Here is a 56,795-nt window from a genome sequence, read left to right on the forward strand (position 1 = left end):
CCACGAGCGCCTCAGCCCCTACTCCGGACAGCTCGGCGACGAACTGGCCGGGATGGTGCGGGACTACGCGAAACAGCAGCGCTACACCTTCATGGGGCCGATCAAGGTCAACCTGGAGAAGGCGGACGACCTGGACACCGGCCTGTACCGGGTCCGCAGCCGCACCCTCTCGGGCTCGACGGACCAGCAGGGCCCCGGCGCCCCGCAGGCCCCCGGCGGCCGTCCCGGCGCCCCGAGCCCGTACGGCGCCCCCCCGATGCCCGCGTCCCCTCCTCCCGGCCCGTCCGGCGCCCCCGGCGCCCGCCCCGGCTACGGCTACCCGCCGGCCGCGGGGCAGGCCGGCCAGGGCGGCGGCCTCGCCGGCGCCCCCGCGCCCGGCTCCCGCACCCGGCACTGGATCGAGATCAACGGCGCCCGCCACCAGATCTCCGGCGCGACCCTGGTCCTCGGCCGCTCCACCGACGCCGACGTGCGCATCGACGACCCCGGCGTCTCCCGCCGGCACTGCGAGATCCGTACCGGTTCGCCCTCGACCGTCCAGGACCTCGGGTCCACGAACGGCATCGTGGTGGACGGACAGCACACCACCCGCGCTACGCTCCGCGACGGCTCGCGGATCGTCGTGGGCAGCACCACCGTTATCTATAGGCAAGCCGAAGGGTGAAGCGGGGGCAATGTCAGAGCTGACCCTGACGGTCATGCGGCTGGGTTTCCTGGCCGTACTGTGGCTGTTCGTGATCGTGGCCGTGCAGGTCATCCGCAGCGACCTGTTCGGTACGCGCGTCACCCAGCGCGGCTCGCAGCGCTCCCGGCGCGGCGGTGACCAGAACGCGCAGCAGGGCCGGCGGCAGCAGCAGGCCGCCGCCGCGCCCCCGCAGCAGCGCCAGCAGCCCTCCTCCGGGGGCCGCCGGGGCCGTAACGCGCCCACCAAGCTCGTCGTCTCCGAGGGCACCCTCACCGGGACGACCGTCGCCCTCCAGGGCCAGACCATCACGCTCGGCCGGGCCCACGACTCGACGATCGTGCTGGACGACGACTACGCCTCCAGCCGCCATGCCAGGATCTACCCGGACCGCGACGGCAACTGGATCGTGGAAGACCTGAACTCCACCAACGGCACGTATCTCGACCGAACGCGGCTGACGACCCCCACACCGATCCCGCTGGGCGCCCCGATCCGCATCGGCAAGACCGTCATCGAGCTGCGGAAGTAGTGCTGCATCATGAATGAGCGCGAGCGGAGCGAGCACGCGGCGCAGGCCGGCCCCCCGGCCTCCGGCGCGCTCCCGACCGGAGGGTGGGCAGTGTGGCTCGACACGACCGGCTGCATGCGGAGCCGGGGGGTGAGGTGGGCATGAGTCTGTCCCTGCGCTTCGCCGCCGGTTCGCACAAGGGCATGATCCGCGAGGGCAACGAGGACTCCGGATACGCCGGCCCCCGGCTGCTCGCCATCGCGGACGGCATGGGCGGCGCCGCCGCCGGCGAGGTCGCCTCCTCCGAGGCGATCTCCACCATCGTCGCGCTCGACGAGGACATCCCCGGCTCCGACGTCCTCACCTCCCTCGCCACCGCCGTCCAGCGCGCCAACGACCAGCTGCGCTCGCTGGTCGACGAGGACCCTCAGCTCGAAGGCATGGGGACGACGCTGACGGCCCTGCTCTGGACCGGCCAGCGGCTCGGCCTCGTCCACGTCGGCGACTCCCGCGCCTACCTGCTGCGCGACGGCGTCCTCACGCAGATCACCCAGGACCACACCTGGGTGCAGCGCCTCGTCGACGAGGGCCGGATCACCGAGGAGGAGGCGACGACGCACCCTCAGCGGTCCCTCCTGATGCGCGCCCTCGGCAGCGCCGAACACGTCGAACCCGACCTCTCGATCCGTGAAGTCAGGGCGGGCGACCGGTATCTGATCTGCTCCGACGGCCTCTCCGGCGTCGTCTCGCACCAGACCCTCGAAGAGACCCTGGCCAGCTACCAGGGCCCCCACGAGACCATCCAGGAGCTGATCCAGCTCGCCCTGCGCGGCGGCGGCCCCGACAACATCACCGTGATCGTCGCGGACGTCCTCGACCTCGACACCGGGGACACCCTCGCCGGCCAGCTGTACGACACCCCCGTGGTGGTCGGCGCGGTCGCCGAGAACCAGACCCACCTGCACGACAACGGCATCATGCAGACCCCGGCGGGCCGCGCCGCGAGCCTCGGCAGACACCGCGCGAACCCCGGCGGCGGCGAGTTCGGCCCCCCCGGCTCCGGGGACGTCACGGGATACATCCAGACCGACGGCTTCGGGGACTACTCCGGGGACGACTTCGTCAAGCCCCGCAAGGGCCGTAAGTGGCTCAAGGTCACCCTCTACAGCGCGCTCGCCCTGGCCGTCGTAGGAGGCGGTCTGTACGGCGGGTGGCGGTGGACGCAGACGCAGTACTACGTCGGCGCGCAGGGCCAGCACCTCGCGCTGTACCGGGGAATCAGCCAGGACCTGGCCTGGGTGTCGCTCTCGAAGGTCGAGAAGGACCACCCCGAGATCGAACTCAAGTACCTCCCGCAGTACCAGCAGAAGCAGGTCGAGGAGACCATCCCCGCGTCCAGCCTGAAGAGCGCGCAGAAGAAACTCGACGAGCTGTCCGTCCAGGCGTCCGCGTGCAAGAAGCAGGCGCAGGACGGGAGTTCGGGAACCGGATCGTCCTCGTCCGCGTCCAAGCCGTCGCCGAGCCCCTCGGCCACGACGGGTACGGCGAGCCCGAGCCCGAACCCGAGCGTGTCCCCGTCCCCGACAGCCACGCAGGCGGCCAGTCCGAGCCCCGGGCCGACTCTCTCTCAGGAGGAGGAGCAGGTCGTCTCGCTGTGCGGCAAGCAGTAGCGAGCCGTGAGGCAAGCAAGAGGCAAGCCGTGAGAGGCCCCGTCACACGATGAGCAGTACTACCAACACACCGACGCACCACACGTCCACGATCGGTGCCATCGGAGCGCCGAGCAGACGCAACACCGAGCTGGGACTGCTGGTGTTCGCCGTCCTGATCCCGGTGTTCGCCTACGCCAACGTGGGCCTCGCCATCAACGAGCAGGTCCCCGCGGGGCTGCTCAGCTATGGCCTGGGGCTCGGTCTGCTGGCCGGCGTCGCCCATCTCGTCGTCCGGAAGTTCGCGCCGTACGCCGACCCGCTGCTGCTGCCGCTGGCGACCCTGCTCAACGGGCTCGGGCTGGTCGCGATCTGGCGGCTCGACCAGTCGAAGCTGCTGCGCCGGATCGGCCAGGCGGGGACGGCCGCGCCGCGCCAGCTGCTGTACACGGCGCTGGGCATCGCGCTCTTCGTCGCCGTCCTGATCTTCCTGAAGGACCACCGGGTCCTCCAGCGGTACACCTACATCTCGATGGCCGGCGCGATCTTCCTGCTGCTGCTGCCGCTGGTGCCGGGGCTCGGGCAGAACATCTACGGCGCGAAGATCTGGATCTCGGTCGCCGGGTTCTCCATCCAGCCCGGTGAGTTCGCGAAGATCGTGCTGGCGATCTTCTTCGCCGGGTATCTGATGGTGAAACGGGACGCGCTGGCGCTCGCCAGCCGCCGGTTCCTCGGGCTCTACCTGCCGCGTGGGCGCGACCTCGGGCCGATCCTCGTCGTCTGGTTCCTGTCGATCATCATCCTGGTCTTCGAGACGGACCTCGGTACGTCCCTGCTGTTCTTCGGCATGTTCGTGATCATGCTGTACGTCGCCACCGAGCGGACCAGCTGGATCGTCTTCGGTCTGCTGATGTCGGCGGTCGGCGCGGTCGGCGTCGCGAGCTTCGAGTCGCACGTCCAGCAGCGCGTCCAGGCGTGGCTGGACCCGATGAAGGAGTACAAGCTCTCCCAGGACCAGGTCCTCGGCCACTCCGAGCAGGCCATGGAGGCCCTCTGGGCGTTCGGCTCCGGCGGCACCCTCGGCACCGGCTGGGGGCAGGGCCACTCCGAGCTGATCAAGTTCGCGGCCAACTCCGACTTCATCCTCGCCACCTTCGGCGAGGAGCTGGGCCTGGCCGGCCTGATGGCGCTGCTGCTGCTCTACGGCCTGATCGCCGAACGCGGCATCCGTACCGCCCTCGCCGCCCGCGACCCGTTCGGCAAGCTCCTCGCCATCGGCCTGTCCGGCGCGTTCGCCCTCCAGGTGTTCGTCGTCGCCGGCGGTGTCATGGGCCTGATCCCGCTGACCGGTATGACCATGCCGTTCCTGGCGTACGGCGGTTCCTCCGTCATCGCGAACTGGGCGCTCATCGGCATCCTCATCCGGATCAGTGACACGGCCCGCCGCCCGGCCCCGGCCCCCGCCTCGAACCCCGACGCCGAGATGACCCAGGTGGTCCGCCCCTCATGAACAAGCCCCTGCGCCGCGTCGCGATCTTCTGCGGTCTGCTGATCCTCGCCCTGCTGGTGCGGGGCAACTGGCTCCAGTACGTCAAGGCCAACGAGCTGGCCACCGACGACAAGAACCGCCGTGTCCCGATCACCCGGTACTCCATCCCGCGCGGCGACATCATCGTCGGCGGCAAGGCGATCACCGGGTCGGTGGAGACCACCGGCGACTACAAGTACAAGCGGACCTGGAAGGACGGCGCGATGTGGGCGCCGGTCACCGGGTTCTCGTCGCAGGCGTTCGGCTCCACGCAGCTGGAGAACCTGGAGGACGGCATCCTCTCCGGGACCGACGACCGGCTCTTCTTCCGCAACACCCTCGACATGCTCACCGGCAAGCAGCGCGCCGGCGGCAGCGTCGTCACCACCCTGAACGCCGCCGCGCAGAAGGCCGCGTACGACGGGCTCGGGAACAAGAAGGGCGCGGTCGCCGCGATCGACCCGACCACCGGCAAGATCCTCGCGCTGGTCTCGACACCGTCGTACGACCCCTCGAAGTTCGCCGGGAACACCGACGCGGACACCGCCGCCTGGGTCGCCGCGCAGAAGAAGAACGACCCCGACGACCCGATGCTGAACCGGGCGCTGCGCGAGACGTACCCGCCCGGGTCGACGTTCAAGGTGCTCACCGCCGCCGCCGCGCTGGAGAACGGCGTGGTCTCCGGGATCACCGACAAGACCGACACCCCGGACCCGTACCAGCTGCCGCAGACCAAGACCGACCTCACCAACGAGCACGGCGCCTGCGAGAACGCGACCCTGGAGTACGCCCTCGAAGTCTCCTGCAACACCGTCTTCGCGAAGATGTCCGACAACGTCGGCAACAAGAAGATGATCGAGCAGGCGACGAAGTTCGGCTTCAACCAGAGCAAGCTGGACGTCCCGGTCCGCGCCGCCGAGTCCGTCTACCCCGAGGACAACCGGCCGCAGAACGCGCTCGACGGCATCGGCCAGGGCTCCACCCGGGCCACCCCCCTCCAGATGGCCATGGTCGCCGCGGCCATCGCCAACGACGGCAAGCTGATGCAGCCGTACATGGTGGACTCCCTCAAGTCCCCCAACCTCGACACGCTGGAGACCACCGAACCCAAGGAGTTCTCCCAGGCCGTCTCCTCCGCCACCGCGCAGAAGGTGCAGCAGATGATGGAGACGGTCGTCAAGGACGGTACCGGCAAGAACGCGCAGATCTCCGGCGTCACCGTCGGCGGCAAGACCGGTACCGCGCAGCACGGTCTGAACAACAGCGAGAAGCCGTACGCCTGGTTCATCTCCTACGCCAAGCTGTCCGACGGCTCCTCCCCCGTGGCCGTGGCCGTCGTCGTCGAGGACGGTTCCGCCGTCCGCGAGGACATCTCCGGTGGCGGCCTCGCCGCACCGGTGGCCAAGGCCGTGATGCAGGCAGTCATCGGCAACAAGAAGTGACCCCGCTCACGTAATCCGCGCATCGGTGCACGTTGCGATACCGGTCCTGTATCGAGTAACAGGCTTGGCCAGGTGAGACAGAGCGAGCCGGGTAGCGTATCCCCGGACGGCAGCCGCCGACCGGGCGTGATGCCGGTCGGGACCGACGGAGAGGGCTGGTAAAGAGCTATGGAAGAGCCGCGTCGCCTAGGCGGCCGGTACGAGCTGGGCCAGGTGCTCGGACGTGGTGGCATGGCGGAGGTCTACCTCGCCCATGACACCCGCCTTGGCCGCACCGTGGCGGTGAAGACGCTGCGCGTGGACCTCGCGCGCGACCCTTCCTTCCAGGCCAGGTTCCGCCGGGAGGCCCAGTCGGCCGCCTCGCTCAACCATCCCGCGATCGTGGCGGTCTACGACACGGGTGAGGACTACCTCGACGGGGTCTCGATCCCGTACATCGTCATGGAGTACGTCGACGGCTCCACCCTCCGCGAACTCCTGCACTCCGGGCGCAAGCTGCTGCCCGAGCGCTCGATGGAGATGACCGTCGGCATCCTCCAGGGCCTGGAGTACGCGCACCGCAGCGGCATCGTCCACCGCGACATCAAGCCGGCGAACGTCATGCTGACGCGCACCGGCCAGGTCAAGGTCATGGACTTCGGCATCGCCCGCGCGATGGGCGACTCCGGGATGACGATGACGCAGACCTCCGCGGTCATCGGCACGGCCCAGTACCTCTCGCCGGAGCAGGCGAAGGGCGAGCAGGTCGACGCGCGCTCGGACCTCTACTCGACCGGCTGCCTGCTCTACGAGCTGCTGACCGTACGGCCGCCGTTCGTCGGCGACTCCCCCGTGGCCGTCGCCTACCAGCACGTCCGCGAGGAGCCGCAGCCGCCGTCCGTCTTCGATCCGGAGATCACTCCGGAGATGGACGCGATCGTCCTCAAGGCGCTCGTCAAGGACCCCAACTACCGCTACCAGTCGGCGGACCAGATGCGCGCCGACATCGAGGCGTGCCTCGACGGCCAGCCGGTCCAGGCGACCGCCGCGTTCGGGGCGGTCGGGTACGGCGGCTACGGCGACGACCAGGCGACGACCGCGCTGCGCTCCGACGCGGGCGCCACCACCATGCTGCCGCCGATGTCCCCCGACGACGGCGGCTTCGGCTACGACGACCGGCCCGCGCGGCGGCGTCAGCAGAAGAAGTCGAACACCTCGACGATCGTGCTGGCGCTGGCCGCCGTGCTCGTCCTGGTGGGGGCCGTGCTCATCGGCTGGTACGTCACCAGCGGGGGCGGGGGCGTCGGCAACACCAAGACGACCGTGCCGTCGTTCGTGGACCAGACCGAGGCGCAGGCGCGGCAGCAGGCGACCAACGGCGATCTTCAGGTGTCCATCGAGAAGAAGACCTGCGAGAACACCGAGACGGGGAAGGTGTGTTCGCAGGACCCGGCAGCGGGCGCGAGCGTCGACAAGCAGACGACGATCAAGCTGGTCGTCTCCACCGGGGCGCCGAAGGTGGCCGTGCCGAGTGTCCTGGGCAAGGACGTGGACGACGCCACGCAGATCCTTGAGGACGACCAGTACGGGTTCACCGTCAAGACCAAGACGCAGATCTCCACGGAGGCGGAGGGCAAGGTCCTGGAGCAGGACCCGCAGCTCGGGGCCGAGGTAGAGAAGGGGTCGACCATCACCCTCACCGTCGCCAAGGCGGCGGAGAAGGAGACGGTTCCCGATGTGTCCGGGCTGAGCTGTGACGACGCGAAGTCGCGGATCGAGCAGAACAACCTGAAGGCCGGGAGCTGCTCCGACGTCGACACGCAGGACCAGAACCAGGTCGGCAAGGTCGTCTCGACCGATCCCAGCATCGGTCAGCAGGTCGACAAGGGCACGACGATCAACATCAAGGTCGGGCGCAGTACCCAGACCCAGGTGCCGTCGAACCTCGTCGGGCTGACGCTGAAGGAGGCCAAGCAGGCGCTCCAGAACGTGGGGCTCCAGGTCGGCAACATCCAGGGGTCCCAGGACGACAACGCCCGGGTGTTCGGGTCCAACCCGAGCCCTGGGGAGACCGTGCAGGCCGGTTCGACCGTGAACCTCGGGGCCGCCGACACCGGGAACAACAACGGTGGCAACAACAACGGCGGGAGCGGGTTCTTCAGCGGGGGGCTCACCGGGACGTCGTTCCGCGAGGACGACTGAGGTTCGTCACTGCCTGAAGCCCCGGCCCTCTCCTTTCCGGAGAGGGCCGGGGCTTTTTTGTGGGTGGGTGGGTGCGTGTGCGTTCGTATGTCGATCGTGTCTTCGTACTCGTTCACTCGTTTGCAGGACATGATCAACGAAACCGTGCTGCTGGAGTCCAAGTCGCTGCGTGAGAGCGTGGTGGAGCGGACGGAGGTGCTGGAGCGGGTGAAGGTGCTGTCGTTGCTGCCGGATGGGGTGCATGTGACGACGGCGATGGTGGCGGAGTACTTCGGGGTTCGTGTCAAGGCCATCCGCTCCCTGGTGATCGACCACAGGGCAGAGCTGGAGGCCAGCGGCTATCGAGTCCTGGCAGGTACAGAACTGAGCGCCTTCAAGGCGCTCAGTGGGATCGAGTCACGCACAGCCTCCCTCGCTCTCTACTCCCGCCGAGCCGTCCTCAACGTCGCCATGCTCCTCCGCGACAGCGAAACCGCACGTCAGGTGCGTATGTATCTCCTGGACATGGAGTACATGGTCCGCTCCCAGCCTGTGGATAACTCTGTCCACAGGCTCTCCCAGTCCATCGACGAGCTTGTGGACAACCGCATCGACGAGCGCATCGTCCACATCCTCGGCAAGACCGTCGTCCCCATGTTCAACGCCCTCATCGAGACGTCGGGAGAGCACCGCAAGGAGTTGGTGGCGCTGCGGGCGGACGTCCAGGGTGTCGAGAGGCGGCTCCGGCAGCACAAGGCGAGGCTGCGGCGGATGATGAGCGCGGTGTGAACGACTGAGTGACTTGAAGCAACTCAGTCAGCCGAGTTATCCACAGGGCACAGTGACTGACCTCCTTAAAGGAGGTCAGTCAGCTCAGTTCCTTCGGCGGCGTCCTCTTCGCGTCCACCTTCTCCGTCCGCACCAGCTCCCCCCAGACGACGTACCGGTACCGGCTCGTGTACACCGGCGTGCAGGTCGTCAGGGTGATGTAGTGGCCCGCCTTCTCCGTGCCCGATTCCTTGGGGATCTGGGAGAGGACCTTGACGTTGTACTTCGAGGTCTCGGGGAGGGTGGAGTAGACCTTGTAGATGAACCAGGTGTCGCGGGTCTCGAAGACGATCGGGTCGCCGTCCTTGAGCTTGTCGATGTTGTGGAACTTGGCGCCGTGGCCGTCGCGGTGGGCGGCGAGGGTGAAGTTGCCCTGTTTGCCGGAGGTCGGGAGGGTCGCCTGGACGGGGTCGGTGTAGTAACCGGCGACGCCTTCGTTCAACACGTCCGACGACGTCCCTTTCTCCACCAGGACCTCGCCGTTCTTCATGGCGGGGACGTGGAGGAAGCCGATGCCGTCCTTGGTGTCGAGGGCTCCGGGACCGACCGGCTTGGACCAGGTGTCGCGGACCTTGTCCCCCTGCTTCGCGGCCTCCCGGTCGGCGATGACGTTGGTCCACCACAGGGAGTACGCGACGAACAGCCCGAGGACGAGACCGGCGGTGATGAGGAGTTCCCCGAGGACGCTCACGGCGCTCGCGAGGCGTCCGCCCTTACGGCGGGGCGCGGGCGAACCGGCGTGCTGGGTGGTCGTCCCGTCGGTCGTCGCTGTCACGTCTCTCTGCCCCTACTCGACGAGCGCATCCGGCTTCCCCTTGCTGCGCGGCCGTTCCTCGACCATCTTGCCCCAGACGATCAACCTGTACTTACTGGTGAACTCCGGGGTACAGGTCGTCAGGGTGATGTAGCGACCGGGCTGGGTGAAGCCGGAACCGGGCGGAACGGCGTTGAGAACGCTGGTATTGCTGGGCGAGGTGACCGGCAGCATGGAGGCCATCTTGTAGACGAAGTACTCGTCCTGGGTCTCTACGACGATCGCGTCACCCGGCTGCAAACGGTTGATGTAGCGGAACGGTTCGCCATGGGTGTTGCGGTGCCCGGCGAGCCCGAAGTTCCCCGTCTTGGCGTCCGGCATCGGGGTGGCGAGGGCGCCCTCGCCGTAGTGCCCGACCATCCCCTTGTCGAGGACCTTCTTGTTGCTGACGCCCTCGGCGATGGGGACGACGACGTCGAGCTTGGGGATGTGGAGGAGGGCGAACCCCTGCCCCGCGGAGAACGTGCCGGGCGCCCCCTTCCCGCTGGCCCAGTCCTTCTGGAGCTGGTTGGCCTCGCTGCCGGCCTGCGCGTGGGCGCGGACGTTGGTCCACCAGAGCTGGTAGCCGACGAACAGGAGCATGAGGACGCCGGTGGTGATGAACACCTCGCCGAGCGCCCGGCTGGCGACGACGGCGGGGCCGGGCTTGCGCGCCTTGGCCTGGCGGCGGGCCTCGACACGGGACAGCGGGCGGGAACCGCCGCTCAGGGGACGTGACTCCTCCGCCGGTGCGGCGACGACACGCCCACGACGGCCCTTGGCTGCCTTTCTGCGGGCCGCGCGTCCGCCTGGCGGCACACCGAGGCCCGGGAGGACCGCCGTGCCCGCAGAAGCGGATATGGGCTCACCGCCGTAGGGCGGCTCGGGTATCCGCAGGGCGACGGTCTCCTCGTCGAGGGGAACGGCCGGGCCGGCGGCGTCGGGGAAACCCCCGGTTCCGGCGGGAGCGCCGTACCGCTCACCCCCGTACGGGCCCCCGGTGTCGTACGGAGCGGCTCCGTACGACTCCTCGCGCTCGGGGCGCAGGGCGGTCACGCGGTGGCCCTGCCCACGACCGGCGCGAGCCCGGTCGATCTCGCGACCGCGTCCCGGTCGCCGCATTCGACGAGCCAGTTGGCGAGCATCCGGTGGCCGTGCTCGGTGAGGACGGACTCGGGGTGGAACTGGACGCCCTCGACGGGGAGTTCCCGGTGGCGCAGGCCCATGATGATGCCGTCCTCGGTGCGCGCGGTGACCTCCAGCTCGGCCGGGACGGTCGTCGGCATCGCGGCGAGGGAGTGGTAGCGGGTCGCGGTGAACGGCGAGGGGAGGCCGGCGAAGACGCCCTTGCCCCCGTGCTCGACCAGCGACGTCTTGCCGTGCAGCAGCTCGGGCGCGCGGTCCACGACGCCGCCGTACGCGACCTGCATGGACTGCATGCCGAGGCACACGCCGAAGACGGGGACGCCGGTCGCGGCGCAGTGCCGGACCATCTCGATGCAGACGCCGGCCTCCTCGGGCGTACCCGGGCCGGGCGACAGGAGGACGCCGTCGAAGCCGTCCTGCGCGTGGGCCGTGGAGACCTCGTCGTTGCGCAGGACCTCGCACTCGGCGCCCAGCTGGTACAGGTACTGGACCAGGTTGAAGACGAAGCTGTCGTAGTTGTCGACGACGAGAATGCGCACGCTCACTGGTTGTCCACCGTCACATCGTTGAAGGGAAGCAGCGGTTCGGCCCACGGGAAGACGTACTGGAAGAGGACGTAGACGACAGCGAGGACCAGCACGATCGACACCAGTGCCTTGATCCACGCATTGCCTGGCAGATGCCGCCAGATCCAGCCGTACATGCCGTCCCTTCCGTCGTACCACGGCACCAGACTCACGCCGTACCGCACCAGACTAACGGCGCAGCGCCGGGGGCTTGCCTTCGTCCACAGGCGTCGTGGAGTCCAGGTGAGCCCAGACGACGAGCCGGTGGCTGTGGCCCCACTCCGGATCGCACGTGGTCAGCGTGAGATACCGGCCCGGTGCCGTGTACCCCGACTTACGTGGCACAGGGTCGATCACCTCAACGTCGGTGGGTACGGTTTTGTAGGGCCCTTTGTCGATCCGATACGTGAACCAGGTCGTCCCGTCGCTGAGCACGACGGCGTCGCCGCGCCGCAGCTCGGGGAAGTCCTTGAAGGGGTCGCCGTAGGTGCGGCGGTGCCCGGCGACGGCGAAGTTGCCGACGCCCCCGAGGACGGCCGTCCCGGCGTAGTGCCCGAGGCCCTTCTTGAGCGTCCCGACGGCGGTGCCCTCCAGGACCGGCTTGTTCCACGTGAAACCAAGGCGCGGGATGTACATGACGGCGAAGGACCGGCCGTTCTTGTACGAGGGTGGCGAGGCGACCGGCGCCGGGCTCTCCCATCTGTGCTCCAGCTGGGAGATCTGCGCGGCCATGTCGTGGTCGGCGCGGACGCCGGTCCAGTACAGGACGTAGACGACGAAGAGGACGATCACCGCGCCCGCGGTGATGCACAGCTCGCTGACCGTCCTGACGATCCCCCGTAACGCCACGGGACCCCCTGCGCGTGAGCTACTCCACGGGTTGTGCGTAGTGCAGATCCACTGTGCCCGAGTAGCCGGGCAGCGTCACCGTGCCGTCGTCGGTGACTTTCCAGCCGAGGCCGTAGACGTCGACGTACACCATGTAGTTCTGGATGGCCTTGGACGCGGCGAGGGCGTTCCTGAGCTTCTGGGGGTCGCCGACCGCCTGGATCTTGTAGGGGGGCGAGTAGACGCGGCCCTGGAGGATCAGGGTGTTGCCGACGCAGCGGACGGCGCTGGTGGAGATGAGGCGCTGGTCCATGACCTTGATGCCCTCGGCGCCGCCCTGCCAGAGCGCGTTGACGACGGCCTGGAGGTCCTGCTGGTGGATGACCAGGTAGTCGGGCTGGGGCTCGGGGTAGCCGGGGAGTTTGGCGGTGGCGTTCGGCGGGGCGTCGTTCAGGGTGACGGTGAGGGCCTTGCCCTTGATCTCCTCGGTGCCGGCGCTGTGCTCCAGGGCGGCGAGCCTGCGGTCCTCGGTGGTGGAGCGGCCGGAGTCGGCGCCGGCGAGTTCCTCGACCTCGCGGCGCAGGGCGGCGTTGGACTCGTCGAGCTGGCCGTTCTTGTGGCTGCGCTGCTGGATCAGGTCGGAGAGCCGCAGCAGGGAGGCGTCCGTACGGATGTCGGTGCCCTTGGCCGTGTCGAAGCTCGTGAAGAAGATCAGACCGGCGAGAGCGAAGACTCCGACCGTGAGAATCCTCATGGGACGGACACGAGTGGGACGACCGGGGGCGGAACCCGTTGAACCGTTACCGGGGGAGTCGGCAGAATTGCGCAACGTACCGTTATCTCCTTCGGCGCCGTGGAAGCACTACGCTAACCGACGCCCGGGGGAGCGCTCCGTGTCCCCTTGCCAGCAGGAGAGACCCTCGTGCCGAAGTCACGCATCCGTAAGAAGGCCGACTACACGCCGCCGTCGGCGAAGCAGGCGACCGCGATCAAGCTGAACAGCAGGGGCTGGGTGGCACCGGTCATGCTTGCGCTGTTCCTGATCGGGCTGGCCTGGATCGTCCTCTTCTACGTGACCGACGGGGACCTCCCCCTCGACGCGTTGGGCAACTGGAACATCGTCGTCGGCTTCGGGTTCATCGCGGCCGGGTTCGGCGTCTCCACCCAGTGGAAGTGACGGACCGCGGGTAGTTTTCCCCAGGGCTGTTCACGGAGTTATCCACAGGCCAGGGCTCGTTGTCCACACGGTGGGGAAAAAGAACGACGATCTGTGGATAACTCCCAGGACGTTGACGCCGGTACGACGAACCCACAACCCTTCGAAAACGCCTTCGCCCCCTGCCTGACCTGCGTAAACGCCGGTCGGTCACAGGGGGCGAACCCGTTCGTCCACAGGGTGCGCAGGACAGGCTACGGACTGTGGACAACTCTGTGCTCAAGTGAGCTGAGAGGTCCTCAAGAGGGTCACGATGACGACTGCCGCGAGCACCAGTGCACAGGTGCCGTACTGGACGAGGGTCCGCTTGTCGCGGGGCGCGTAGACCATCCCCGCGCCGATGACGACCCCGGCGACGAGACCGCCGACGTGGGCCTGCCAGGCGATGCCGCTCCAGCCGAACGTGATGACGAGGTTGATCACCAGGATCGCGATCATGGGCCGCATGTCGTAGCGCTGGCGGCGCATGAGGACGGCCATCGCGCCGAAGACGCCGAAGATCGCGCCGGAGGCGCCGAGGGACGCCTGGTTGGGCTCGGCGATGAGGTACGTGAGCGCGGAGCCGGCCAGCCCCGAGACGAAGTACAGCGCGAGGTAGCGGGCGCGGCCGAGGGCCGCCTCCAGGGGGCCGCCGATCCACCACAGGCTCAGCGCGTTGGAGAGGATGTGGATGACGCTGCCGTGCAGGAACATCGAGGTCAGCAGGCGGTACCACTGGCCCTCGGCGACGCCCTGCACCTCGTTCCAGCTGATCGCCGGGTTGATCGCGCGGCCGATCAGGTCGAACCGGTCGGTGAAGTCGTCCCCGAGCGTCTGCTGGGCGAGGAAGACGGCCGCGATGATCCCGAGGAGGATCTTCGTGACCAGCCGGGGGTCGTCGGTGATGGTGCCGCCCGCGATCGTGCGGGGCCGGTTCGCGTCGGGCGCGTGTCCCGTGCCCGAGCCGTTGCTCACGCACTCCGGGCACTGGAAGCCCACCGACGCGCTGACCATGCACTCCGGGCAGATCGGGCGCTCGCAGCGGGTGCAGCGCACGCCGGTCTCGCGGTCGGGGTGGCGGTAACACCCCGGCAGGCCGGGCGCCTCCTGGCGTCCGTCGCCTTGCGCCTGGTCCACTGGGCCCCCTAGCTCGTCGTACCTGGTAGCGGGTGGGTCGTACACAATGCTTTGCCCCGCTCCTCCTGTTTCACGGACGAGCGGGGCGAAAGGTTCCCCGGAAGGGTTCCGGGGCGGGGTTCAGCGCTTCTCGACGACGACGCTGTTGATGACGACGTCGGTGGCCGGGCGGTCGTTGCGGCCGGTCTGGACCTTGGCGATCGCGTCGACGACCTCGGCACCCTTGGTGACCTCACCGAAGATGGTGTGGCGGTTGTTCAGGTGCGGGGTGGGGCCGACGGTGATGAAGAACTGGGAGCCGTTGGTGCCCGGACCGGCGTTGGCCATCGCCAGCAGGTAGGGCTTGCCGAACTTCAGCTCGGGGTGGAACTCGTCGCCGAAGCGGTAGCCCGGACCACCGGTGCCGTTGCCCAGCGGGTCGCCGCCCTGGATCATGAAGCCGTCGATGACCCGGTGGAAGACGGTGCCGGCGTACAGGCTGTCGTTGCGCGACTGACCGGTCTTCGGGTCCGTCCACGTCTTCTCGCCCGTGGCGAGACCGACGAAGTTCTTGACCGTCTCGGGCGCGTGGTTCGGGAACAGCTCGATCTCGATGTCGCCGTGGTTGGTCTTCAGGGTGGCGTAGAGCTTCTCGGCCACTGGGGGCGCCTTTCGTCGACTGCCTTCTTTAACTCCCCGATCCTCCCACGCCCGTCCTCCTGCGCGAGTGCCGGTTCCGTGGCATCGTCGGCGATGTGTGTCGATCGGCACCCGTATGCCCTTCCCCACATGCCCGGTCTCACCGGAACAGGCATGATCCCCAATTGGGTGGAAAGCCGATAGAACGTACGCCACCGAGGAGGAGGAACCCGTGACCCGCATCGAGAGCGTGCGCGCCGCGACCGGCTCGGCGAAGGACAGCGTGCTGCACGCCGCGGAAGTGGTGGCGCCCTACGCCGACACCGCGAGGGAGAGGGCGGCGCACTACGCGCAGGAGGCCCGGGTACGGCTCGCGCCCAAGGTGTCCCTGGCCGCCGAGCAGGCCCGTGTGCAGTACGACGCCCATCTCGCCCCGCGGCTCGAACAGGCCAGGACCCATGTCCCGCCGAAGGTCGACCTCGCGGCCCACGAGGCGGCGCTCCGCACCCGGATCGCCGCGCGCCAGGCCGCCGAGTACTCCCGTCAGGCCGCCGACTACTCACGTCCCCGCATCGAACAGGCGGTAGCGGCGGCCGGACCTGCCCGCGACGAAGCCGCCTCCCGAGGCGCCGCCGCCCTCGCCGCCCTCCGCGGCCAGGTGACCCCGGCCCAGATCGACCGCCTGGTCCGCGCGAACCGCCGCCGGGCCCGCGCGGGGCGTGCCGTGAAGGGCCTCGCCGTCCTCGGCATCCTCACCGGCGGCGCCTACGCAGCCTGGCGCTGGTGGGACCGCCAGGCCAACCCCGACTGGCTGGTCGAACCCCCCGCCGCGACCGAGGTCCCCGCCCCCGGCCCCCTCAAGTCCGTCGACGGCACGGGCCTCGATCCCGAGGTCCAGGCGAAGGAGGCGGAGGAGGCGGAGGCTCGGCGGAAGAAACACGGCTGAGCGGGCATCGCGTGGGGCTGTGGGGCGGGCGACATGACCAAGTCGCTCGCCCCACGGCCATGTTTCACGTGAAACAGGACTGTGTGTCCTCGGATGCCGGGGACTGGTTGTCGACCGGGTCGTAGGAGGTGGGGCCTACGCCGACGGTGAGGATGCAGTCGGGGCAGGCGTAAAGGGTGATGCCGGGGCCGCTGGTGTGGTGGATGTCGCGGCATGCGACGGCCGCGCCTGTTCGGCGTTCGCAGCGGCAGCAGGGGGCGGTGAAGAGGGTGAGGGGTGGGGAGGTCAGCGCGTCGCGGTTCATGCGCTCGCCGCCTGCGTTGCGTGGAACGCGTCGGGGCCGAAGGGGGCGCCGTCGTAGGTGTACGGGTGGTCGATGCCGAGGGCGGCCAGGGCGGCAGCTTGACGGCGTTCCCTCTGGAGGCGGAGTTCCCTCTCGGTCTCCGCTTCGGCCTGTCGGCGGAAGAGTGCGGCGGCTTCCTCTTTGGTGGGGCTGGTCCAGGGGCGGGACCAAGGGCTCACGGGGACGGGGCCGAGGGCGGCGGGCTGGGCGGTGAGGTACGTGGACGAGTGGCGGCCGGGACGGCGACGAGGGGTGAAGGCAAGGAGGGCCCAGGTGAGGGCGCGGGCGATAGCATCGCGCATACGTCAGTCAGCTCCTAACAAGCTGTCTTGGCGAGCCCCAGGTGGACCGCGTAGGACCGGTTCACCCGGGGCGTTTTCGTGCCTGACGCTAACCCAACCGGTATAGGTCGGTCTAGGCATGTTTAATTTTGGCTAGCTTGTGTGCGCGGGATGGTGAGTTGTCTACGCTTCTGTTCATGGCAGCGCGTGAGATCGACCCCCGGGCCCCGGAGCCCCCGTACCGGCAGATCGCTGCCGACCTGGCCGCGGAGATCAAGAGCGGCGAGCTCGCGCCGGGGCGTCCGCTGCCGTCCGAGAAGGAGCTGACGGAGCGGTACGGGGTCGCGCGGAACACAGCGCGGTCGGCTCTGACGGTTCTGCGGGACCAGGGGCTCATCTACACCGTGCCGAGCCGGGGGTCGTACGTGGTCGAGTCCGCGGACGGCGTCTAGCTCTCGCCTCGGGGCCGATCCGGTGCGAAGTACGTGCCTGACAGGAAGATGCCGGGGAACGTGCCCGGTCCGTGCCGGGCGTCGAGCCAGGTGCTCAGGCGCTGTACGTCGCCGCTGATCATCGCGCGCAGCAGGTGACCGTGCAGTTCCTCTTCCTCCCCTGGCCCGAACTCCGTGAGGAACCGGGCGTACTTGAGGTTCACCCCGGCCTCGTACCGGTGCAGCGCATCGGCGTACCGGGCCTCGTCGTCGGTGTCGGGAGCGGTGGCCGCGTCCTCGGGGGTCAGTGTTCCCGTGCTGTCGCGGAACGCGAGCCGACCGATCGGGTCGGCGTGTTCGCGCAGGCCAGCGCGTTCGACGGTCTCGCGGGTGATGCGGCGGGCTTCCCTGTCGCAGGCGCCTTCCATCACCACGCCGATGTTGCGTGTCCCGGAGATGCCCCGAGGATCTGCCGCCGAGTACGAACTCCCGCTCACTCGACGGAAGTTGATGCCGTATTGCGTACGTGTCGGCCTGCCGCCGACGTCCACGTACCGGCGGCGGGAGCCGTAGTGGAGGCAGTCGTGGGCATACGCGCGGAGGAGGTCGAGGAGGGCGAGTTCCGGATGCTGTGGACCGGCGGTCCCCAGGGGGCCGTACATGGTGATGACCGACGCCATCTGGAGGTGGCGGTAACCCTGTTCGGGGTGGTGGAAGCCGCCGAAGGCACTCGGCGATGCCGACTCAGCCCCCGTCAACACCCGCGACAGCGGAAGGAGTTGGGAGAGGCCCAGTTCGGCGTACCGGTGACGGACGGCCTCGTGCCCGCTGTCGAACACGTCCGTGGCGACACCCGACGTCCGCCAGTGGGCGAGGCGTTCGGGTGCCGGACGGAAGACGAGGTTCGGGTGTCGGATCGTCAGGGCCGACAGGTCGGCGCGCAGCGCGAGCAGTGCGGTCACGGCCTTCGCCCCGGTGACCCCCTCGTTGGGGGCCAGCAGGTTCAGGACGGATCGGTGTTCTTGATGAGCTGCCGGTGGGAGTCCTGCATCCCCTCCGGCAGCGAGTCCGGGTCGAACCACTGAGCCTCCAGGATCTCGAACGTGTCGATCTTCAACGGGTCGTCGCCGGTGCAGAGGGCTTCGTACGCCACTTCCACCCGGAGCCTGTAGCCGCTCGTCACGGTCAGCAGGCGGCCCGGTACGACGTCCAGGCCGGTTTCCTCCTTCACCTCCCGGGCCACGGTCAGCGGGAACTCCTCGCCCTTGACCGCGTAGCCGGTGGGCAGGCCCCACGGGCGTTCCGGGGGCCACATCCGGTGCTTGAGCAGGAGCACTTGGCCCGCCTCGTTCCGGACGACGCCCGTGACGCCGACCATGAACTTGGCGTGGGCGAACCAGAGAATCCGCCACTGCAAGGGGCCTCGGAAGAGCCGCCACAGACGGGCGACGAGTCGCTTCACGGGGTGCCTTTCGCTCGGGGTCGCGGGTACGCCGGCCGCGCACTCACGGTGATCGGCCCAACTCTGACAGTCGTCACGGTGTTTCGCCGGGGTGTGCCTGCCGCTGGTGACGGCGCATCAGGACGTTGACGTCCGTCTCCTTGCTGTAGTCGTGCGCGGCGCGCGCGGATCTGCGCCGGTCGACGAACTCGGCGCACCCGGAGCAGCCGACGACCGGGGTGGGCGGGGTCATTCCGAACAGCGCCTCCAGGGCGGGCTGTTCGTCACGCTCGGGGGTCATGGCCGTCGGCTCCTTCGTGGTCGTCGTGGATCTCGGCCCACACCTCCTTGGCCCAGAGCCGCCCGCGCGAGCCGTGCAGGTCGTATCCCCAGCGGGCGGCGACCGCCTCGACGAGGAGCAGGCCGCGGCCGGACTCGTCATCGTCGTCAGCCCGGCCGGGGACGGGCAGGCGGGAAGGCGCGCGGTCCACGATTCCCACCCGGACCCGGGTCGGGGCCAGCCGTCTGACGACGAGGCGGATCTCGGGGCAGGAGGTGTGCCGGGTGGCGTTCGCGATCAGTTCCGTGACGGTCAGTTCGGCGCGGTCGGCTATGCGGTCGAGGCCCCAGACGGCGAGGACCTGCCGGACGAGCTTGCGGCCCGCCTCCGCCGTGGCCGGCTCGCAGGGGAAGCTCTGGCTGTAGGCGGGGGAGCCGACGGAGGCGGTCTGAACTGACGTACTGAGACTCGTCATTGCGGTGAGCCTTCGGGTTGTCGCGGTGCGTGACGAACAGACAACTCCCCTTCCGGGTAGTCCGGTTAGGGACATCAACTACTCGCGCCGCAGGATCGCCTAGGGCGATTTGACCTCCCGCCCGTCTGACGGACGGTGGCCGTGAGGGCTACCTTGCGGGCATGGACTGCACGCGCAACGTGGTTCTTGAGGCGTGGATGACGGAACACGGTTACAGCTCCAACCGCCTTGCCGACACGGTGAACAAGGCCGTCGAGGAATTCACCGGGAGGCCCGGCGGACTGGACGGGTCATCCGTACGGGACTGGAAGGCGGGGCGGGTCAAATGGCCCAAGTCCGCCACCCGTAAGGCACTTGAGAACGTGACGGGGCTTCCCGCTGTCGCCTTAGGGTTCGTGCCACGTGGCCGGAAGCAGGTTGTCCCGACCTCACCGCAACAGGAGGACCCCGACATGAAGCGTCGCAGTCTTGTCGGCGGCATCGCGGCGGCAGCCGTCGCGGCGGCCACGCCCGGCACCTCGTCGCCACGCCGGATCGGTATGAGCGACGTCGACCGCCTCCAGCGGCGCTTCACCGAGATCATCGCCAGCGACCACCGCCACGGCGGCCGACTCGGCATCGAACAGCGGGCCGCCGCCCTCGCCGACGAGGCGCTGAACCTCCAGAACGCGGGGAGTGCGAGCCAGCGCGTACGGAGCAGCCTCTACGCCTGCGCCGCGTCGTTCCGCTCCTCCGCGATGTGGGCCGCGATCGACGGCCGCCGGTACGAGGACGCGAAGACCCATATGCGCGAGGCGCAGACCCTCGCGGAGATGTCCGGCGACCAGGCGATCAAGTTCCGGATCTGGAGCCATGCGGGGACGTTGTACCGGCACATGGGGCGGCCTGCGGACGCGCTCGCGGCGAACGATGTGGCGCGGAACCTGCACATCACCCGCCGGGACCCGATGTTCGCCTCCCTCGGCCTGGCCCGAGAGGCCGCCATCCACGGCACCTCACAGAACCACAGCGCCACGCGCCGAGTACTGGACCAGTCCCAGGACGCCATGCTTCGAGCTACCCAGGGCACCTACCGTCCGGTCTGGCTGCTCGCCTTCTACGACCAGGCCGAGTTGGACTCATTGGCGTTGTCGGCATACCTCTCGCTGGGCAATCACCAGATGGCCGAGTTCCATGCTCACCGCAGTTTGTCCACCCTGCGACCTCACATGGTCCGATCGCGGGCGATCACCACGACACGGCTCGCACACGCCCAACTCGCCCAGGGCGACGCTGATGCCGCCACGTCCACCGCGATGCTGGTACCCGCCGACTCCGCCACTCAACACGCGCGAGTCTCCCGCATGTTGCAGGAGTTCGGAGCGGCTCTACGCGCAGTTGCACCGGACAGTTCGACGACGCAGACCTGGATCGAGCACACCGCCGGTTGGCGAATTCCCGAGCAGGATGCCAAGCACACCGGTGATGTCTTGTGACCGAAGCTCGTGAGGCCGGCCGCTGGGTGGGCTTCCGCATCACAGCTCTTCCCGGCTCATGAAGAAAGGGATGGACCAAGTGACCACGGCGCCCACTGTCGAACTGCGCACGTTCACCACCCTCGACCCCATCCGCAGTGATCTCCTTGACGTCTACGCCGAGGTACGCGCGCCCCTTCTCCATTTGCCGAACTACGCGGTCACAGCTTTCGGAGAACGACTGGACCGGCACGGCGCAGACCCCGGCTTCGTAGCTGTCCTCGCCTACGCCGACGATCACCCGATCGGCTACGCCTACGCCAACACCATCGAGCACGGCAACCGCTACTGGCAGCGCACCACCCCCACCCCACCCGAGCAGTACACAGAACGCCCAGCCCTGGCCCTGAAAGAGATCGGCGTACGCCCCACCTGGCGCGGCACAGGAACCGCACGCCGCATCCACGACGCTCTCCTCGCCGCCCGCCAGGAGCCGTACGTGACGCTCATGGTCAACTCCGCCGCCGGGGACGGGAAAGTGCACGCGCTCTACGAGTCCTGGGGATACGAGGACATCGGCCAAAGCCAGCCGTCCCCCGCTTCACCGCTCCTCACCGTGATGATCCGTGCCGTCGACGGAAGGTCCTGGTGATTACCGAAGACGTCCTCACGAACCGGCTCTGCGCTACTCGCTCGGGGCCAGACGTCATACCCACGACCATTCAGAGCGACACCGCGATGCGCACCGTCGCCGTCTCCGACAAGCCCCGCGAAGTGAACCGGTTCTCCCGAATGTTCGACGCGATGGCATCGAACGCTCTTCCTCCTCGGGACACTCCGAAGTTCCTGAACCAACTAGTACGAGAGATCGCAGAATGAACCGCCAACCCGTCACGATCAAAGCGTCCAGCCTGGCAGGAGTGGCCTGGATCAAGTCCTCCTACAGCAACGGCGGCGGCAACTGCGTAGAAGCCGCCCCCCTCCCCGCCACCATCGCCCTCCGCGACTCCAAGAATCCCGACGGACCCGCGCTCCTGGTCCCCGGTGCCGCCTTCCGCAGCTTCCTCGCCGGTGTTCGTGAGGGTCGCGTCTGACGTTCCGGTCCCCGCCCCTGCGTCCGAGCCAACGCGTAACGGACGCAGGGGCGTCCCGCGTCTCACAGCAAGAACACCCCCACCGTCACCAGCGGCCAATACAGCAGCCGGGCCGCCGTGTTGCCCTGCCACTCCAGGAAACCCACTCTCCGGGTCGAGGTCACCTCGACGACGTTGATGGCGATGAGGGCGATGAGGGCGATGACGAGGTAGAGGATGAAGTAGAAGTACTCGGCGTAGACGATGCCGGAGGAGCCGGTTTCGCCGCGGAGGACGCTGTGTTGGACGGCGACGACGAGCATCTGGGCGCCGCAGAAGCCGAGGACGGCCCAGGTGGAGAAGCCGGAGAGGGCTCGGCGTTCGGAGTCTTTGGTGACGGCGAAGAGAGACGCGAAAACCAGGGCCGTGATGACGATCAGGGGGACGGGGCGGTCCAGGAGAGGGCTGAGGAACTGGCGGGTGAGGCCGGTGGAGAAGTGGAGTTCGGGGATCGTGTCCTCGACGCGCAGGTCACGGCCGTAGGTCGTGCGGTCGTCGATCTCGCCGAGGCTGTAGGTGGTGAAGTGCGGCTGCCAGGACGGCGTGACGATGTGCTGGTAGAGGGCGAGACGGTCGGTGGCCTTCCAGGGCGGGTAGGCCGAGAAGTCGGGGACCAGGACCTGGCGGTCGGCGGTGGGCCACATCGTCAGCCAGACGACCTGGCGGTCCAGCGGGTAGCGGTTGTAGTCGAAGCGTTCGCGCAGGGTCGCGCGCAGCCGCCAGCCGACGACCTGCCCGTCCCCCGCCTTCTCCTGGTACACCCGCTCGGTCGCGCCCCCGTCGATCGCGTCCGGCATCTCGACGGCAGGCTTCTCGGTGGACGCGTCCGCGGGCAGCCGCTGCCAGAGGTAGCCGGTGAGTTTGACGTTGTGGGTGTCGCTGAACTGGAGCGTCTCGATGAGGAGTCCGGTCGGCGAGGACTTGATCGGCCTGGTGGGCGTTCGACACGGCCGTCCCGGGGACGCCCGTCACCGACTCGTCCGCTCCGACGCAGACTCAGATGAACACCGTCGACCCCAGGCACACCAGCGCCGTGAACGCGCTCAGCCAGGCCATCCGGTCCACCCGGCGCCGGGACGGCATCAGCAGGGCCGTCGCCGCGCAGACCAGTCCGGCGACCCCGCAGACGATGACCACCGCCATCCGCCCGGCCTGCGACTGGAGCGCGCGGACGGGGTCGTGCAGCCCTGCGGCGGCCACCGCGCAGCCGATGAGGAGGGCGGCACCGAGGACGGCGCAGGTCAGACGTACCACTTGTTTGGAGGGCATGCCGGGGGTCTGTCGGCGGTACGGCGGGGAGGGGCGGGCACCGGTACGTGTCGGCCGGCCTTCACCCTCCACGTCACCTCAACGGGGGAGCCGCAAAGCCACCGCGGCCCGGAGACCCCCTCGGCCCCCCGACCCCGGCCGGAAACCCCCTCGGCCCCCGGCCCCGGCCGGAAGCTCCCCTCAGTCCTCCCAACCCCCCGAAACCCTCCGATACGCCGCCCGCGCATCCACCACCCGCGCCAACGTTGTCCCCAGCAGCGCCGCCCCCAGCAGACACGCGAGCCACAGGGCGTCCCGGGAGACTGTCCAGGTCAGGGTCCCGAGCGGGGCGATCGCGAAGCCGTTGAGGAAGAGCCAGCACAGGACGGCCGTGCCCGGCGCGGCGGTGAAGCGGGCGCAGAGGCCGAGGACGGCGGCGAGGAGGGACAGCGCGAGGAGGGCGAGGTGGGGGCGGTCCATGCCGACGGTCGTGTTGAGGACGGCGACCAGGAGCAGCGCGCCGGAGAAGGCGCCCGCCCAGATCAGCGGGGTCGCCACCGGCTGGGGTACCGGACGGGCGCCCGATCCGAAATCGCTCCACTCGATCATGCCGACACTCCCTCTCCGACCGGCTCCGCCCTACGCCGCGCGCAGCCCCGGGAATTCTCCCACTCCCGGCTCAGCTCAGTGGCCTGGACGGCCAGTTGAGCAACCTCGCCCCGATGACGGCGGTTTGCAGGGTGTAGCGGTGCGCGGGGTCGGCGGGGTCGACTCCGGTGAGGGTGTGGACGCGTTCCAGCCGGTACGTCAACGCCCGCACGCTGAGCGAGAGTTCACGGGCCGCGGCGGCGGCGACGCAGCCGGTGTCGAAGTACGCGGTGAGGGTGTCGAGCAGCGGCTGCGCTCCGCCGCGTGCCTCCGCCAGCGGGGCCAGGGTGTGCTGGACGAGGTCCATCAGCGCCTGCCGGTCGCGGGCCAGCACCGGGAAGACGAGGAGATCGGCGGCGCGCAACAGGGGCTCGTCGAACCCCATCCGCTGGGCGACGTCGAGCGCGTTGAGCGCCTCCTCGTAGGAGTGCCCGATGCCCACCGCCCCCGTACGCGTCCGCCCGACGGCGACCTGTCCGGCGCCCCCGGTGATGGAGTGGACGAGCTTCGCGAAGTGGACGAGGACGTCCTCCTGGTCGCCCGGCGCGACGCACACCATCCGGCCGTCCTTGGTGGTGAACAGGATGCGCCGGTTCTCGAACCGGGCGAACAGCTCGACGGCGACCTGCCGGGGCACGGGGTCGGTCTCGTCGTACGCCTCGGGGCCGGTCGCGACGGCGACGGCGTGCGCGCGGGACAGGCGCAGGCCGAACCGTTCGGAGCGGGCGGCGAGTTGGCCGGGGTCGCCGTGCCCGGCGAGGAGGTCGTCGATGAACTCCCGGCGCGCGGCCTCCTCCTTGCGCACGACGAGCCGCTGCGCCCGCTCGTACCCGTCGGAGAAGGCGTCCACGGCCTGTTCGAGGACGCTCAGCACGTCGTCCAGGTCGGCCTGCGCGGGCCGGTTCTCCCGGCCCGCGCTGAGGTAGGCGCGGACCAGTGGCCGCCAGGCGAGACCGGCCTCCGCCGCGCGCGCCCCCAGCGCCCGCCGCGACTCCAGTTCGCCGCGCGTCAGCCGCCGGCCCGTCGCCGCCGCGTCCGCGAGGATCTCCGCGAACCCCTCCACGAACGTCTCCCCACCCCCGAGCACCCCTTCCACGCCGTACGCCCCCTCCGTCGTCGTCTGCTGCGTACGACGCACGGGGGCCGGGTTCGGATGCGGTGCGGTCCCCTGGATTCGGCGGGTGGTGCGGGTGGCGCCCGGTGTCCTGGGCCGGGCCGTCCGTGTGCCGGTCCTCGTGTTCGCTCCGGTCATGGTGAGACTCCTCGCCTTCGCCGTCGTCGTACGCGTCACCGCTGTCTCAGCCGCTCGCATGGGCGGCCTCGCGCTGGGGGGTGCCGTTCAGGGGGGTGGTCCTGGTGAAGCGGCGGGCGAGGGGTTCGGTCCAGCGGGCCGTGAGGGGGCCGAGGAGGACGAGGATGAGGACGTAGGCCGTGGCCAGGGGGCCGATGCGGGGTTCGGTGCCGACCGCGAGGCCGGCGATGACGATGGAGAACTCGCCGCGCGCGACGAGGACTCCACCGGCCCGCCAGCGGCCCGGGACGGAGATGCCCGCGCGGCGGGCGGCCCAGTAGCCGGTCGCGATCTTCGTACCGGCGGTGACCAGGGCGAGCGCGAGGGCCGGGAGCAGGACCGGGGGGATCGCGTGCGGGTCGGTGTGCAGGCCGAAGAAGACGAAGAAGACGGCGGCGAAGAGGTCCCGCAGGGGGGTGATCAGGTTGCCCGCGCCCTCCGCGACCTCGCCGGACAGGGCGATCCCGACCAGGAACGCGCCGACCGCCGCCGACACCTGGAGCTGCTGCGCGAGCCCGGCGACGAGCAGGGTCAGGCCGAGGACGACGAGCAGCAGCATCTCGGCGTTGTCGGAGGCGACCGCGCGGCTGACGAGCCGGCCGTGCCGCAGCGCGACGTACAGCACCGCGCCGACCGTGCCGAGCGAGATCAGCAGGGTGACGGCGCCGCCCGCGAGGCTCACGCCGGCCAGGACGGCGGTGAGGATCGGCAGGTAGACGGCCATCGCGAGGTCCTCCAGGACCAGCACGCCGAGGACGACCGGGGTCTCCCGGTTGCCGAGGCGGCGCAGCTCCCCGAGGACCTTCGCTATCACCCCGGACGACGAGATCCAGGTGACGCCGGCGAGCGCGACGGCCGCGACGGGGCCCCAGCCGAGCAGCAGCGCCATGGCCGCGCCGGGGGTCGCGTTGAGGACGAAGTCGACGGCGCCGGAGGGGTACTGCGTCTTCAGGGTGGTGACCAGGTCGGAGGCGCTGTACTCCAGGCCGAGCATGAGCAGCAGCAGGATGACGCCGATCTCGGCGCCGGTCGAGATGAATCCCTCGCTCGCCTCGAACGGGAGGAGTCCGCCCTGGCCGAAGGCGAGTCCGGCGAGCAGGTAGAGGGGGATCGGGGAGAAGCCGATCCGCCCGGCCAGCCGGCCGAGCAGGCCCAGGGCGAGGATGATCACCCCGAGTTCTATGAGCATCGCGGTGGTGTCGTGCACGGGCGTCTGACCTCCGTCGATTCGGTTCAGGTCGCGGGCGTCTGTGCCGACGCGCGGCCGTCCCGGAGGAGGGCGCGCGCGTCGTACGTACGTGAAGGTGATGGGTGTTGTCGGCAGGCCCGGCGGTACGCGGTACGGCGTACGTCGGCCCGGGCGCGGGCAGCGCTAGAGGCTGCGGCCGGTATCAGGAACGCCGTCGCGGGCGGCGTTGTCGACACGGACGGCACGGATGCCCTGGTACATGGAAACGCCCCCTTCCAGGCGACGGTCGTAAGTATTCGGTAAAGAACTTTACCGTATCTCTCCTTGCCGCACGGCAAGTTCAGGACGGAAGCGTCAGCTGGGCCTTGCGGGGGCGAGCGCGAAGGGTGAACACGATCATGGCGCTGACCAGCGCGGACGCGATCACGAGAACATCCGCGAGAGGTTTGCCGAACTGCTCCCGGAGAGGGGCGAGCAACAGGAACCCGACCGCTGTCCCGACCAGCCCCGCCGCGACCGCGGCTCCCCAGAACCGGTGCCGCGTGAAGAACCACTGCGCGAGGAACACCATCACGGAGTAGGGGAGCATTCCGCTGTCGCCGTCCACCAGCCAGAGGAATCCCCAGGCGACCCCGATCAGGACGAATCCGCCCAGGGTCACCAACGCCGCCTCGGTCCATGGCACCGGCTGCTGATGCTTGTGCACGGTCTCGTCCCCCCGGTTGCGGTTTCACGTGAAACATATCGAGGAGGCAGGAGACTTGATCATGCTGCCCGTCCGACGAGAGGTGTACCCGTGAAGCGACTCGTCGCCCGTCTGTGGCGGCTCATGCGTGGTTCCTTGCAGTGGCGGGTGTTGTGGGTCGCGCATGCGAAGTTCGTGGTGGGGGTGACGGGGGTCGTGCGGAACGAGGGGGGTGAGGTGTTGTTGTTGAAGCATCGGTTGTGGTCGCCGAGGCATCCGTGGGGGCTGCCCACGGGGTTCGCCGCGAAGGGAGAGGAGTTCTCGGCGACCGTGGTGCGGGAGGTGAAGGAGGAGACGGGGCTGGATGTGGTGGCGGGGCGGCTGGTGCGGGTGCGGAGCGGGTACCGGCTGCGGGTGGAGGTGGCGTACGAGGCGGTGTACGTCGGGGGGACGTTGAGGATCGATCCGTTCGAGATCCTGGAGGCCCGGTGGTTCCGGGCGGATGAGCTGCCGACGGGGTTGCAGGAGGCGCATCGGGAGCTGATCAGGGGGATCGAGCCGTCTTGAGTGCGTGAGGGGGCCTGAGTGCGTGAGGCGGCTGTGTCAAGCACCCTTGCGTCCTCCGATCGGGGGGAATCGGGTGGGGGGTCGCGTGCCGGGGTGGTGGGGGTGGGAGTGATGGCGGGACATGGTCTCGGTGGTGGGAGGTGGCGAGGTGCGGCGTCGGTGGCGGCGGTGTCGGTGGGGGGTGGTCGGGGGGACGTTCGCGTTGGTGGCCGGCGGGGTGGTGTCGCCCTCGGCGGCGGTGTCGGTGGGTGCCGCGCCTGTTTGCCGGATGTCCACCGGGCCTTATCAGCGGGAGCTTGAACGGCATTTGCGGCTGACGGTCGACGGGTCGCAGTCGGCTGGGGACTGCGCGGCGATCCGGGGATTTCAGGCGCGCAACGGGGTCGTGCCCGCCGATGGATACGCGGGGGTGGCCTCGTACCGGATGGTGCTGGTGGTGGAGGCGAGACGGAATCCGAATGCCGGGGGAAAGTGTCCGGTGCGGCGGTACCGGGTCGCCTGCGTCGATCTGACACGGCAGTTGATGTGGGTGCAGGAGGGGCGGCGGGTCGTTTACGGGGTGGTCCCGGTGCGGTCGGGGAGGGACGGGTACGAGACGCGGACGGGATGGCATCGGATCTACTGGCGGGACCTGGACCACTATTCGAGCCTCTATGACGACGCCCCCATGCCGTATGCGCAGTTCTTCGACGGGGGCCAGGCTTTTCACGGGACGTACGGGGATCTCTTCGCGGGCGGATCTCACGGGTGCGTGAACCTGCGGCTGGCGGACGCCCGGCGGCTGTGGGGCGTACTGGAGCTGGAGGACGCGGTGTTCGTGTACGGCGTGAAGCCCGGGACCGCGCGGAACGTGCCGTATGCGGCGCCGGTGCCGTGGGGGGACCCGGCGCCGGTCGGGGAGGTCGGGCCGCCGCCGAACCCCGATCCGGAATGAGGCGGCGGGCGTGGTGCGCGCAGCTGGTGTGCGCGTGCCTGCTGGCCCTCGCGCCGGTGCCGACGGCGCGGGCGGCGGCCGGGGTGAGCTGCGTCTCGGGGCAGAAAGGGCTGGCCACGACGTTGCGGAAGGGGATCACGCGGGCGCTCTCGGGCCGCCGGGGCACGGTCGCCGTCGCCCTGCACGACCCGACGACGAGCACCCGCTGCGCCCTGCGCGACACGTACGCGTTCGACGCGGCCAGCGTCGTGAAGGTGACCGTGCTGGGGACGCTGCTGTGGGACGCGCAGCGGGCGGGGCGGGCGCTGACCGAGAAGGAGGAGAAGCTGGCGTCGTCGATGATCACGCGGTCGGCGAATTCCGCGACCAATACGCTGTGGAATCAGCTGGGGGTGGCGAAAGTCCGGGGATTCCTGACGGCGGCGAAGATGACGCGGACCGAGCCGAATCCGTACGGATACTGGGGGCTCACGCAGCTCACCGCGCGGGATCAGCAGCGGTTGACGGGGCTCCTGGCCGGGCCGAACGACGTACTGAACGCGACCTCACGGTCGTACGTGCTGGAATTGATGGGGAAGGTCGTGAAATCGCAGCGGTGGGGGACGACCGAGGGGGCGCCTGCCGGGGTGGCGGTCCATGTCAAGAACGGGTGGCTGCCTCGGGAGAGTTTCGGGTGGCGGGTGCACAGCAGCGGGGTGTTCGTGGGGCAGGGGCGGACGTACACGATCACCGTGCTTTCGCAGGGGAATTCGAGTATGAAATACGGGGTGACGACTATTCAGCGGGTCGCTCGGGCGGTGCATTCCGCGCTGGCGGTCGAGGTGTAGCGTGACGGCGCCATTGGGTGGGGGTGGCGCCGTACGCCTGGTGGAATCTGCGGGAGAAATGGGCGGGGTTGGAGAAACCCCAGGAGCGGGCGATGGATTCGATCGTGCGGTGGGCGTGCTGGGGGGGCGGCGAGGTCGGCGCGGGCGCCGTCGAGACGGCGGTGGATGATCCACTTCTCCAGGCTGAGCCCGCCCTCCTCGCAGACGCGGTAGAGGGTGCGGACGGAGATGCCGTGGGCGTGGGCGACGCCGTGCGGGGTGAGGGCGGGGTCGGTGAGGTGGGTGCGGAGGTGGGCGAGGATGCGCGGGAGGAGGGTCTCGTGGGCGACCTCGCGGCGGGTGCGGGCGTCACCGGCGACGGAGACGATGAGGGCGCGGGTGAGGTGCAGGGTCGCGTCCGCGAGGGGCTGGGCCTCGGGGCCGCCGGCGTAGCGGTCGGCGCCGTGGCGCAGGGCGCGGATGTGGTGCAGGAGGAGGGGTTCGAGGGGGCTGTGGGAGAGCAGCGGGATCGCGTCGCGGACCGTGTCCACGGGGAGGCCGAGGTGGGCGAGGTCGACGGTGAACGCGAGCGAGCGGCCCAGTCCCTGCCAGCCGTACTCGTGCGAGGCCGCCATGTGCGGGACCAGGCCGATGCCGTCGGCCCCGAGGAGGCGCTGGTGGCCGTCGGCGCCGAATCGGGCGGTGCCGTGGCCGGGGGCCTGGGTCATCAGCGAGACGTTGCCCGCGAGTTCACGGCGGGTGGTGCGGGCCGAGCGCAGGAAGCGGGCGCCGGTGCCCTGGGTGTCGAAGAGGGTGAGAGGGCCGAACGTCCAGATCTCGATGCGCTTCCACAGCCTCGACGCCGGTTCGCCCTCCGTCAGTTCGGAGATGCCGCCCTCGCGCGCGACCGCCGTACGCAGGGCCTCGTAGCGGTCGGACTCGGGTAAGTCGTCGGTGTCCAGGACCAGCACGGTGCCCCACCCCCACGCCCCAGGGTTCCTCAACTGACGTACAGGGGCAAGCAGTTGGCGCGTACGGCACAGTCGTCGGCGGGCCCGCGTGCCATGCTCCCCGTCGTCCGCGCAGGCCACTCCTCGGGAGCGCCCCCATGCCGTTCGTCACGACAGCAGACGGAAGCCGGATTCACTACAAGGACTGGGGTGAGGGGCGGGCCGTCGTGCTCAGCCACGGCTGGCCGCTCGACGCCGACAGCTGGGAGGCGCAGCAGTTGCTGCTCGCCGGGCACGGGTACCGGGCGATCGCGCACGACCGGCGGGGGCACGGGCGGTCCGAACAGCCTTGGCACGGCAACGAGATGGACACGTACGCCGACGACCTCGCCACGCTCCTCGACACGCTCGATCTGCGGGACGTCACGCTCGTCGGGTTCTCCACCGGGGGCGGGGAGGTCGTGCGGTACATCGGGCGGCACGGGACCGCCCGGGTCGCCCAGCTCGTCCTCGTCTCCGCCGTGCCGCCGTTCATGCTGCTCACGGACGACAATCCCGGGGGTGTTCCGGGCGCCGTCTTCGACTCGATACGGGCCGGGTCGCTCGCCGACCGGTCCCAGCTGTACCGGGACCTGGCCGACGGGCCGTTCTTCGGGAACAACCGGCCGGGGGCGTCGGTGTCTCAGGGGGTCCGGGACGCGTTCTGGGCGCAGGGGCTGCGGGCGGGGCATCGGGCCGCGTACGAGTGCGTCGCCGCGTTCTCCGCGACGGACTTCCGGGGGGATCTGGACGCGGTGGACGTGCCGACGCTGGTGATTCACGGGGACGACGATCAGGTCGTGCCGTTCGAGGTGGGCGGGAAGGCGTCGGCCGCGCGGGTGAAGGGGGCGGAGCTGGTGGTGTATCCGGGGGCGCCGCACGGGATCACGGACACGCACAAGGAGCAACTGGGTGCGGATCTGCTGCGGTTCCTCAACTCGTTCTGACCGTCGGGTAGTTGACCTGAGTCGTTGACCTAATGGGAGGGGATCTTCGATGAGTTCTCGTCGTCGGGTGTTGGGGAGTGTGCTTGCGGCCGGAGGCGCGATGGCCGTGGGAACAGGGGGAGTTGCTTCGGGGGCGGAGGGTGTGGGCCCGGGTGTGGAGGCCGACTCCGTTGCCTCCGGGGGTGGTTCGGGGTCGGGGATCACCTTCGTCCTCGTGCACGGTGTGTTCGCCGACGCCTCCGGGTGGAACGCCGTCGCCGCTCGGCTGCTGCACGCCGGGCATCAGGTCATCGCGCCCGCGAACCCGCTGCGGGACATCGCCGGGGACTCGGCGTACGTGGGGAGCGTGCTGGACACGATCACCGGGCCCGTCGTGCTCGTCGGGCACTCGTACGGCGGTGAGGTCATCACCAACGCCGGGACCGGGCGGGCGAACGTCAAGGCCCTCGTGTACGTCGCGGCGTTCGCGCCGGATCAGGGGGAGAGCGCGCTGCAACTGGCGGGGCAGTTTCCCGGGAGTCGGTTGCCGGACGCGCTCAGGACGCGGGCGTTGCCCGGTGGGGCCGATGCGGACGGGTACATCGACCCGGCGAGGTTCCACGACGTCTTCGCGCAGGACCTGCCGCGCTCCACGACCCGGCTCATGGCCGTCACCCAACGGCCGGGCAGCCTGGGCGGGTTGGCGGCGCCCAGTGGGGTGCCGGCCTGGCGGAGCGTGCCGTCCTGGTACGTCGTCGCCGGGGACGACCGGGTGATTCCGCCGGCCGCCCAGCGGTTCATGGCGCGGCGGGCCGGGAGCCGGACGGTGGAGGTACGGGGGGCCTCGCACGTCGTGATGATGTCGCGGCCCGAGGTCGTCGTACGGCAGCTGGCGGCTGTCGTACGGGCCATTGCCTGAAGGGAGTTGGGGCGTGGACACGATCGTTCTCGTGCACGGGTTCTGGGTGACTCCGCGGAGTTGGGAGCACTGGGTCGAGCACTACAAGCAGCGGGGGTATCGGGTGATCGCGCCCGCGTATCCCGGGTTCGAGGTGGAGGTCGAGGCGCTCAACTCCGACCCCGGGGCGGTGGAGCGGCTCACCGTCGGGGGGATCGTCGACGGGCTTGAAGAGGTGATCCGAGGGCTCGACCGGCCGCCGTTGCTCATCGGGCACTCCGCGGGCGGGGCGTTCGTCCAGATGCTGCTGGACCGGGGGCTCGGGGCCGCGGGCGTCGCGATCTGCTCGGCTCCTCCGCAAGGGGTTCGGGTGGCGCCGCTCTCCCAACTCCGTGCGGCCTTCCCCGTGTTGCGCAGTCCCGCGAATCGGGGGCGGGCGGTGGCGCTGAGTGCCGCGCAATGGCGGTACGCCTTCACCAACACGTTTCCCTCCGGGGAGTCCGACGCGTTGTACCGGCGGTACGCCGTGCCCGCGTCCGGGCGGATCTTCTGGGACAACGTCCTCGGGAACTTTCGGGGTGGGCGGGCGGCGACGTACGTCGACTACCGGAATCCGCTGCGGGCGCCGCTGCTGTTCGTGTCCGGGGAGCGGGATCATCTGATGCCGCCCGCCGTGCAGCGGGCCAACGCCCGGAAGTATCGGGGGGTGGGGCGGGTGGAGGTGCGGGTGGTGCCGGGGATGCCACATCTGCTGCCGGCCGCGCCGGGGTGGGAGGGGGTTGCGGACTCGGTGGTGGAGTGGGGGGTGGGGGTGGTGGGGTGAGGGCTTCGGTGTACGGGAGTCGGGGACTGAAGGGGGTCTCATGAGCGACGTTCGGGTCATCCACATCGGAGGGCCTACCGTGTTGATCGAGGTCGGGGGGTGGCGGTTGCTCACCGATCCGACGTTCGATGCGCCTGGGCGGAGGTATGCGTTCGGGTGGGGGACGTCGTCCGTGAAGACGGCTGGCCCCGCGCTGTCTGTCTCCCAACTCCCGCCTCTTGACGCGGTGTTGCTCACGCATGACCATCACGCCGACAATCTCGACGACTCCGGGCGGGCCCTGTTGCCCACGGCGGGGGTCGTCCTGACAACCCCCTCCGGGGCGGGGCGGCTCGGCGGCAACGCGCGGGGGCTGGCGCCGTGGGAGACCTGGCGGCTCTCCGCGCCGGGCCGCCCCTCGATCGAGGTGATCGCCACACCGGCCCGACACGGTCCCCCACTGTCCCGTCCCTTCGTGGGAGACGTCACGGGCTTCGCCCTCCGCTGGCCCGGCCAGCAGCACGGGGCCCTTTGGATCTCCGGGGACACGGTCCTGTTCGACGGGGTTCGCGAAGTGGCCCGGCGGGTCCAGGTCGGGACGGCTCTGCTTCACCTCGGAGGTGTCCGGTTCCCCCTGACCGGGCCCGTCCGCTACACGTTGACCGCTTCCGCGGCTCTGCGGGTGTGCCGGGTGGTGCGGCCTCGGGTGGTGGTGCCTGTGCACTACGAGGGGTGGTCGCATTTTGTGGAGGGGCGGCGGGGGGTGGAGGCGGCGGTGGGGCGGGCTTCGGGGGGTGCGCTGCCGGAGTTCGTTTGGGTGCCTCGGGGGGAGGGGGTGGGGGTGGTGGTGTGAGGGGGTGGGGTTTGGGGGTTCGGCTTCGAGGGGTGGGGGTGAGTTCGTAGGCTTTTCTTTGAGGGGCGTTCAGTTGACGGCTGGGGCGATATGCCCGTTTCTTGGGAAGTGGTGGGAATCGGGGGTGGGGCGGGGTAACGTCGCAGGTCGGAGCCTGTGGTCCCCGCGCGTGCGGGGGTGGTCCCGCCCCGCCGGACCTCGCCTTCCCGTGGTTCATGTGGTCCCCGCGCGTGCGGGGGTGGTCCCGACCTCGCGGGTGTCGCAGGTGCCGTACTGGGGTGGTCCCCGCGCATGCGGGGATGATCACCCAGATCCTTCTTGCCCGATTGGGCAAGCTCGCGAAGGTCAGTTGCAAGCCATCGATGTGCCCCGGACCGGTTCGTAGGCGGTGAATTCCGGGACGTCTGAGGGGCGGGACTCGGAGTTGGGGGGAGTCAAGGGGCGGTCTTCGCGTAGGTGGGCGAAGACCTCGGGGGCTCGGTCGGGGTCCCAGGCGAGGGTGGAGCCGATGTTGGGGAGGGGGTCGTTGAAGCCGGCGATGGGGACGGTGGCGAATTCCGTGGAGGAGGCGGGGAGGTGGGTCAGGGTGGTGGCCAGGGAGAGGAGGTCTGTGTCTTTGAAGCCCTGGTCCACCTTGATCGTGCCCAGCAGTGTGCGGCTTAGTTTTAGGAGGTCCGTTGGGTGGGACTGGAGGCGTTTCAGGGTGGCCACCAGGAAGCGTTGCTGGCGTTGGACTCGGCCCAGGTCGGCGGCGCCGTCGAATTTGCGGGAGCGGACGTACTGGAGGGAACGGCCGCCGTCGAGGTGGTGGGTGCCGGGGGGCAACTTCAGCTTTGTGGCGGGGTCGTTGATCTCGCGGGACGTGCAGACGTCCACCCCACCCGCCGAGTTGACCGCGTCGATGAAGCGACGGAAGTCGATCTGGAGGTAGTGGTCGATCGGGACGCCGGTCGCTTCCTCGACCGTGCGGACGGAGAGAGCCGGCCCGCCTTCCTTGAACGCCGAGTTGATCTTCGCATCGTGGGGCGGGACCCACTCTCCTGTGCCGGGGTCGCGGTGGGCCGGGATACGGGCGAGGGAGTCGCGGGGGAGGCTGACGACGCTGACGCGGTCCTGTTTCGCGGAGACGTGGACGAGCATGAGCGTGTCCGTGCAGTGGCACGCCTCGCCGCCCGCGTGGAATTTGCGCAGCTCATCCCGGGTGAGCGTGGAACGGTCGTCGATGCCCATGAGGAGGATCGTCGTACCGACCCCGTCCGCCCCACTCGGACGACGCTCTCCCCCACCGCCCCGACCAGCGAGGCCGGCCCACCCGACCCCGCTCGGACGCCCAGCCTCCCCACCCCCCTCGAACGCCACCACCCGAGCCACCGGGAGCCCCCGAGACACCCCCGACGTCCCCTCCAGCACCGCCCCGGCCAGCAGGGCGACCAGCGCCGCCCCGACCCACCGCTTCCTCATCGCGCACCCTTCCAGCCACGCCGACGCCGCATCCACATCACCAGACAGATCAAGAAACCGGAGGTCAGGGACGCGATCGCCGCCAAGCCCCATAGCGGGGACATCCCCCGCCCGCCCCCGGTGTCCGGCAGCTCCCCATGCCCCTTGATCACGGCAGACGCGTTGCACTCCGCAGCCACGGAACCGGCGGGACAGTTGCTGGCCCCCGGCCCGCCGACGACCGGCACATCCACCACCGTCCCCGGCGGCACATGATGACGCCCGTACGTCACGGAGAACGTGATCCGCACCGGATGCGAGCAGTCCCCGGGCGCCGTCCCGGTCCAGGTGACTCGCGAACTGCCGTACTTCACAGCCCCGTTGGCGGCCGAGGCATCCCGGTTGTACGACGCGTACCGCAACACCTGCGAGAGGTCGACGGCGGCGGTCGCCCCGACGTACGGCACGCCCGTCGCACTGCACACGGTCACCGTGTACGTCACCTTGTCCCCCGGCCGGGGATGCGAATTGTCGGACGTGATGCGGACGTTGAGCTTCCCAGCGTCGACCTTCACCGCGAAGTCCTCGACCTGCCCCTCACCCCCGTACCCGTTGGGCCGAGGATCGGCCGGTACGGCGCGCAGGGTGCCGCCGATGCGGACGAGCGTCTCGCCGCGAGGCAGGTTGGGGTCGTGGCCCACGGCGGGCTGGTCACCGAAGAGACGGAGCCGCAGGTACGTCGTCCCGGCACGGGCGAACTTGACGCCGGTCCAGCTCAACTCAGTTGACGACGTCCCGCTCGGGATGCGGCGCTCAATCCGCTCCCCCTGATCGAACCGCCCGTTGAAGTCGGCGTCGAGCCAGGCCGCCAACACCGCCGTCCTGCCCGTCCCGTTGGTCAGGTCGACGGTCGTGGAGTACCCGGCGGCACCGGAGTTGGCGACCGGAAGAGAGCGCGGCCCCCGCCCGCCCTCACCCAGGCGCGCCCCCAGCGGACGCCCGTCCGTGTCGGCGTAACTCCCCTTCCCGAGCCAGAGTTTCGGCACGATCACGTGGTAGGGACCGTCCGCCTTCAGGGTCGTCCCGTACGTGTCCGGCGCCTCCCCGAACTCGTACTCGGGCCCGTCCACACTCGACCCGCACCCTTCCGGATACGCGCCCCCCACCACGTTCCCGTAGCACGTGGAGTTGGCGCTCGCGTCGGTCACCTCGTTGACGATCCGCCGACTCCCCTGCCCCGGCACCGCGTTGGCGCGATAGGTGTACGTCACGGTCACGGACTCCCCGGCACGCACATCCCCCTTCCAGGTGAACCGCGTCCCGCCCCCGATCGTCACCACACCCGAACTCGCAGCAGGCCCGGCAACCCGAGCCGCGTTCAACAGCCCAGCCCCCTCCACGACTTGGTCACTGAAGGTGGCCCCCGGATAGTCGGCCCCACTGTCGTTCGTCACGACGACCTCGTACGCCAGATCGTCCCCAGGCCGCGGATTCGTCGCGAACGCCCTCTTCACAATCTTCAGCCGCGGTACGACGGTGCTGGTGCCGCTCCCGGTCGTGCACCCGGAATCAGCGGAACCGGACGGGCAGTTGGTGCCGGGCACCCCCGACACGACCGCGTTCGTGAGCTTCCCGTCCCCTCGGTCCACCGCGTCGACGGTGACCGAGTACGTGACGGTGACGGTCTGCCCGCCGGCCACGTCACCGGACCACTTCAGCAGGGGCGACTCGAAGGAGACCGAACCCCCGTCCGCCACCGCGTCGTTGTTGTAGTCGGCGTCGTCCAGGACCCCGCTGAGGTCGTCCGTCCAGGACGCGCCGGGGTAGTCGGACGTGGTCGGGTTCTCGACGGTCACCTTGTACTCGACCTTCGACCCCGGCAACGCGGCAGGCGTGACCTGGGACTTGGTGAACTTCAGCGTGGGGATGGGCGTCGAGTTCGTCGAGCAGCCCGCGTGCGAGGAAGTGGTGCAGTTGTTGCCCGGTGAGGCCGAGGTGATCGCGTTCGTCAGCACACCGTCGCCGAGCCCGGCGGGGTCGGACTTCACCTTGACGGTGTAGGTGACGGTCGCCGAGGAGCCGACGGGGATGTCACCGGTCCAGGTCAGCCGGGGGGAGTCGTAACTCACCTTGCCGGTAGTGGCGTTGGCGTCGTCGCCGTACACCGCGTCGTCCAGGACGCCGGTCAGATCGTCCGTCCAGGTCGCCCCCTCGTACTCGACCGACCCCGTGTTCTGCGCGGTGACCGTGTAGGTGACGTCCTGGCCCGGGAGGGGGCGGTTCGTCGAGGCGGTCTTGGTGAGGGAGAACTGGGGGACGCCGAGGGTGGCGGAGCAGTCGGTGTTGGCGGTGCCGGTCGGGCAGTTGGTGTCGGGGGTGGAGGTGACCTTGTTGGTGAGTGAAGTCGTGGAGGTGGTGGGGCTGTTGAGGGTGACGGTGTAGGTGACGGTCGCCGAGGAGCCGGCCGGGATGTCGCCCTTCCAGCTCAGCACCGGCGCGGCGTAGGAGACGGTCCCGGAGGACGCGTTCGCGTCGTCGCCGTACACCGCGTCCGTCAGGACACCTCGCAGGTCGTCCGACCAAGTGGCGCCCGTGTAGGCGGCGGTGCCGGTGTTCTGTGCGGTGATCGTGTACGTCACCTTCGAGCCGGGGGCGGCGGTGCCGGAGCTGACGGCCTTCTTCAGCTTGAGCTGGGGGATGCCGTTGCCGGGCTTGTCGCCGGTGGAGCAGTCCGAACTCTGCTTGCCGCGCTGGCAGTTGGAGCCAGCCGGGCCGGTCACGGAGTTGGCGAGCTTGCCGTCGCCGGTGACCGGGTTGTCGACGGTGACGGAGTAGGTGAGGGTCACCGAGGAGCCAGGCGCGATGTCACCCGTCCAAGTCAGCTTCGGGGAGGTGAAGTTGACGTCCCCCGCCGTCGCCGCCGCGTCGTTCCCGTACGCCGCGTCGTCCAGGGCGTCCGTGAGGTCGTCGGTGACCACCGCGTCCGGGTAGGTCGCCTTGCCGGTGTTCTGGACGGTCACCGTGTAGGTGACCTTCTGGCCGGGGACGGGGGCGGAGCTGGAGGCCGTCTTGGTGATCGCGAGGGCCGGGATGCCGGCCGGTTTCGTCGGGCAGACGTGGCCGGGGGTGCCGTCGGCGCAGGTCGCGTCGGGGGTGCCGGTGACGGCGTTGGAGAGTTCCTTGTCGCCGGTCGCCGGGTCCTTCAGGGTGGCTGTGTAAGTGACCGTGGCCGTCTGACCTGTGGGAACGTCACCGGTCCACTTCAGTGTCGGCTCGGTGTAGGTCACGCCGCCCAGGGAGGCCGTCGCGTCGGCGCCGTACACCGCGTCGTCGAGAATCCCGGTCAGGTCGTCCGTCCACACCGCGTCCTTGTAGGTGGCGGTTCCCGTGTTGCGGGCGGTGATCGTGTACGTGACCTTCTGGCCCGGCAGCGGGTTGCTCGGGGTGTAGGTCTTGGCGAGGGTGAGCTGCGGGGAGCCGGTGCTGGTCTTGCAGGCCGAACCCTGCTTGCCCTGGGCACAGTTGGAGCCGTCGGGGCCGACGACCGAGTTGGCGAGGGTCTTGTTCCCGGTGTCCGGGTTCTTGACCGTCGCGGTGTAGGTGACGGTCGAGGAGGCACCGGCGGGGATGTCGCCGGTCCATGTCAGCTTCGGGGCCGCGTAGTCGACGGTGCCGAGGCTCGCGGTGGCGTCGTCACCGTAGGCCGCGTCGTCGACGACGTCGGTCAAGTCGTCCGTCCAGAAGGCTTTTTCGTAGACGGCCGTGCCGGTGTTCTCGGCGACGACGGTGTACGTGACCTTCGTCCCCGGTACCGGGTTCGCCGGGCTGGAGGTCTTGGTCAGGGAGAGCTGGGGGATGCCGTCGCCGGTCTTGTCACCGGTCGTGCAGGACGAACTCAGCTTGCCGGGTCGGCAGTTCGAGCCGGGTGGTCCGGTGACGGCGTTGGTGAGCCTGCCGTCGCCGGTGTCCGGGGTGTCGACCGTGACGGAGTAGGTGACGGTCGCGGAGGCGCCGGCGGCCAGATCGCCGCGCCAAGTGACCTTGGGTGAGCTGTAGTTCACGGCACCCGAGGTCGCCGAGGCGTCGGCGCCGTACGCCGCGTCGTCCAGGACGCCCGTCAGGTCGTCGGACCAGGTGGCGTCCGCGTAGGCGGCCGTGCCCGTGTTCGTGGCGGTCACGGTGTACGTGACCTTCGTGCCCGGCGTCGGGCGGTTCGCGGAGGCGGACTTGCTGATCTCCAGCGAGGGGATTCCGGCCGGGGCCGGTGCGCAGGCCGAATCCGTGGAGCCGACAGCGCAGTTGGAGCCGGTCGGGCCGACGACGGCGTTGGTGAGACGCTGGTCCCCGGTGTCGGGGTCCTTGAGGGTGACGGTGTAGGTGACGGACGCGGACGCGCCCGACGCGAGGTCGCCGGTCCACTTCACCGTGGGCTCGGTGTACGTCACGCTGCCGGTCGTCGCGGAGGCGTCGTCGTACGTCGCGTCGTCCAGGACGCCGGTCAGGTCGTCGCTCCAGGAAGCGCCGGGGTAGGTGCCGGTGCCGGTGTTCTCGACGGTGACGGTGTACGTCATCTTGCCGCCGGGGACGGCGACTTGGGGGCGGTAGGTCTTGGCGATCTTCAGGAAGCCGACGCCGCTGGAGGTCGAGCAGTCGGCGTCGGTGGAGCCGGACTCGCAGTTGGAGCCCTGGGGGCCGGTGAGGGCGTTGGAGAGCTTGCCGTCGCCGGAGCGCGGGGAGTTGAGGGTGACGGAGTAGGTGACGGTCGCCGAGGCGCCCGCGTCCAGGTCACCGGACCACTTCAGCGTCGGGGCCGTGTAGGAGACCGAACCCGCCGTCGCCGAGGCGTCGTTCGCGTACACCGCGTCGTCCAGGGCGCCCGTCAGGTCGTCCGTCCACACCGCGTCCTTGTAGGTGGCGCTGCCGGTGTTCTGGACGGTCACCGTGTACGTCGTCCTGCCGCCCGCGACCGGCTGGGTGGGGGACGCCTTCTTGGTGAGGTGCAGTTCGGGCAGGCCGTCGATGGCGGCCGAGCAGCGGTTGTCGGTGGAGCCCTTCTTGCAGTTCGAACCGGCCGGTCCCACCAGGCTGTTGACGAGACGGTCGTCACCGGACTTGGGGTTGTTCAGCTTCAGCGCGTAGGTGAGCGTCTCGGTGGCGCCCGCCTTCACCGTGCCCGTCCAGGACAGCTTGGGCGCGGTGTAGGTGACCGAACCCGTCGTCGCCGTCGTCCGGCCGAGCCAGGTCGCGCTGTCGAGGACGTCGGAGAGGTCGTCGCTCAGCGTGGCCCCGGGGTAGTCGGCCTTGCCCGTGTTCTCGACGGTGACCGTGTAGGTGACGGTGTCGCCGGGGAGCGGGCTGCCCGGCGAGACCGTCTTGACCAGCGTCAGCGACGGGATGCCGTACGGGCCCGCCGTACAGGCCGGATCGGTGGCGCCCGAGGGGCAGTTGGCGCCGTCCGAGGACGAGACCAGGGTGTTCTTCAGGGTCTGGTCGCCGGTGTCGGGGTCCTTCAGGGTGACGCTGTAGGTGATGGTCGCCTTGGCGCCGGGCGCGAGGTCACCGGACCAAGTCAGCGTCGGGTCCGTGTACTTGACCGAGCCGGACGAGGCCGAGGCGTCGTCACCGTACGTCGCGTCGTCCAGCACGCCCGTCAGGTCGTCCGACCAGGCGGCGCCGGTGTACGCGGCCGTTCCCGTGTTCTCCACGGTCACCGTGTACGTGACCTTGTCGCCAGGCTTGGGGGCCGTGTTGGACGCGGTCTTCTTCATGGTCAACTCGCGGACGGTGACTGGGTTCTGGTCGCCGCAGTCCGGACTCGACGTCCCGGCAGGGCAGTTGGTGTCGGTCGTCGAGACGACCTTGTTGACCAGCTTCTTGTTCCCGGACAGGGGGTTGGCGAGCTTCACCGAGTAGGTGGTCGCCGCCTTGTCGCCGGGGGCGAGGTCACCGGACCAAGTCAACGTCGGAGCGGCGTACTTGACCGCACCTGCCGACGCCGACGCGTCGTCCGCGTAGGTCCCGTCGTCGATCAGGTCCGTCAGGTCGTCCGACCAGGTCGCGTCCTGGTACGCCGCCGCGCCCGTGTTCTCCGCGACGACCGTGTAGGTCACCGTCTGACCGGCCGCCGGGTTCGCCGGGGTGAACGTCTTGGTCAGCTTGAGCTGCGGCACCGCGCTGGATGTCGTGCACACCTCGCAGACCGAACCGGCGGGCCCGGTCACCGAGTTGGTCAGCTTCTTGTCCCCGGTGTCGGGGGTGTTGACGGTGACGGAGTACGTCGTCGTCGCGGAAGCGTCGGGTGCCAGGTCGCCGGACCAAGTCAGCTTCGGCGCCGCGTACTTGACGCCACCGGCCGTGGTCGAGGCGTCTCCCCCGTACACCGCGTCGTCCAGCACCCCGGTCAGGTCGTCGCTCCAGGACGCCCCGCTGTACACCGCGGTCCCGGTGTTCTTCGCGACGACCGTGTACGTCACCACGGAACCGGGCTTCGGGTTGGCCTCCGACACTGTCTTTTTCAGGGTGAGTTGGGGAATCCCGTCCCCGGTCCGGTCGCCGGTGGAGCACTCGGGCGCCTTGCTGCCGGACTGGCAGTTGGAGCCGGCGGGCCCGGTGACGGCGTTGGTGAGCTTGCCGTTGCCGGAGAGGGGCGACTTGACGGTGACGGAGTAGGTCACGGTGGCGGAGGCGCCCGAGGCCAGGTCACCGGACCACTTCAGCGTCGGAGCCATGTAGGAGACCGAACCCGCCGTCGCCGAAGCGTCGTTCGCGTACACCGCGTCATCGACGACGTCCGTGAGGTCGTCCGACCACACCGCGCCCTTGTACGCAGCCGTCCCCGTGTTCTCGACGACCACCTTGTACGTGACCTTCGAGCCCGGCGTGGGCCGGTTCTCGGAGGCGGTCTTGGTGAGCTTCAGGGTGGGGACGCCCGCCGGGGTCGGCTTGCAGGCCGGGTCGGTCGAACCGGCCGCGCAGTTGGACCCGTTGGGGCCGACGACGGCGTTGCCGAGCTGCTTGTCGCCGGTGTCCGGGTCGTGGACGGTGACGGTGTAGGTCGTCGTCGCGGACGCACCGGCCGCGAGGTCACCGGACCAGGTCAGCTTCGGCGCCGTGTACGAGACCGAACCCGCGGACGCCGAGGCGTCGTCGGCGTAGGTCGCGTCGTCCAGGACTCCGGTCAGGTCGTCGCTCCAGGACGCCCCCGGATACGTCCCGGTGCCGGTGTTCTCGACGGTCACGGTGTACGTCAGCGTCGAACCCGGAGTCGCGGTGTCCGGCGTGTAGGTCTTGCTCAGCTTCAGCACACCGACGCCGCTGGACGTCGAACAAGCCCTGCATTCCGTGCCGTTGGGCCCGGTCACCGCGTTCTTGAGGGTGAGGTCCCCGGTGTCGGGGGCGTTGACGGTGACGGAGTACGTCGTCGTCGCGGAGGCGTCGGGTGCCAGGTCGCCGGACCAAGTCAGCTTCGGGGCCGCGTACTTGACGTCGCCGGCCGTGGTCGAGGCGTCTCCCCCGTACACCGCGTCGTCCAGCACCCCCGTGAGGTCGTCGCTCCAGGACGCCGCGCTGTAGACCGCCGTCCCCGTGTTCTTCGCGACGACCGTGTACGTCACCACGGAACCCGGCACCGGGTTCGCCGGGGTGGACGTCTTGGTCAGGGTGAGCTGTGGGATGCCGTCGCCGGTCTTGTCGCCGGTCGAGCACTCCGAACCCTGCTTGCCGGACTGGCAGTTGGAACCGGCGGGGCCGGTCACGGAGTTGGCGAGCTTGCCGTTCCCGGCGAGGGGGGACTTGACGGTGACGGAGTAGGTGACGGTCGCGGAGGCGCCCGCCGCGAGATCGCCGGACCACTTCAGCGTCGGGGCCGTGTACGAGACCTCGCCCGCCGACGCCGCCCCGTCACCCCCGTACACCGCGTCGTCCACGACGTCCGTGAGGTCGTCCGACCATGCCGCGCCCTTGTAGGCGGCCGTCCCCGTGTTCTCCACGGTCACCGTGTACGTGACCTTCGAGCCCGGGGTCGGGCGGTTGGTGGAGGCGGACTTGGTGATCGAGAGGGTCGGTACGCCTGCGGGCGTCGGTGCGCAAGCCTTGTCGGTCGAACCGGGGGCGCAGTTGGACCCCTTGGGGCCGGTGACGGCGTTGGCGAGCTTCTTGTCGCCGGTGTCGGGGTCCTTGACGGTGACGCTGTAGGTGACGACTCCGGTCACGCCCGCCGCCAGGTCGCCGTTCCAACTCAGCTTCGGTGCCTCGTACTTGAGGGTGCCGCCGTTGGCCTCGGCGTCGTCGTTGTAGACCGCGTCGTCGAGGACGCCGGTCAGGTCGTCGAAGCCGGAGGCGGCCGGGTAGGTCCCGGTGCCGGTGTTCTCGACGGCCACCGTGTAGGTGATGACCGAGCCCGGGGTGGCGACCTCCGGGGTGTAGGTCTTGGTGACCTTCAGCATGCCGATCCCGCTGGACGCGGTGCAGTCGGCGTCCGTCGAACCGGTGGCGCAGTTGGAACCCTGCGGTCCGACAACGGAGTTGGTGAGCTTGCCGTCTCCGCTGATCGGCGTGTTGACGGTGACGGAGTAGGTCACCCGGGCGGACGCGCCCGCCGCGAGATCGCCGGACCACTTCAGCGTCGGGGCCGTGTACGAGACCTCGCCCGCCGACGCCGTCGCGTCACCCCCGTACACCGCGTCGTCGAGGACCTCGCTGAGGTTGTCCGACCAAGTCGCCCCGTTGTAGGCGGCGTTGCCGGTGTTCTCGACGACGACCGTGTAGGTGGCCTTCTCGCCCGCGACCGGGTTGACCGGCTCGACGCTCTTGGTGATGTGGAGTTCGGGGAGGCCGCCGACGTCGCTGGAGCAGCGGTTGTCGGTGGAGCCCTGCTTGCAGTTCGAACCGGCGGGCCCGACGACGGTGTTGACCATCTTGCCGTCGCCGGTGCGCGGGTCGTTGAGCTTGAGCTGGTAGGTCACCGTCTGCGTGGTGCCGGCGGGGACCGTGCCCGTCCACTTCACCGTCGGTTCGGTGTACGTCACCGAACCGGCCGACGCCGTCGTCAGGTTGGCCCAGGTGCCCTCGTCCAGGACTCCCGTGAGGTCGTCGCTGAAGGTGGCGCCCGGGTAGTCGGTGGCGGTGTCGTTCACCAGCTTGATCGTGTAGGTGAGGGTGTCGCCGGGGAGCGGGTTCGCCGGGGCGACCGTCTTCGACAGGGTGAGCGAGGGGATGCCGTACGGGCCCGCCGTGCACGCCGGATCGGTGCCGTCCGCCGGGCAGTTGGCGCCGTCCGAGGACGAGACCAGCGTGTTCTTGATGACGCGGTCGCCGTCGTCGGGGTCGGCCAGGGTGACGCTGTAGGTGACGGTCGCGGAGGCGCCGACGGCCAGGTCACCGGACCAACTCAGCTTGGGGGCGGCGTACTTCACCGTTCCCGAGGTGGCCGAGGCGTCGCCGCCGTACGTGCCGTCGTCGAGGACGTTGACCAGGTCGTCGGACCAGGCGGCGCCGGTGTAGGCGGCCGTTCCCGTGTTCTCGACGGTCACCGTGTACGTGATCTTGTCGCCGGGCTTCGGGGCGGTGTTGGACGACGTCTTCTTCATGGTCAACTCGCGTACGGTGACCGGGTTCTGGTCGCCGCAGTCCGAACTGGTCGAACCGGCGGCGCAGTTGGTGTCGGTCGTCGAGACGACCTTGTTGACCAGCTTCTTGTTCCCGGACAGGGGGTTGGCGAGCTTCACCGAGTAGGTGGTCGTCGCCTTGTCGCCCGGGTCGAGGTCACCGGACCAAGTGAGCTTGGGAGCGGCGTACTTGACGGTCCCCGCCGACGCCGACGCGTCGTCCGCGTACGTCCCGTCGTCGATCAGGTCGGTCAGGTCGTCCGACCAGGTCGCCCCCGGGTAGGCAGCCGCGCCCGTGTTCTCCGCGACGACCGTGTAGGTCACCGTCTGACCGGCCGCCGGGTTCGCCGGGCTGGACGTCTTCGTCAGCTTCAGCTGGGGGACGCTGCTGGTGGTCGTGCAGGTCACGCAGTTCGTCCCCGGCGGCCCGGTCACCGAGTTGACCAGCTTCTTGTTGCCGATGTCGGGGTTGGCGACGGTGACGGAGTAGGTCGTCGTGGCGGACCCGCCCGCCGCGAGGTCGCCGGACCAAGTCAGCTTCGGGGCGGCGTACTTGACGTCTCCGGACGTGGCCGAGGCGTCGGCGCCGTACGCCGCGTCGTCCACCACGTCCGTCAGGTCGTCCGTCCACGACGCTCCCGTGTACGTCACCGACCCGGTGTTCGTCGCCGTGACGGTGTACGTCACGACGGTTCCCGGCTTCGGGTTGGCCTCGGACGCCGACTTGGTGATCCGCAGCCCGGCCACGCCGTTGGTCGTCGTGCAGGTGGAGCAGTCGGCGTCCGTGCTCGACGTGATGCGGTTGACGAGCCGGTTGTCGCCGGTGTCCGGGGTGTTCACGGTCGCCGAGTACGTGATCGTCGCCGTCGCTCCGGCGGCGAGGTTGCCGCTCCAAGTGAGCTTCGGGGCCGTGTACTTGGTGCTGCCGGAGGTGGCCGAGGCGTCGGCGCCGTAGGTCGCGTCGTCCACCACGTCCGTCAGATCGTCCGTCCAGGTGGCGCCCGTGTAGGTGGCGGTGCCGGGGTTGTGGACGGTCACCGTGTACGTGACCTTCTGGCCGGGGTGGACCGTCCCGCCCGCGTCGCTCGCCTTGCTGATCGTGAGCCGGGGGATGCCGCCGCCGTTGTCGTCGGAGCAGGCCGAATCCGTCGAGCCGGTCGCGCAGTTGGTGCCGGGAGCCGACACCACGTTCTTCAACACCTGGTTTCCTGCCGGCGGGTTGCCCACGGTCACCTGGTAGGTCACGCGTACGGTCGCCCCGGCGGCGACGGCCCCGGTCCACGTCAGCTTCTTGGTCCCGGAGTCGTAACTGCCCGTTCCACCGGCCGGGTTCGAGGTGATCGATCCCGCCACGAACGTCGCGTCGTCCACCACGTCGCTCAAGTCGTCGGTGTACGTGAACGCGTCGGCGTCCCCGCTCCCGCTGTTCCGCAGCGTGATCGTGTAGGTGACGGTCTGCCCCGCCTTCGCGAGCGTCGGCGAGGAGGTCTTGGCGATCTGCACGTTCGGCCCGTTGGTGACGACCGACGACGTGCACGAGGGCGAGCAGCCCGCGTCGGTCGTCCCGGTCCCGGGCGTCACCGTCGCGGAGTTGGTCTGGTTCCCGGAGGTGGTGGCGGGGACGGTCCCGCTGATCGTGTAGGTGATCGTGCCGCCCGGCGCCACGCTCGGCTTGTCGGAGATGTTCCCGCTGCCGGAGCCGGAACCGCATGAACTCCCGTTACTGGCCGCGCAGTTCCACCCGAAGCTGGAGAACCCTGCGGGCAGCGTGTCCGTGACGGTCGGCAGCGCGGTGGACGGTCCCGCGTTGCGCACGGTCACCGTGTACGAGAACGTCTCGCCGGGCTGGTACGAGGTCGAGGACCCTGTCTTGGAGACGGTCAGCCCCGTCTTGGGTGCCGTGACCTGCGGTGACGCGGGCGGGGAGGTGTTGTTGCCCGGCGTCTGGTCGGGGGTCGACGAGGTCGAGCCGGCCGTGTTGGCGACGTCCGAGCCGGTGCCGGTGTAGGTGGACGCCAGCCGCACGGTGACCGTGAACGTCTGGGAGGCCCCGTTCGCGAGGGACGCGATCTGCGGGCAGGTGACGTTCTGCCCGGACGCCGTGCAGCCCGAGGACGAGGACACGAACGTCAGCTGCGAGGGCAGGGTGTCCGTGACGACGACCGAACTGGCGGCCGACGGACCGTTGTTGGTGACCTTGATGTCGTACGAGAACGTCTCCCCCGGCGCGATGCCGGGTGACGTCGCCGCCGTCCCCGTCGCCGTCTTCGTCGTGGCGAGGTCGGCGGCGATCGGGGTGACCGTCGCCGAGGCGCAGTTGCCCGGGTTGGCGGTGGTGCAGGGGGTCGGGTCGGTGGAGTCGGAGGTCGCCTGGGTGACGGTGTTGGTCTGGGCCGTCGTACTGCTCACCTTGGCGGTGATCCTCAGCGTGGCGCTCTTCCCGGCGCCGATGGTGCCTGGCTTCCAAACCCCTCCCGAATAGGCGCCGTTGGAGTCGTCGCTGACGTAGGTGAGGCCGCTCGGGAGCTGGTCGGTGACCTGGACGTTCGCCGCGTCGCTGGGGCCGTTGTTGGTGACGGTGACCGTGAAGACGGTGTTCTCGCCGTAGTTGACGTTCGTGGGGGCGGCGGTCTTCGTCACCGCGAGGTCGCTGACCGCGCCGGAGGTCCGTACGACCGCGTCCGCCGTGTTGTTGGCGGCGACGTTGTCGTTCGGGCCGGTGACGACGATGCCGCCCGTACGGGTGAGCGTGCTGTTCGGGGCGGCGCTGGATGCGACGAGGACGCTGATCGGGAGGTTGAGCGAGGAACCGCTCGTCAGGGTGGCGATCGTGCAAGTCACCACCGTGCCTGCGGAGTTCGCCGTGCAGCCCGAGGGCTGGTTGCCCGACGCCGTCACTCCGGCGGGGAGCGTGACCGTGACCGTGACGTTCCCGGAGGCGTCCGCCGGGCCGTTGTTGCGGACGACGACCGGGATCGTGGTCGGCTGTCCGGGCGCGACGGTACCGCCTGGCCCGCTCGGGGTGACGTCGTAGTCGGACTGGGCGACGATCGGCGGCGGGCCCGAAGTCGCCGTGTTGTTCGCGGTGTTGGGGTCGGTCGTGTCGGCGGCGGCCGTCGCCGTGTTGCCGATGTCGGAGCCGGTGCCCTTGTAGGAGGACGCCAGCTTGACGGTGATCGTCCAGGACTGGGTGGCGGCGGGGGCGAGCGAGGCGATCGTCCCGCAGGTGACGCTCTGGCCGGACGCCGTGCAGCCCGAACCGGACTGGAACGAGACGTTGTTGGGGAGCGTGTCCGTCATCCGGACGTTCGTCGCGGTCGACGGGCCGTTGTTCGTGGTGGTCAGTGTGTACGTGTACGTCTGGCCGGGGGAGACGTTCGCCGTGCTCGCGGTCTTCGTCGCCGTGAGGTCGGCCTGCGGGTTCGCCGGGGTCGTCGACGTCGCGGAGCAACTGCTGCCGCAGGTCGTGTCGTTGACGCCGGACGGTGGGGTGACGGTCGCCGTGTTGCTGAGGGTGGCCGTCGCGGAGGGGGAGGTGGTGCCGGTGATCGTGTAGGTGACCGTGCTGTTCGCGGCGATCGTCGCCGTCGTGTTCAGGGAGTTGCCGGTGCCCGAGGCCGTACCGCACGAACTCCCGGTGCCCGCCGCGCAGTTCCAGGTGGTGCCGGTCAGACCGGCCGGGACCGTGTCCGTGATCGTCGCGCTCGGGGCCGGGGCGGGGCCCGCGTTGGAGACGGTGACCGTGTAGGTGACGCGCGAGCCGGGGACGTACGGATTGGGCGAAGCCGTCTTCGTCACGCTCAGCTTGGTCTGGGTGACCCACTGGATGACGACGGCGCCGTTGCCGCCGCTCTTGGAGTCGGCGCCGCCGACGCCGACGCCCGACGGGTACTGGGCCGAGCCGGTGCCGGCCGCCGCGCCGCCCTGGTTGTTGGCGGTGGGGCTGGAGCCGGCGGTCGTCGAGGCCGACGTGATGCCGGGGCCGCCGGTGTAGCCGGACCCGCCACCACCAGGGCCGTTGGGCTGGAGGCGCGGGTTCATCGGCTGGCAGGCGCCGCCGCCACCGCCGTAGTAACCGCCGCCGCCACCGCCGCCGCCCTCGCCCGCCCGGCCCGACTGGACGTTGAAGCCGTTGCCGCCGTACCACTGGCGGCCGGCCGTGTTGCTGGTCGCCTCGCACTGCGAGCCGTTCGTCCCGGCCGCGCCGCCCGCGCTCTGCGTGCCGCCCTGGCCGGAGAGCGCGGTGACGCCGTCGCTGCCGCCGCTCGTGCCGCCGCCCGCGCCGGGGCGGGGGTTGTTGGTGTCGGCGCCGGGGGAGGCGCCGCCGCCACCGCCCGCGATCAGCAAGGGAGTTGAGAAGCTCGCGCCGGTCCACAGCGCGGACATGCCGCCGCCGCTCGCGCCGATCGCGTTGAGGGTCGCGGAGTTGCCGCCGGAGCCGCCACCGCCGTACGTGCCCGAGGTCGAGTTGACGTTGCCGCCCTGGCCGGTCATCACCATCAGGGACTGGCCCGACGTGACCGCGAGGGTGCCGGTCGTGTAGCCGCCGCCCGCGCCGCCGACCTGGCCGGTGTAGTACGCCGCGTTGTCGCCGCCGCCGCCCGCGCCCCACAGCTGGAGGTTGAGACTGCTGACGCCGGCCGGGACGGAGAAGGTCTGGTCGGCGCCGGTGTAGCTGAAGAGGGTGCAGTTCGTGAAGCCGGCGGAGGGGGTGCAGGTGGAGGCTCGGCGGGGGGTGGCGTTGGTGGGGTGGGGGATGCGGGGGGCCGGGTTCCGGGTCGCCGGGTTCTGCGGCTGCGGCTTCTTGACCTGCGGGGCCTTGGTCTGCGGGGCCTTGGTTTCCGGTCCCTTCGTCTCCGGTGCCTCCGGCTTCTCCGAGCCGAACGGGCCCGCCAGGATCAGCCCCTCCGGGGCGCCCTCGGTGACGGTCAGCTCGATCGTCCGTACGGGGTGGGCGAAGACCAGGTCCGCGCCACGGGCTCGGCGGTCGAAGCGGTTGTCCCGGCGGGCGCCGTCCGCGAAGACCGCGTCCGCGCCGTCGCCGAGCACGCTGACCCACGCGGGGCGGGCCTGCGGGAGGGTGAGGGTGACGGTGTAGGGGTGGCCGTCGGGGGCGGCGGGGAGCCAGAGCCCTCGGGCGCCGTCCCGACCGGCGACCTCTTCGTCCAGGTCGACTGTGTGCCAGCGGGGTCGGGGGGCGGGGGCTTTGGGGTCGGACGGGGGTTCGGGGGAGGTCTCAGGGGTGGCGGGGGCGGCTGAGGTACTAGGGGTACTAGGGGTACTAGGGGTCTCGGATACCGCCGACTCCCCGGATACCGCCAACTCCCCGGGTGCGGAAGTCGTACCCGTACGACCCTCGGCCGACCCTCCCCCTAGCTCCCGGGTACTACCCCCGTCCGCCGCCCCGCCCCCCGGCGAGAACTCCACCCGATACCCCGCCCCGCCACTGTCGCTCAGCCCCTCCCCCAGCGCCCCGCCCCCACTGGGCCACTCCGCCAGCAGTCGCGCACCCCCGTTGCCGAGGGCGTCGCGCAGTCCCGTCGGTTCGCCGAGGGCGGGTGCCGTGCCGATCGCGAGGAACAGCACGACGAGGGCCGCGAGGGTGCGGCCGGGCCAGCGGGTGGTCTTCTCGTACATCGAGTTCCCTGCCTGGGGTCACATGACGGGACGTCAGCAGGAGGGGTATGCACAGAATCTCAGCATATTGATCATGTACGTCTTATTAATCCCCCGTCTGGACTCCATGATCACCGTGTCGCGGGAGCCCCCGGACCCCCCGGAGCTTGACTCCGAGCGACCCCTTTCCCCGACGCCCCCGGGAGCGCCCCCGTGCCGAAGCCCCGCCCCGCCTTGCTCGCCGCCCCACTGGCCGCCCTCGCCCTGACCACCGCCTGCAACCCCGCCCTCCAGCAGACCCCGGCGGACGCCAAACCCGCCCCGGCGCTCGCGGCGGCCCCCTTCGAGAAGGCCCTCGGCGCCGAATGGAAACTGACGTACCGTGACATGCCGGGCACGGAGCGCCGGATGGGGAGCGGAGAGGGGCGGAACGGCCTGCGCGTCGGCGTCGTAGAGACGAAACCCTCCGCAGACACCCGCACCCCGTCCACCTCCCTCGCTCCCCTCACCTCCCTCGACTCCCTCGCCTGTCAGGCATTCGGCAAGGACGTCAAAGAGGCGACCCGCTTCCTGCTGGCCTGCGCCGAAGCCGCGACCTCCGGCACCGCCAAGGACGTACGCACCTGGCTCACCACCCACATCGACCGCCCCAGCACCGGCCCCGGCCACACCACCACCCACTCCACCCCTCACGGCACCCTGGACTACCACCTAGGGGTCAACCCCACCCAAGCCGTCCGCGTGCTCTACATCAGCACACCCCATTCGAACTAGCTCACCCGATCGGCGTAATACCCCGCCCGCCCCCTGGTCAGCCCCCTCCCCGCGGCTCAGCCTCGGACACATGGCGGACCCTCTGCTCCTGCTCGCGACCCCGTCCCGTCCCTCCGACGACACCGCGACCGCCGATCAACTACGCCGAATAGCGCGGGAGTTACCCCACCACCGCTGGGTGTCGAGCGCCCCCGACGCCCTCGCGGTGATCCGCGCGGAGGCGGGCCTCTCGGCGGTGCTGCTGGACTGGGAACTCCCGGCCGCCCAGGACGTGTTGGCCGGGATCAGGCGCCGGGCGACCGGCCTCCCCGTCTTCCTCGTACTGGCCGGCGCCGGTCTGGACGACGTCCCGCTGTGGGCGGCGGAGGTGGTCGTCGGCTACGTCTGGCTGCACGAGGACACCCCCGCCTTCCTCGCGGGCCGGATGCGGCGCGCGGCCCGCGAGTACCAGGAGGCTCTACTCCCGCCGTTCTTCCGGGAGTTGCTCAAGTGGGACGACAGCCACGAGTACTCCTGGCACACCCCGGCGCACGCGGGCGGCGTCGCGTTCCTGCGCTCCCCCGTCGGCCGCGCCTTCTTCGACTACTACGGCGAGCAGCTCTTCCGCTCCGACCTCACCTGTTCCGTCGACACGCTCGGCTCCGCCTGGGAGCACTCCGGCCCGATCGGCGACTCCGAGCGCAACGCGGCCCGCGTCTTCGGCGCCGAGCGCACGTACTACGTCCTGCACGGCACGTCCAACGCGAACCGGCTCGTCGGCCACCACTGCGCCGTGCGCGACGAGTTGGTGATCCTCGACCGGAACTGCCACAAGTCCGTGCACCACGCGATGATCCTCGCGGGGGCGCGGCCGGTGTACGTGACGGGGGAGCGGAACGGGTACGGCCTGATGGGCCCCGTCCCGCCCGCAGCCCTCGCCCAACCCCCGCTGGCGGAGAGCCCGTTGACGCGGGACGCCGTCTCTCCCGACCCGGTCTACGCGGCGCTCACCAGCAGTACCTACGACGGTCTGCTCTACGACGCCGTCAGGGTCACGGAGTTGCTCGGCGCGCACGTCCCCCGGCTGCACTTCGACGAGGCGTGGTCGGCGTACACGAAGTTCCACCCGGTCTACGAGCGGCGTTGCGCGATGGCCGTGCCGGTGGGCGCCGACTCGCCGTCCCTGTTCGCCACGCAGTCCACGCACAAGCTGCTGGCCGCGCTGTCGCAGAGCTCGATGGTGCACGTCCGTTCGTCGGGGCGGGCTCCCGTGGACCACAACCGGTTCAACCAGACGTTCATGATGCACGGGACGACCTCGCCGCTCTATCCGATGCTGGCGTCCCTCGACGTCGCCGCCGGGATGATGGACGGCGCGGCCGGGCGTTTCCTCATCGAGGAGACCCTCACGGAGGCCGTCCGGTTCCGGCAGGCCGTACCCCAACTCGGGCGCAGGATCAGCGAGTCGGGGGATCGGCCGGACTGGTTCTTCGGGGTCTGGCAGCCGCCGTCGGTGGAGACGGCCCCGCTGGAGGAGCTGGTCGAGGACCCCGCGCACTGGTGGCTGAACCCCGGGGACTCCTGGCACGGGTACGGCGAACTGGAGCCCGGTTACTGCCTGTTGGACCCGGCGAAGGTGACGATCACCTGTCCCGGCGTCCGCGCGGACGGGACGGTCGAGGCGTGGGGCATCCCCGGGAAGGTCCTCAACGCGTACCTGTACCGCCGCCGGGTCGTCGCCGACAAGTACGACCCGTACAGCCTGATCGTCTTCTTCTCGATGGGCATCACGAAGGGCAAGTGGGGCACGCTGCTGGACGCGTTGACCGACTTCAAGGCGCTGTACGACGCGCGGGCGCCGCTCTCCGAGGTCCTCCCGGACCTGGTGTCGACGTACCCGCACCGCTACGGCCACCTCACGCTCCCCGCCCTCTGCGCCGAAATGCACGCGCCCACAGCCGAGTTGACGACCCTCCTGCGCACCGCCTCCACCCACCTCCCCACCCCGGCCCTCCCCCCGATCGCCGCGTACGAAGCAATGGTCCGAGGCCGCACAGAACGCGTCCCCCTCGCCCAACTCCCCGGCCGCACAGCGGCAGTCACCGTCGCCACCACCCCACCCGGCAGCCCCCTCCTCGTCCCCGGCGAACACCCCAACCCCCCTCTCCTCGCCTACCTCACGGCCCTGGAGTCCTTCGACCGGCGTTTCCCGGGCTTCACTAGCGAGACGCATGGCGTGGAGCGTGACGAGGGGGGTGGGTACGGGATTCAGTGCGTGCGGGAATGAGGCGTGGCGGCGAGGCGGGCGCGCCGGGGCCGCCGACGCCGGTACCGGCAGGTCTTGAGAGCATCAAGGGGAGTTCAGCCACCCCGCCGGAAAGGCCCCGATCCGATGAAGACAAGGCTCCTCAGATCCCTCCCCGTCGGAGTCGCCGCGCTGATCGCCTCCTACGCCTCAACTGCCCTGGTGGGCCCAGGAACCGCACGGGACGTGACGATGCTGGTCGTGTTCGGTGCGGTCTGTCTGGCGGGCGGTTTCGTCGTCGACGCCCTCTTGAACAGACCGCCCAAGTCACCTTGATCGAGGCGGAGTTGAAGGCGCGGGTCCGGCAGCCGTCCGTGTCCGGCGTGGTCGTGGGGCCCGTTCTCATGCCGTCATCGGGAACTCCGTGAACGGTGCGCCCTCGTACGTGTACGGGTAGTCGACGCCCATCGAGGCGTAGGCGGCTTCGGCGCGGCGGCGTTCTCGTTGGAGGTGGCGGTGGGCGCGGCGGGCTTCTTCGGCGAGGGCCTGGCGGTGGAAGATCTCGGCGGCTTCGGCCTTGGAGGGGCTGGTCCAGGGGCGGGACCAGGGGCTTACGGGGATGACAGGGGTGGCAGGGGCCGTGGCCGTGAGGTGGGCGGCGCTGTGGCGGCCGGGGCGACGGCGGGGCATGAGGATACGGAGGGCGCACAGAAGGGCGCGCACGATAAAATCGCGCAAGGTCGGGACAGCTCCTTCAGCTTCGGCTGGCTCGGCTTAGCCCCGTTGGATCGTTGGCGCGATCCTTCGGGGCGCCTTTTTGTGTTGTGGTGACAGACCGTAGGGGCAAGTCACACAAGTGGAGAAGGGGATTCCGAAGGTTCACTCTTTCGGGTGAACTTCCCCGTAGTACTTAAGAGCTACGCGGGGGCTACAGCGGCGCGGGAAGTCCCCATTTCTCCGGGTTCTCGATCAGGTCCTGGAGGAGCGCCTCGGAGGTCGGGTCGGTGACGTCCCACGCGTGGGCGAGGGGATGCCCGTCGTGCAGCCCGCACGCGTCCCCGTCCGTACTCGTCGCCGGGCACCACCGCAGCACGGTGAACGTGAACTCTTCCTCCCCCCACAGGAACCACTGCCCCTCGTCCAACGCGAACCCGTCCCACAGGAAGTCCGCGTGGTCCCCCTCGTGCCCCTCGGCCAACTCGCACGACACGTACCCGTCCGCGAACTCGGCGTGGTCGTACAGCTCTTCACGGTTGGCCTTCAGCAACGTCAGGACCTCCCGCACCGGCAGAAGCTTCACGGCGGTGCACTGCAACATGGCGCCCTCGCAAGTCAGTTGACCGATTCTCCGTACGACGGTGAGGCGTCCGACCCGGACGGTGAGACGCCCGACCCGGACGGTGAGGCGTCCGACCCGGACGGTGAGACGCCCGGCCCCTCCCACCGCTCCCGCTGCTCCCTGCGCGACACCCCCCACTCGACGAGCCGCTCCGCGACGAACGTCGCGCTCACCCGGAACTCCCGGGCCAACGCCGCCGCCGACACCCCCTCCCGATACCTCGCCTCAACACTCTCCCGCGCCCCAACGAACTCCGCCCGCGCTTCGCCGACTTCTTCACTGGTACGACGTTGCGCGCGCCCCCGGAACACTCGGGCGCCCGCCCTTCGGTACAGCAACGCGGCGACCAGCCCCCGCCGCACCTCCCCCCACTCGTCGAACCGCCTCCCCAACCAGCCCGCGGTCACGCCGTACTCCTCCGCGAGCCGGCTCAGGGCCACGCCCTCGCGATACCGCCGCACCACCAACTCCCGCTCGACCAGCACCCGTTCACGCGCGTTCACAGCACGTCACCCCGGCTGCGGGCGTTCGCCTACCCCACGGAGGCGCGTAACCGCTGCTCGGGGGAGAGGGGCCGGACGTCCTTCGGGTCCACCTCCCACTCCACCCCGCCCCGCACCGGTCTCAGCGACCACCTTCCCGCCCAGACCCCCCTGAACTCCCCCACCAGATCCCGCGCGGAGTCCATCAGCAACGCCCCGATCTCCGGTACCGGCGGGGGCACTTCAGGCTCCGGTTCAGCACTTTTTCCCGACATGACCACTCCTCTCCGTAGCGATTCCACTACCGTGAGCCTCAGAGTGACCGAGCCGCCGGGAACCCTTCAACTGACCCCGCTGGATTGGAAGGTTGGTGCTCCGCCGTTGAACCGTAAGAAACTCAATCCCGACAGTTCACCCCAGGCCGCGTTCGGGGCGGACTTGCGCAGGGTGCGGGAGGAGCAAGGGCTTACCCAGGAGGAGCTGGCGGGTCGGACCGGGTTCTCCAGTTCGCACATGTCGGCGGTGGAGACGGCACGAAAAAAGCCGACTCTCCAGCTGGCGCGAAAGGTCGATGCGGCACTGGGTACCGGAGACATGTTCGAACGCCGGTGGCGGAAAATGAACAACGCTGGGTTGCTGGAAGGGTTCGCGCAGTACGTCAGCCATGAAGCGAAAGCGGCGGAGATCCGGCTCTACGAGGTAGGGGTCATCCCCGGTCTGCTCCAAACTCCGGAGTACACAGAGGCAGTTACGCACAGCGCCATAAGGCGGGGAGCGATCACGAACGAGCAGGCAGACGAGCGGATCGCGCTCTTCAAGGAGCGGCAGGCATCGCTCACGCGTATGCCCCTGCCGCTGATCTTCGTGGTGCTGGACGAAAGCTGCCTCTGCCGACCCATCGGCGAACCAGCCCTCATGGGTGCCCAGTTGGACCGGCTCCTGGAGTTCGCCGAGCTGCCGAACACCGTGCTTCAGATCGCTCCGTTCACCATGGGGGAGCGTCGGCCGCTGAGTCTGCCGTTGTATCTGCTGACCATGCCTGACCGCTCGCTCTTGTCCTACGCAGAGTCCGCTCATCGAGGGCAACTTGAGCGCGACATCACCTTCGTCGCCCCCTTGCTGACGTCCTACTATCAGCTACAGGCCGATGCGCTTTCCCCGGCGGAGTCTGTGGCCATGATCAGGAAGTTGCGAAAGGACATCCCGTGAGCACCGAAACCCCCCGCTGGTTCAAGTCCTCGTACAGCGAGAACGGCGGCGCCTGCGTCGAGGTCGCCGTGAACCTCGCCGCCACCCACGGCACGGTCCCGGTCCGCGACTCCAAGAACCCCGCGGGCCCCACCCTCACCTTCCGCGCCCCCGCCTTCTCCGCCTTCCTCAACTCCCCCGAGTTCGGCGGGAACTGACCTGGCCGGAGCCCCATGCCTCCCCCACCATGGGGCTCCATGACCCTCACCTGGCGTAAGTCCTCATACAGCGAAAACGGCGGCCAGTGCGTAGAAATCTCCTCCCCAACCTGGCGCACCTCCTCCTACAGCAACAACGGCGGCCAATGCGTCCAGATCGGCACCTGGCACAAGTCCTCCCACAGCAACAACGGCGGCGCCTGCCT

The 56,795-nt window shown here is 69.8% G+C and carries 54 protein-coding genes (2 of these 54 only partly in view); 27 read left to right on the top strand and 27 right to left on the bottom strand.

From position 1 onward, the window contains the following. The 7 genes from ABZX85_RS43960 to ABZX85_RS43990 form a co-directional block, all read left to right on the top strand. A protein-coding gene (locus tag ABZX85_RS43960) for a DUF3662 and FHA domain-containing protein (RefSeq protein WP_355882735.1) crosses the window boundary here: on the top strand, nt 1-664 show its 3' portion. Its footprint begins 197 nt before the window's first position; 664 of the gene's 861 nt are visible here — the last part of the coding sequence; its start codon lies beyond the left edge, outside the window; it ends in the stop codon at nt 662-664. Between the two features lie 10 nt (nt 665-674). Beyond that, a complete protein-coding gene (locus ABZX85_RS43965; protein WP_355882738.1) occupies nt 675-1,214 on the top strand; it encodes an FHA domain-containing protein in 540 nt (179 codons plus the stop codon). A 140-nt stretch (nt 1,215-1,354) separates the two neighbouring features. Beyond that, nucleotides 1,355-2,863, top strand: coding sequence for a Stp1/IreP family PP2C-type Ser/Thr phosphatase (locus tag ABZX85_RS43970; protein ID WP_355882740.1), 1,509 nt, complete (start codon nt 1,355-1,357; stop codon nt 2,861-2,863). A 49-nt stretch (nt 2,864-2,912) separates the two neighbouring features. Next, nucleotides 2,913-4,352: an FtsW/RodA/SpoVE family cell cycle protein gene (locus ABZX85_RS43975; RefSeq protein WP_355882743.1), complete on the top strand. Its 1,440-nt coding sequence runs from the start codon at nt 2,913-2,915 to the stop codon at nt 4,350-4,352. After that, nucleotides 4,349-5,812: a penicillin-binding transpeptidase domain-containing protein gene (locus ABZX85_RS43980; protein ID WP_355882746.1), complete on the top strand. Its 1,464-nt coding sequence runs from the start codon at nt 4,349-4,351 to the stop codon at nt 5,810-5,812. Before ABZX85_RS43975 ends, ABZX85_RS43980 begins: the two co-directional genes overlap by 4 nt. Before the next feature lie 168 nt (nt 5,813-5,980). Continuing rightward, complete coding sequence (gene pknB, locus ABZX85_RS43985; RefSeq protein WP_355882749.1) at nt 5,981-7,993, top strand: Stk1 family PASTA domain-containing Ser/Thr kinase; 2,013 nt, start codon at nt 5,981-5,983, stop codon at nt 7,991-7,993. 129 nt (nt 7,994-8,122) lie between these two features. Next, on the top strand, nt 8,123-8,761 hold the full coding sequence (locus ABZX85_RS43990) for a restriction endonuclease (RefSeq protein WP_355882752.1): 639 nt from the start codon (nt 8,123-8,125) through the stop codon (nt 8,759-8,761). 79 nt (nt 8,762-8,840) lie between these two features. Here ABZX85_RS43990 and ABZX85_RS43995 read toward each other — a convergent pair whose 3' ends face one another. The 6 genes from ABZX85_RS43995 to ABZX85_RS44020 are packed head-to-tail and all read right to left on the bottom strand — an operon-like array spanning nt 8,841 to nt 12,962. Then, entirely contained in the window at nt 8,841-9,575 is a 735-nt protein-coding gene (locus ABZX85_RS43995) for a class E sortase (protein WP_355882755.1), read from the bottom strand. Between the two features lie 12 nt (nt 9,576-9,587). Further along, nucleotides 9,588-10,649, bottom strand: a complete 1,062-nt coding sequence (locus ABZX85_RS44000; protein WP_355882758.1) for a class E sortase — start codon at nt 10,647-10,649, stop codon at nt 9,588-9,590. Next, complete coding sequence (locus ABZX85_RS44005; RefSeq protein WP_355882761.1) at nt 10,646-11,284, bottom strand: aminodeoxychorismate/anthranilate synthase component II; 639 nt, start codon at nt 11,282-11,284, stop codon at nt 10,646-10,648. Before ABZX85_RS44005 ends, ABZX85_RS44000 begins: the two co-directional genes overlap by 4 nt. After that, on the bottom strand, nt 11,281-11,478 hold the full coding sequence (locus ABZX85_RS44010) for a hypothetical protein (RefSeq protein ID WP_355882764.1): 198 nt from the start codon (nt 11,476-11,478) through the stop codon (nt 11,281-11,283). Before ABZX85_RS44010 ends, ABZX85_RS44005 begins: the two co-directional genes overlap by 4 nt. A 16-nt stretch (nt 11,479-11,494) precedes the next feature. Continuing rightward, nucleotides 11,495-12,154 carry a class E sortase gene (locus ABZX85_RS44015; RefSeq protein WP_355882766.1) on the bottom strand — a complete coding sequence of 220 codons (660 nt, stop codon included), beginning with the start codon at nt 12,152-12,154 and terminating at the stop codon, nt 11,495-11,497. Nucleotides 12,155-12,173: 19 nt separating this feature from the next. Next, nucleotides 12,174-12,962, bottom strand: a complete 789-nt coding sequence (locus ABZX85_RS44020; RefSeq protein WP_355882769.1) for a DUF881 domain-containing protein — start codon at nt 12,960-12,962, stop codon at nt 12,174-12,176. Between the two features lie 93 nt (nt 12,963-13,055). On the opposite strand from ABZX85_RS44020, the gene crgA reads away from it, so the two are divergent. Continuing rightward, nucleotides 13,056-13,310 (top strand): cell division protein CrgA, encoded by a 255-nt coding sequence (gene crgA / locus ABZX85_RS44025; protein ID WP_355882772.1) that lies wholly within the window; start codon nt 13,056-13,058, stop codon nt 13,308-13,310. Between the two features lie 258 nt (nt 13,311-13,568). On the opposite strand, the gene ABZX85_RS44030 is transcribed toward crgA, so the two are convergent. Further along, on the bottom strand, nt 13,569-14,465 hold the full coding sequence (locus ABZX85_RS44030; RefSeq protein ID WP_355882775.1) for a rhomboid family intramembrane serine protease: 897 nt from the start codon (nt 14,463-14,465) through the stop codon (nt 13,569-13,571). 120 nt (nt 14,466-14,585) lie between these two features. Further along, nucleotides 14,586-15,104 (bottom strand): peptidylprolyl isomerase, encoded by a 519-nt coding sequence (locus ABZX85_RS44035; protein ID WP_355882778.1) that lies wholly within the window; start codon nt 15,102-15,104, stop codon nt 14,586-14,588. A 211-nt stretch (nt 15,105-15,315) separates the two neighbouring features. Here ABZX85_RS44035 and ABZX85_RS44040 point away from each other — a divergent pair, with 211 nt between their 5' ends. Next, complete coding sequence (locus tag ABZX85_RS44040) at nt 15,316-16,029, top strand: DUF5324 family protein (RefSeq protein ID WP_355882781.1); 714 nt, start codon at nt 15,316-15,318, stop codon at nt 16,027-16,029. 64 nt (nt 16,030-16,093) lie between these two features. Here ABZX85_RS44040 and ABZX85_RS44045 read toward each other — a convergent pair whose 3' ends face one another. Then, complete coding sequence (locus tag ABZX85_RS44045; RefSeq protein WP_355882783.1) at nt 16,094-16,333, bottom strand: hypothetical protein; 240 nt, start codon at nt 16,331-16,333, stop codon at nt 16,094-16,096. Beyond that, on the bottom strand, nt 16,330-16,674 hold the full coding sequence (locus ABZX85_RS44050) for a hypothetical protein (RefSeq protein ID WP_355882786.1): 345 nt from the start codon (nt 16,672-16,674) through the stop codon (nt 16,330-16,332). The genes ABZX85_RS44045 and ABZX85_RS44050 overlap by 4 nt, the downstream gene beginning before the upstream one ends. Nucleotides 16,675-16,850: 176 nt before the next feature. On the opposite strand from ABZX85_RS44050, the gene ABZX85_RS44055 reads away from it, so the two are divergent. Beyond that, nucleotides 16,851-17,105 carry a winged helix-turn-helix domain-containing protein gene (locus ABZX85_RS44055; protein WP_355882789.1) on the top strand — a complete coding sequence of 85 codons (255 nt, stop codon included), beginning with the start codon at nt 16,851-16,853 and terminating at the stop codon, nt 17,103-17,105. Here ABZX85_RS44055 and ABZX85_RS44060 read toward each other — a convergent pair. The 4 genes from ABZX85_RS44060 to ABZX85_RS44075 all read right to left on the bottom strand — a co-directional run bounded on the left by ABZX85_RS44060 (nt 17,102) and on the right by ABZX85_RS44075 (nt 19,280). Further along, on the bottom strand, nt 17,102-18,046 hold the full coding sequence (locus ABZX85_RS44060; protein WP_355882791.1) for a hypothetical protein: 945 nt from the start codon (nt 18,044-18,046) through the stop codon (nt 17,102-17,104). The two genes, ABZX85_RS44055 and ABZX85_RS44060, sit on opposite strands and share 4 nt — an antisense overlap. A gap of 41 nt (nt 18,047-18,087) precedes the next feature. After that, nucleotides 18,088-18,546, bottom strand: a complete 459-nt coding sequence (locus tag ABZX85_RS44065) for an NUDIX domain-containing protein (protein WP_355882794.1) — start codon at nt 18,544-18,546, stop codon at nt 18,088-18,090. Nucleotides 18,547-18,619: 73 nt separating this feature from the next. Next, complete coding sequence (locus ABZX85_RS44070; protein WP_355882797.1) at nt 18,620-18,826, bottom strand: hypothetical protein; 207 nt, start codon at nt 18,824-18,826, stop codon at nt 18,620-18,622. Beyond that, on the bottom strand, nt 18,810-19,280 hold the full coding sequence (locus tag ABZX85_RS44075) for an ATP-binding protein (RefSeq protein WP_355882799.1): 471 nt from the start codon (nt 19,278-19,280) through the stop codon (nt 18,810-18,812). The genes ABZX85_RS44070 and ABZX85_RS44075 overlap by 17 nt, the downstream gene beginning before the upstream one ends. Nucleotides 19,281-19,441: 161 nt before the next feature. Between ABZX85_RS44075 and ABZX85_RS44080 the strand changes: the two genes are divergently transcribed. The 4 genes from ABZX85_RS44080 (at nt 19,442) to ABZX85_RS44095 (ending at nt 21,828) form a co-directional block, all read left to right on the top strand. Beyond that, nucleotides 19,442-20,755, top strand: a complete 1,314-nt coding sequence (locus tag ABZX85_RS44080) for an XRE family transcriptional regulator (protein WP_355882802.1) — start codon at nt 19,442-19,444, stop codon at nt 20,753-20,755. Nucleotides 20,756-20,834: 79 nt separating this feature from the next. Beyond that, on the top strand, nt 20,835-21,386 hold the full coding sequence (locus tag ABZX85_RS44085; RefSeq protein WP_355882892.1) for a GNAT family N-acetyltransferase: 552 nt from the start codon (nt 20,835-20,837) through the stop codon (nt 21,384-21,386). Next, a complete protein-coding gene (locus tag ABZX85_RS44090; protein WP_355882805.1) occupies nt 21,383-21,613 on the top strand; it encodes a Scr1 family TA system antitoxin-like transcriptional regulator in 231 nt (76 codons plus the stop codon). Before ABZX85_RS44085 ends, ABZX85_RS44090 begins: the two co-directional genes overlap by 4 nt. Continuing rightward, the gene (locus ABZX85_RS44095) at nt 21,610-21,828 is read left to right on the top strand and encodes a DUF397 domain-containing protein (RefSeq protein ID WP_355882808.1); all 219 of its coding nucleotides are present in this window, start codon (nt 21,610-21,612) and stop codon (nt 21,826-21,828) included. Before ABZX85_RS44090 ends, ABZX85_RS44095 begins: the two co-directional genes overlap by 4 nt. Before the next feature lie 62 nt (nt 21,829-21,890). Here ABZX85_RS44095 and ABZX85_RS44100 read toward each other — a convergent pair whose 3' ends face one another. From ABZX85_RS44100 to ABZX85_RS44125, 6 genes are all read right to left on the bottom strand, one after another. Then, nucleotides 21,891-22,664: a hypothetical protein gene (locus ABZX85_RS44100; RefSeq protein ID WP_355882811.1), complete on the bottom strand. Its 774-nt coding sequence runs from the start codon at nt 22,662-22,664 to the stop codon at nt 21,891-21,893. Between the two features lie 199 nt (nt 22,665-22,863). Continuing rightward, the gene (locus ABZX85_RS44105) at nt 22,864-23,136 is read right to left on the bottom strand and encodes a hypothetical protein (RefSeq protein ID WP_355882814.1); all 273 of its coding nucleotides are present in this window, start codon (nt 23,134-23,136) and stop codon (nt 22,864-22,866) included. Nucleotides 23,137-23,316: 180 nt separating this feature from the next. After that, entirely contained in the window at nt 23,317-23,724 is a 408-nt protein-coding gene (locus tag ABZX85_RS44110) for a hypothetical protein (RefSeq protein ID WP_355882816.1), read from the bottom strand. Nucleotides 23,725-23,794: 70 nt separating this feature from the next. After that, nucleotides 23,795-25,015, bottom strand: a complete 1,221-nt coding sequence (locus tag ABZX85_RS44115; RefSeq protein ID WP_355882819.1) for a helix-turn-helix domain-containing protein — start codon at nt 25,013-25,015, stop codon at nt 23,795-23,797. Between the two features lie 46 nt (nt 25,016-25,061). Then, complete coding sequence (locus ABZX85_RS44120; protein ID WP_355882821.1) at nt 25,062-26,261, bottom strand: cation:proton antiporter; 1,200 nt, start codon at nt 26,259-26,261, stop codon at nt 25,062-25,064. Nucleotides 26,262-26,583: 322 nt separating this feature from the next. Further along, on the bottom strand, nt 26,584-26,949 hold the full coding sequence (locus tag ABZX85_RS44125) for a hypothetical protein (RefSeq protein WP_355882824.1): 366 nt from the start codon (nt 26,947-26,949) through the stop codon (nt 26,584-26,586). 90 nt (nt 26,950-27,039) lie between these two features. On the opposite strand from ABZX85_RS44125, the gene ABZX85_RS44130 reads away from it, so the two are divergent. The 3 genes from ABZX85_RS44130 to ABZX85_RS44140 all read left to right on the top strand — a co-directional run bounded on the left by ABZX85_RS44130 (nt 27,040) and on the right by ABZX85_RS44140 (nt 29,256). Beyond that, a complete protein-coding gene (locus tag ABZX85_RS44130; protein WP_355882827.1) occupies nt 27,040-27,495 on the top strand; it encodes an NUDIX domain-containing protein in 456 nt (151 codons plus the stop codon). A gap of 268 nt (nt 27,496-27,763) precedes the next feature. After that, nucleotides 27,764-28,429: a L,D-transpeptidase family protein gene (locus ABZX85_RS44135; RefSeq protein WP_355882830.1), complete on the top strand. Its 666-nt coding sequence runs from the start codon at nt 27,764-27,766 to the stop codon at nt 28,427-28,429. Beyond that, a complete protein-coding gene (locus ABZX85_RS44140; protein ID WP_355882833.1) occupies nt 28,426-29,256 on the top strand; it encodes a serine hydrolase in 831 nt (276 codons plus the stop codon). Before ABZX85_RS44135 ends, ABZX85_RS44140 begins: the two co-directional genes overlap by 4 nt. Here the strand turns inward: ABZX85_RS44140 and ABZX85_RS44145 are convergent. Then, complete coding sequence (locus ABZX85_RS44145; RefSeq protein WP_355882895.1) at nt 29,204-29,608, bottom strand: helix-turn-helix transcriptional regulator; 405 nt, start codon at nt 29,606-29,608, stop codon at nt 29,204-29,206. The two genes, ABZX85_RS44140 and ABZX85_RS44145, sit on opposite strands and share 53 nt — an antisense overlap. Nucleotides 29,609-30,343: 735 nt before the next feature. Between ABZX85_RS44145 and ABZX85_RS44150 the strand changes: the two genes are divergently transcribed. The 4 genes from ABZX85_RS44150 to ABZX85_RS44165 all read left to right on the top strand — a co-directional run bounded on the left by ABZX85_RS44150 (nt 30,344) and on the right by ABZX85_RS44165 (nt 33,703). Further along, on the top strand, nt 30,344-31,171 hold the full coding sequence (locus ABZX85_RS44150; RefSeq protein ID WP_355882836.1) for an alpha/beta hydrolase: 828 nt from the start codon (nt 30,344-30,346) through the stop codon (nt 31,169-31,171). 154 nt (nt 31,172-31,325) lie between these two features. After that, a complete protein-coding gene (locus ABZX85_RS44155; RefSeq protein ID WP_355882839.1) occupies nt 31,326-32,069 on the top strand; it encodes an alpha/beta hydrolase in 744 nt (247 codons plus the stop codon). A gap of 13 nt (nt 32,070-32,082) precedes the next feature. Then, nucleotides 32,083-32,871, top strand: coding sequence for an alpha/beta fold hydrolase (locus ABZX85_RS44160; RefSeq protein ID WP_355882842.1), 789 nt, complete (start codon nt 32,083-32,085; stop codon nt 32,869-32,871). Nucleotides 32,872-32,911: 40 nt separating this feature from the next. After that, entirely contained in the window at nt 32,912-33,703 is a 792-nt protein-coding gene (locus ABZX85_RS44165; RefSeq protein ID WP_355882845.1) for an MBL fold metallo-hydrolase, read from the top strand. Between the two features lie 345 nt (nt 33,704-34,048). Here the strand turns inward: ABZX85_RS44165 and ABZX85_RS44170 are convergent, their stop codons facing one another. Beyond that, nucleotides 34,049-35,164, bottom strand: a complete 1,116-nt coding sequence (locus ABZX85_RS44170) for an LCP family protein (protein WP_355882848.1) — start codon at nt 35,162-35,164, stop codon at nt 34,049-34,051. Further along, complete coding sequence (locus ABZX85_RS44175) at nt 35,161-50,385, bottom strand: glycine-rich protein (protein ID WP_355882851.1); 15,225 nt, start codon at nt 50,383-50,385, stop codon at nt 35,161-35,163. The genes ABZX85_RS44170 and ABZX85_RS44175 overlap by 4 nt, the downstream gene beginning before the upstream one ends. 192 nt (nt 50,386-50,577) lie before the next feature. On the opposite strand from ABZX85_RS44175, the gene ABZX85_RS44180 reads away from it, so the two are divergent. The 3 genes from ABZX85_RS44180 (at nt 50,578) to ABZX85_RS44190 (ending at nt 53,698) form a co-directional block, all read left to right on the top strand. After that, the gene (locus ABZX85_RS44180) at nt 50,578-51,138 is read left to right on the top strand and encodes a hypothetical protein (RefSeq protein WP_355882854.1); all 561 of its coding nucleotides are present in this window, start codon (nt 50,578-50,580) and stop codon (nt 51,136-51,138) included. Between the two features lie 70 nt (nt 51,139-51,208). Then, nucleotides 51,209-53,404 (top strand): Orn/Lys/Arg decarboxylase N-terminal domain-containing protein, encoded by a 2,196-nt coding sequence (locus ABZX85_RS44185; protein WP_355882857.1) that lies wholly within the window; start codon nt 51,209-51,211, stop codon nt 53,402-53,404. 105 nt (nt 53,405-53,509) lie between these two features. Beyond that, nucleotides 53,510-53,698, top strand: coding sequence for a hypothetical protein (locus ABZX85_RS44190; protein ID WP_355882860.1), 189 nt, complete (start codon nt 53,510-53,512; stop codon nt 53,696-53,698). Nucleotides 53,699-53,764: 66 nt separating this feature from the next. Here the strand turns inward: ABZX85_RS44190 and ABZX85_RS44195 are convergent, their stop codons facing one another. The 4 genes from ABZX85_RS44195 to ABZX85_RS44210 form a co-directional block, all read right to left on the bottom strand. Next, nucleotides 53,765-54,100, bottom strand: a complete 336-nt coding sequence (locus ABZX85_RS44195; RefSeq protein WP_355882863.1) for a hypothetical protein — start codon at nt 54,098-54,100, stop codon at nt 53,765-53,767. Nucleotides 54,101-54,290: 190 nt separating this feature from the next. Further along, the gene (locus tag ABZX85_RS44200) at nt 54,291-54,662 is read right to left on the bottom strand and encodes a hypothetical protein (protein WP_355882866.1); all 372 of its coding nucleotides are present in this window, start codon (nt 54,660-54,662) and stop codon (nt 54,291-54,293) included. A 32-nt stretch (nt 54,663-54,694) separates the two neighbouring features. After that, the gene (locus tag ABZX85_RS44205) at nt 54,695-55,204 is read right to left on the bottom strand and encodes a hypothetical protein (RefSeq protein WP_355882869.1); all 510 of its coding nucleotides are present in this window, start codon (nt 55,202-55,204) and stop codon (nt 54,695-54,697) included. A 29-nt stretch (nt 55,205-55,233) separates the two neighbouring features. Continuing rightward, a complete protein-coding gene (locus ABZX85_RS44210) occupies nt 55,234-55,425 on the bottom strand; it encodes a hypothetical protein (protein WP_355882872.1) in 192 nt (63 codons plus the stop codon). 139 nt (nt 55,426-55,564) lie between these two features. Between ABZX85_RS44210 and ABZX85_RS44215 the strand changes: the two genes are divergently transcribed. The 3 genes in view from ABZX85_RS44215 to ABZX85_RS44225 are tightly spaced (at most 39 nt apart) and all read left to right on the top strand, a layout consistent with a single transcriptional unit that may run on beyond the window. Beyond that, nucleotides 55,565-56,392 (top strand): helix-turn-helix transcriptional regulator, encoded by an 828-nt coding sequence (locus ABZX85_RS44215; RefSeq protein WP_355882898.1) that lies wholly within the window; start codon nt 55,565-55,567, stop codon nt 56,390-56,392. Then, nucleotides 56,389-56,589 carry a DUF397 domain-containing protein gene (locus ABZX85_RS44220; RefSeq protein WP_355882874.1) on the top strand — a complete coding sequence of 67 codons (201 nt, stop codon included), beginning with the start codon at nt 56,389-56,391 and terminating at the stop codon, nt 56,587-56,589. The genes ABZX85_RS44215 and ABZX85_RS44220 overlap by 4 nt, the downstream gene beginning before the upstream one ends. 39 nt (nt 56,590-56,628) lie before the next feature. Continuing rightward, nucleotides 56,629-56,795, top strand: partial view of a DUF397 domain-containing protein gene (locus tag ABZX85_RS44225; protein WP_355882877.1) — the 5' portion only. It continues 127 nt past the right edge of the window; 167 of the gene's 294 nt are visible here — the first part of the coding sequence; it begins with the start codon at nt 56,629-56,631; its stop codon lies off the right edge, out of view.

The organism is Streptomyces sp. NPDC004539 (assembly GCF_040610055.1).
Classification (GTDB): domain Bacteria; phylum Actinomycetota; class Actinomycetes; order Streptomycetales; family Streptomycetaceae; genus Streptomyces.

What these genes read in the sequence shown, in the direction of transcription:
- ABZX85_RS44185 (WP_355882857.1), top strand. Translation starts at nt 51,209, where the DNA reads ATGGCGGACCCTCTGCTCCTGCTCGCGACCCCGTCCCGTCCCTCCGAC.
- ABZX85_RS44055 (WP_355882789.1), top strand. Translation starts at nt 16,851, where the DNA reads ATGGCAGCGCGTGAGATCGACCCCCGGGCCCCGGAGCCCCCGTACCGG.
- ABZX85_RS44075 (WP_355882799.1), bottom strand. Translation starts at nt 19,280, where the DNA reads ATGACGAGTCTCAGTACGTCAGTTCAGACCGCCTCCGTCGGCTCCCCC.
- ABZX85_RS44110 (WP_355882816.1), bottom strand. Translation starts at nt 23,724, where the DNA reads ATGATCGAGTGGAGCGATTTCGGATCGGGCGCCCGTCCGGTACCCCAG.
- ABZX85_RS43990 (WP_355882752.1), top strand. Translation starts at nt 8,123, where the DNA reads ATGATCAACGAAACCGTGCTGCTGGAGTCCAAGTCGCTGCGTGAGAGC.
- ABZX85_RS43970 (WP_355882740.1), top strand. Translation starts at nt 1,355, where the DNA reads ATGAGTCTGTCCCTGCGCTTCGCCGCCGGTTCGCACAAGGGCATGATC.
- ABZX85_RS44100 (WP_355882811.1), bottom strand. Translation starts at nt 22,664, where the DNA reads ATGCCGGACGCGATCGACGGGGGCGCGACCGAGCGGGTGTACCAGGAG.
- ABZX85_RS44135 (WP_355882830.1), top strand. Translation starts at nt 27,764, where the DNA reads ATGTCCACCGGGCCTTATCAGCGGGAGCTTGAACGGCATTTGCGGCTG.
- ABZX85_RS44140 (WP_355882833.1), top strand. Translation starts at nt 28,426, where the DNA reads ATGAGGCGGCGGGCGTGGTGCGCGCAGCTGGTGTGCGCGTGCCTGCTG.
- ABZX85_RS43975 (WP_355882743.1), top strand. Translation starts at nt 2,913, where the DNA reads ATGAGCAGTACTACCAACACACCGACGCACCACACGTCCACGATCGGT.
- ABZX85_RS44190 (WP_355882860.1), top strand. Translation starts at nt 53,510, where the DNA reads ATGAAGACAAGGCTCCTCAGATCCCTCCCCGTCGGAGTCGCCGCGCTG.
- ABZX85_RS44080 (WP_355882802.1), top strand. Translation starts at nt 19,442, where the DNA reads ATGGACTGCACGCGCAACGTGGTTCTTGAGGCGTGGATGACGGAACAC.
- ABZX85_RS44170 (WP_355882848.1), bottom strand. Translation starts at nt 35,164, where the DNA reads ATGAGGAAGCGGTGGGTCGGGGCGGCGCTGGTCGCCCTGCTGGCCGGG.
- ABZX85_RS44150 (WP_355882836.1), top strand. Translation starts at nt 30,344, where the DNA reads ATGCCGTTCGTCACGACAGCAGACGGAAGCCGGATTCACTACAAGGAC.
- ABZX85_RS44045 (WP_355882783.1), bottom strand. Translation starts at nt 16,333, where the DNA reads ATGAACCGCGACGCGCTGACCTCCCCACCCCTCACCCTCTTCACCGCC.
- ABZX85_RS44105 (WP_355882814.1), bottom strand. Translation starts at nt 23,136, where the DNA reads ATGCCCTCCAAACAAGTGGTACGTCTGACCTGCGCCGTCCTCGGTGCC.
- pknB (WP_355882749.1), top strand. Translation starts at nt 5,981, where the DNA reads ATGGAAGAGCCGCGTCGCCTAGGCGGCCGGTACGAGCTGGGCCAGGTG.
- ABZX85_RS44070 (WP_355882797.1), bottom strand. Translation starts at nt 18,826, where the DNA reads ATGACCCCCGAGCGTGACGAACAGCCCGCCCTGGAGGCGCTGTTCGGA.
- ABZX85_RS44095 (WP_355882808.1), top strand. Translation starts at nt 21,610, where the DNA reads ATGAACCGCCAACCCGTCACGATCAAAGCGTCCAGCCTGGCAGGAGTG.
- ABZX85_RS43980 (WP_355882746.1), top strand. Translation starts at nt 4,349, where the DNA reads ATGAACAAGCCCCTGCGCCGCGTCGCGATCTTCTGCGGTCTGCTGATC.
- ABZX85_RS44165 (WP_355882845.1), top strand. Translation starts at nt 32,912, where the DNA reads ATGAGCGACGTTCGGGTCATCCACATCGGAGGGCCTACCGTGTTGATC.
- ABZX85_RS43965 (WP_355882738.1), top strand. Translation starts at nt 675, where the DNA reads ATGTCAGAGCTGACCCTGACGGTCATGCGGCTGGGTTTCCTGGCCGTA.
- ABZX85_RS44175 (WP_355882851.1), bottom strand. Translation starts at nt 50,385, where the DNA reads ATGTACGAGAAGACCACCCGCTGGCCCGGCCGCACCCTCGCGGCCCTC.
- ABZX85_RS44050 (WP_355882786.1), bottom strand. Translation starts at nt 16,674, where the DNA reads ATGCGCGATGCTATCGCCCGCGCCCTCACCTGGGCCCTCCTTGCCTTC.
- ABZX85_RS44115 (WP_355882819.1), bottom strand. Translation starts at nt 25,015, where the DNA reads ATGACCGGAGCGAACACGAGGACCGGCACACGGACGGCCCGGCCCAGG.